We start from the raw sequence: 56,968 nt of genomic DNA on the forward strand, positions 1-56,968 counted from the left end.
GACGAGCTCGTCGCATCGTATTGGGCGGACAACCTGCGGCAACCGGTGCGGTTTTCGCAGGTGACGCAGGAGCTCTTGAAGGAAGGACATGGGCTCTTCGTGGAGGTGAGCCCTCACCCGATTCTGCTTCCGTCGGTCGAGGAGAACCTGAAGGAGGCGAAGAGCGCAGGCGTGGCGATCCCGTCGATGCGGCGGCAGGCGGACGAGCGTCGTTCGATGCTGGACGCGCTCGGCGCGCTTTATACGCACGGATACGAGGTGGCCTGGGACAAACTCTACCCCGAGGGCGGCCGCGTCGTCTCCTTGCCCGCATACCCCTGGCAGCGGGAGCGGTACTGGGTGGAAGGCGTGACGTACGCCCGGCCCACGGTCGAGGCCACGAAGGAGCCGCTGGACGAGCAGGTTTACGAGGTGCAATGGAAGCTCGCGCCACGCGCGGGATCCGCCGGGAGGCCGAGGTCCGCCGGGGGCGCGTGGCTGGTGTTCGGCGATCGCGGCGGCGTCGGCGCCGAGCTCGCGGCGCGGCTGCGTGCGCGAGGAGATGGCTGCGTGTTCGTCGAGGCAGGAAGCGAATACGCGCGTACGGCCGACGACGCATACCGACTCTGCCCATTTCACCGCGACGCGTACGGCCGGTTGCTGGAGGATGCCTTCGGCCCAGGGGAGCCATGCCGCGGCGTGATTCACCTGTGGAGCCTGGACACGACGCCGTGGGACGAGACCACCGCGGAGACGGTCACGACCGATCAGCGAATCAGCTCGATCTCGGCGCTGTACCTGTCGCAGGCCTTGCTGCGGAAGAACTTTCGCGAGCGGCCGCGGCTCCACCTCGTCACGCGCGGCGCGCAGGCGGCCGGGAATGCGCGCGCGCACGTCTCGCCCGCGCAGGCGCCGCTCTGGGGGCTCGGGCGCACGCTTTCGCTGGAGCTGCCGGAGCTCGAATGCGTGCGGATCGACCTGGATCCCGTGGACACGTCGGCCGGCGCGCCGGCGCTCCTCGCAGAGATCGATGCGACGGACGGCGAGGACCAGGTCGCGCTGCGGAAGGACGGTCGGTACGTGGCGCGGTTCGTGCGAAGTCGCTTCGACGCGGCGCCTGCGCGCGCTTTCCAGATCCGGCCGGACGCGACGTACCTGGTCACGGGCGGCCTCGGCGGGCTCGGTCTCGCGGTCGCGGCGTGGGTCGTGGAGCAGGGCGCGCGTCACGTCGTGCTGGTCGGGCGCCGGGCCCCGACGGGCGCCGCGCAGGAGCAAATCGCGTCGATGCAAGCCGCGGGCGCGAAGGTGCTCGTGCTCTCCGGCGACGTCGCGCGCATGGACCACGTCGACGCGATCTGGGCCGAGCTCGACCAGAAGATGCCGCCGCTCGCGGGGATCTTCCATGCAGCCGGCGTCGTCGGCGAGCTGATCCCGACAATGCACGCGGAGGAGAAGGCGTTTCAGGAGGTCCTCGCGCCGAAGGTCGCCGGCACCTGGAACCTCCACGCGAAGACGAAAGACCGGCCGCTCGACTTCTTCGTCGCGTATTCGTCGATCTCGGCCGTGCTCGGGCTCTCGCTCGCGGCTGCGTACGCGGCCGCCAATGCGTTCCTCGATGCCATGGCCCAGCGCGTGTTCGGCGCTGGGACGGCCATGATCAGCATTCAATGGGGCACGATCGGGGACGTGGGCATGGCCGCGCGGCACGCGGCGCTCGGCGGAGCCGCGAACCCCTTCTCGCGCGAAATCGCGCCCCGGGTCGCACACGCGGCGCTGTCGAGGCTGCTCGCGCGGCCGCGCCCCTGCGTCGCCATGGTGGATTTCTCGGTCGATCGATTCCTTCAATATTTCCGCGAGCAGGAAAAACTCGCGTTCTGGTCCGAGCTCACCTCACGACGAGCGGGCGGGGCCTCGGCGCAGGTCTCGAGCATCCGAGAGACGCTCGAAGCCGCGCCCCTCATGGAACGGGGGCGGCTCCTGGAGGAGTATGTCATTGGCCAGGTCGGCAAGGTGCTCCGCCTGGACAGCGCGCGGATCGACCCGAGCGCGACGTTCTCCAGCCTCGGGATGGATTCGCTCATGGGCGTCGAGCTGCGCAATCGATTGGAGCCGGAGCTCGACCTGAAGCTCTCGGCGACCTTGATCTTCTCGTATTCGTCGCCCGCCGCGCTCGCCGAATACCTGCTCGAGCGGATCTCGGGCCCCGGGGACGATGCCCCGCGAAACGAGCCGTCCCCCGAGCCCCACCCCGAAGCCGAGCCCGTCGCCGCGGCCCTCTTCGCCGAGGACGATGTGGAGGCGCGCCTGGCGGCGAAGCTCGCGTCCCTCGACAAACTCCTCGATTGAGGGGAGCGCCCGCTCAGCGCCCGTCGAGCTCGTCGAGCACCTGCCGCAGCGCCCGCGCGGTCTCCGTGACACACGGCGCGAGGAACATCGTGTAATGGTCGCCCGGGACATCCAGGACGCGCACCGTCTGCGTGCAGACGGTCTGCCAGCCGAGCGACGGGTCGTCGGGCGAGACGCCCGTGCGCGCCTGCGATCGGGCGCTCTCCTGCGCCCGGAGCAACGTGACCGGGCCGTCGTACGGCGAGGGCACATAGGCTGCGACAGAGCTCAGATGGGCCCGGAAGATACGTAGCTGCCGCTCCGACTCCCCGACGGTCGACGGCAGCATCAATCGAATGCCCACGGCGGCCGCGACCATCGTGAGCAGCTCCTCGTGGGTCGACGCGGCGAGGGTTTCCGTATCGGCGGGCAAGTCGAAAATATCCGCGAGGTCAACGATCGAGGAGCGCACGGCCCTACGGTGGCTCGGCTCGGGCATGTCCCCGAGCACGAGCGCCTCGACACGCTCGCCGGCGCGGCGCAGGACCTGCGCCATCTCGAACGCGGCCAGCGAGCCGAACGAATACCCGCCGAGCCGGTAAGGGCCACGCGGTTGCACCTTGCGTAGCTCTTCGAGATACCGAGCGGCGATGACCTCGATCCGATCGCAGGGAGGCTCGGCCGTATCGACGCCGGGCGCGTTGAAGCCATAAAAGGGCTGATCGGGCCCGAGCTCTTTGGCAAGCGATTGAAAGACGAGCGCCGATCCCGTCGAGGGGGGCGCCATGAAAAACGGGGTCCTCGTGCCTTCGCGGACGAACTCGACGAGCAGGCCGCCCCGGCTCAGCGGCCCCGTCGCGGCCCCGTCGTCGCCAGTGCGCAGGTTGCCGAGGATTCGCTGCGACAAACCTTCGATGGTCGTGCGCGTGAGGAGTGCGCTCGTCGGCAGGTGCACGCCGAAGGCCGCGCCGAGGCTCGTGAGGAGCTGGACGCCCATGATCGAATCCATGCCGAGCGTCAGCAAATCCCGGTCGGCCGGCGGCGTGTCGGTGGGGTTCAGGTCGAGCACGCGCGCGACCTCGCCACGGACGACGTTTTCGACGAGCCACCGCGCTTTGTCGAGCTCCGCGGCCGCGACCCGCCTTCGCAGCGTGGCCGTGCCGGTTCGCGCGCCGCGCGCCTCGCCGAGGACCTCGAAGAGGGGACGGTCCGTTCGCGCGTGGTGGGATTGCTCGAAGAGGTCCCAGTCGGCCCACGCGACGAGGGTCGACGTGGGGGACCCGGATGCGAGGAGCTCGGCCGCCTGCAAGGCGAGCGGCGGCGGCATTCCCTGGAGGCCGGCGGCGAGGAGCGCGTCCTCGTATTCCATATGGCCGGCGCGATGTTCCTCGGAAAACGAGAGATGAACGACCGTCGCGGGCAGACCCGCGCGGGCGCGGAGCCGCGCGAGGCCGCTCGCGTATTCGGCGCCCACAGCGTCCGCGCCGAGGCCCTCCCAGCCGAGCGCGGCCGGCGCAGAGGAGAAGACGATGAAGAAATCGAGAGGGAGCGTCGCCGTGGCCGCGTGGAGCGAAAAAAGAGCGAGCAACGTTTGTCGCTGCGCGGCGCGGAGCGCGTCGAGGGAATCGCGGCTCGTCAGGCGATGCAGGCCGCCTTCACGGGCATGCGCGGCGTGGACGACGCCGCCGAGCTTCGATGTCGCGAGCGACAGGGCTTCGCGCACCACGTCCGCGCGGGTGAGGTCTGCCTGGGCGAGGAGGATCTTGGCCCCACGAGCTTCCAGCGCGCGTACGGCCGCGTCTCGCTCGGTCGTATCGCTCGGCGTGGCGGCCGTGACGAGGAGCAAGGAGCGCGCGCCCCGCGTGACGAGCCAATGCGCAGCCTCGATGCCGAGTTTCGATTCCGCGCCCGTCAAGAGATAGGTTCGGTCGGGACGAACCTCGATCGGCTCTTGCACGGGCGTGGCGGCGCGCGTGAGCCGTGCCACGTAGCGTTTGTCGCCGCGGAGCGCGAGGTGGTCCTCGGATCCCGCGACGGCGAGGATCTGCGCGAGCCGCGCTCCCTCTTCGGTGTTCGGCGCGGGATCGAGGTCGATCATGCCGCCCCACATATCCGGACGTTCGAGCGAAAGGACGCGGCCGAGGCCCCAGGGGCCGGCCTGCGCGAAATTCCCCGCCGCCACGCCGCCGGCCGCCTGCGCGCCCCGCGTGACGATCCAGAGGCGAGGTACCTGGACCTGCGCCGCGAGGAGCTCCACGACGGAAAGGAGCGCGAACGAGCCTTTTTGCAAGGCCTGTTCGAGCGTCTCGTCGGAGAGCGAATCGTCCGGGGCCGCGTCGAGCGCGCCGAGGTACACGACGCCGAAGAACGGCCCGGAGATCCCGAGGACGAGGGCGAGGTCGTCGACGCGCTGCTGGACGCCGGCCGCGGGCAGCGTCACCACGATGTCCCCGGCCGCGTCGAGCTTTGCGGCGAGGGAGGCGCCCACGCCCCCGGCATCGGCGATCACGACCCACCGCCGCTGCGCCGCGGCGGGCGCCATCGGGGGAGGCATTTCGCGCCAAACCATTTCGACGAAAGCTCCCTCGAGCGGCTCCTTGCCCGCGGCGCGGAGCGCGGCGGCAGGGTCCTCCGCGCGGACGTCGATGCGCCGCGCGACGCCGGAGAGCTCCCTGCTCTCGCCCACGAGCTCCATGCTCATGCGCGCGGTGAAGCCGTCGTTCGAGATCCAGTTGAGCCGCAGCCACGCGCGGCCTTCGAGCGACGTGGGCCGCACGTTGACGCCCTCGACAGCCTCGATCATCCACGCGCGGCCATGCGCCGCGGGGTGCGTGATCGACGCGATCGCGGTCGCGGCGCGGAGGACCGCCGCGGCAATGCTGCCGCTTTCGAGCGTCACGCGGGCCAGGGTCTCGACGTCGCGGCGCCAGAGCTGGTCGACGCGGAAGGCCTGCGTGTCGACGCCGAACGCCTCGAACCGCCGCTCCCAGAGCGCCGTGGGCACGCCCTGTCGCCGGCCGGGGCGCATGCTCGGCGGGGCGCTTTCCTCCTCCGCCTCGTACGTGGGCGCGATCTTGCCGTGGGCGATCCGCCTCCAGGGGCTCGCGTCGCGCTCCCGGCAGAAGATGCCCACGGAGGCCTTGCCGGGCCCCTCGGGGGTGGCGATGACCTGGAGCATGCCGGGCTCGTGCTCGTGGAGCACGGGCGGGTCGCCGAGCGAGAGATCGACCTCCCACGCCGCGTTCCCGAAGAGCTCCCTCGCGGCGGCGCACGCCACCTCGACGAGCCCGCCGGAGGAGAGGCGCACGGTCCCGGCGACGCGCTGGACGCCGATGCTGCGGCGGCTCGCATCGTCGAGGACGACCTGCCACGTGCGTGTCTCCGGGCGGTCCGCGCGGGGCTCGAGCGCGTGGCCGAGGAGGGGATGGCCGTCCGTCGCCGGGCGCTGCGGAGCGGACCGTGCGGCCTCGCCAAACCAGTATTTTTGTCGCTGGAATGGATAGGTCGGCAGGGCGATGCGCCGATAGGGGTGCGGCGCATCCATGCCGGTGAAGCGTATTTCCACACCGCGCACATACAGGGCGGCGAGGGTTTCGTGGAGGACACGAATGGGGGGACGCGAGGGCCGCAGCGATGGAAAAACGGGCGAGGAGGGCGGGGCGGCGGTCCGCGTCGCGAGCACGGGCGCCGGGCCGATTTCGAGGAGCGCGGTATATCCCTGCGCCGCGAGGTCGTTTGTCGCGGAGCCCACGGACATCCCTTCGCGAACCTGACGCTCCCAGTAGGTCGTCGTGCCGAGTGAGCTCGCCGAGAACGCGCCGCCGAGGCTCGGAAGGAAATTCCGTTTCGGAGCGCCGAGCTTCACGCTCGCGAGCGCTTGCGCGACGGACGCGACGTCCCGGCCTTCGCTTTCGAGGAGACGCGCCCGTGCCGCGGCGAGGCGGACCGCGTCGGGGAGATCGAGCATACCGGCGGCCCAGGCGGCCACGCATTCGCCGGTGCCCTGGCCGATCACCGCCGCGGGCTCGATCCCCCACGAGCCCCAGAGCTCGACGAGCGCGTATTGCAGGGCGAAGAGTGCGAGCTCGGCGTCGACAGCGTCGAGAGGGGCTCGCGCCGCCCCCTCGTCGTGCAGGATCGGCAGGACATGGCGCCCGAGGTGCGCCTGGACGGCCTCATCGGCGCGCTCCGCCGCGGCTCGGAGCGCTGGGGGCGCCGCGGCGAGGCTGCCGAGCGCGCCGGCCGCTTGCGCCGCGGTCCCGTCGAGCACGAAGGCCACGCGTTTGCGCGCCGGGCCGCCTTCCACGCGCCCGCTGACATAGGCGCTCGGAGCGCCGTCCATGAAATCCGCGAGCTGCCCCGTCACCTCCGCGACCGTGCCGACGACGGCCGCGAAGCGATGCTCGAAATGCGCCCGCCCGGCGCCGAGTGTATGACAAATGTCGCCGAGGGATTGATCCGGGTGCGAACTGACGTGATGGAGCATTTGTTTCGCTCGATCGCGCAGTGCCTCGGGAGTCTTCGCGGAGAGGACGAAGAGGTGCAGCGGCCGCTCGGGTTTGTCCTGGGCGAGCTGGGCCCGGGGCGGCTCCTCGAGGACGGCGTGGGCATTGGCGCCGCTCAGTCCCGTCGAGCTGACGCCGGCGATCCGGGGCGTCGCGCCGCGCCTCCACCGGAGCTCCGAGGTCGGAAAGACGAACGGCGTGCCGTCGATCGACGCGTTCGGATTCAGGCTCTCGAAGTGCAGGTTCACCGGGATGGTCTCGTGGTTCAGCACGAGGACCGTTTTGATGAGCGAGGCCATCCCCGACGCGGCCTCGGCGTGCCCGATGCGGGTCTTGATCGAGCCGAGCACGCATTTCGAGCCATCGGGGCGCGGGGGGCCGAGTGCCTCGCGGAGGGCCTCGAGCTCGACCGGGTCCCCGAGCGGAGAGCCATTGCTATGGACCTCGACGTATCCGACCCGCTCGGGTCCGATCCGCGCGTCCTCGAGCGCCGCGCGGACGCAAGCGGCCTGCGCCTTCGCGTTTGGCGCGGTCAGGCTCGTCGAGCGGCCGCTCTGGTTCATCGCCGAGCCCCGGACGAGCGCCCAGATTCGATTCTCGCGGCGCTGCGCGTCGGAGAGGCGCTCGAGCACGACGACGCCCACGCCCTCGGCCCGGACATACCCATTGGCGCGCGCGTCGAACGTGCGGCATCGCCCGTCGGGAGACAGGATCTGGAGCGCCGAGAGGAGATTCGACGTATGGGGCGAGAGAAGCAGGTTCACCCCGCCGACGATGGCCAGGTCGCATTCACCCCGGCGCAGGCTTTGGCAGGCCAGGTGCAGGCAAACGAGCGAGGAGGCGCAGGCCGCGTCGATGACCGTGGTGGGGCCGCGGAGACCGAGATGATGGGCAATGCGACCTGCCACGAACGAAGTGCTGATGCCCGTCGGGACATAGGCCCTCGGCTCGGGCGCATTCGCGGCGAGCAGGTCCGCGTAATCGTGCGTGCTCGTGCCCACGAAGACGCCCGTCTTGCTGCCGAGGAGGCGATCCGGGGGGATCGCCGCGTCTTCGAGGGCCTCCCAGGTCACTTCGAGCAGGAGGCGCTGCTGTGGATCCATGTCCGCGGCCTCGTTCCGGCCAATGCCGAAGAAGGGCGCGTCGAACTGGTCCACGTGGTCGAGGAGGCCGGCCCACCGGGCTGCGGCCTCGGGGGTCGTCGTCGTGGGGGCCCACCGCTCCGGCGGGACTTCCGTGACGGCGTCGATGCCGGCGCGGAGCATCTGCCACAACGTCGAGGGGCCCCTGACGCCGCCCGGGAGACGGCATCCGAGCCCGATGATCGCGAGTGGTTCGGTCTTGGCGCGCTCGGCGGCGAGGAGCTTCGCCTCCATCTTTTCGAGCGCGAGCAGGGCCCGCTCGAGCGTGGAGCCGCCGGAGGGCTGCCGGGAGGTCACGACGCCTCGCGGCCTTGCGTCGATCGTGAAGGAACGAAAGGCTCAACCATCAGCGACGAAGGCTCCGTCGACGCAGAGGCAAGGCCGGCTTGGAAGACGTGCGAACGAGGTTCGGGGGGAGGTGGCGGCTCAGACCTTCGCGCCCTGCTCGAGACCGATCCGCACGGTGTCCATACACATTCTGCAGTACCAGTTCCGGAAGAACGTAGCGGCCTGGTTGCGGTGCTTTTCGCTCATCGCCGGAATGAGGACCGATTGAAGCTGTATCGCATTGATCACGATTTGACCTGCGATGGCGGAGAGCGGCTGGCCGCCTGCGACGAGCCCGGGGACGACGGAGTTCATGTACGTATCCCGGAGCTCCGAGCTCTCCCCGCCGAGGTCCTCGGCCATCATCGCGCGAGCCCCGTCGAAGATCTGCATGAGGTCTTCCCGCGTATACTTCACGGGGAGGTACGGGTTGTTCGACGTTGCATCGAGCATCGTGTCGGCGATGACGTCACGGTTCCGCGTCCACACTTCGAGGAGCTCAGTTGCCCACGCTTCCATAGAGCCCTGGTACCACGGCACCTGTCCGTCCACAAGGGGCTAGCGGGGCGTGGTCCGGGCGCGTTCACGTGGAACCGAGGCGGAACCATGCGCTTCCGAAGCGCGCCGAGGCACCCGCGTTGTTCAGTAACAAAACGCACAGACGTGTGCGTTGTTCAGCGGCCTTCCCACACGAGCATGCCGGGCGCTCGGATTATCGCGTCCCGTCATGTATGCGGGATTCTGGCGCGAAAAATTCCTCTTGACAGGTGCGTCGAGTCGTTGGGTGGGTTTGGACGGTCCGTACACGCGAGCGCTTCGCGAGGCCCCTCGACAAACCCCTTTTTCTGCCTTTTTACGCCCTGCAGCACGCTTGTCGGGAGGAGTGTGAGGTGGATCTTGGGGAGGCATGCTCGACGCCCGGATGGTCCCAGTGAACGGTATTCTCAGGACGTACGTTGGTGGTAGCATGGGTCGATGCTCACCGAAGGCGACCGTCTGCAGCTCGCTCAATTCGTTCAAGGGAACGTCGAGAAGTACACGGACGCGCTCGCCCGCGCCGTCGAGCTCACGCAGGCGAAGGATTATCAGCGCCAGGATCTTCACCAGATCATCGCGGGGTACGTCGCGATCATGTCCGAGGCCCTCGTCGAGGATAGCAACGAAAAGCGGACATTCTACCTGGAGACGGTCATCCCTGGTCTCGTGACGAATGGGGAGACATTGCCCAAGCTCCTTTACGGCGCGGCGAGCGTCAGCCTGATCATCTCCATGGATGTGATGCACGCATTCCCCAGCGCCTCGCCGAGGAATCTCTCCGACTGGGTCGCCGATTATTTTGCATCGTTCCTCCGAGACATGATGGCCTCCGCGATCGCCACGGTGATGCACCCCCCGTCGTATTCGTCCCGCTAGAAACATCGCTGCTGCGCGACAATCATTCCACAGGCTGCTGGACCGCGACCCTCGGCGGCAACGTGGGAGATACTTGATACCGCCCGTTGTCATAAGCCCAATCCAGATGGCCACGGAGCAGATGCCCGAGCGCGGTGACGAAGCGGCGCGTGCTCTCGTCGGGATCGTCCTGGCGTAGTCGCTCCGAAAGCTGGAACCACTGGCGCATGCGCTCGTTGTGCATGCCGATCACGAGCTCCTCCGCCTGCGCGGCGCCGATTCTTTTCTCGCGCATGAGCACGAGGACGAGGTTGTGGTAATCGCCCTCCTCGAGCTCCCGCGCATACGTGAACAAATCGTTCGCCATTCCCACGAGCAAGCAAGCCAGGCTTTCGAGCTGCGAGACCTCCGGCCGCTTCCGGGCCGCCGTCCCCGCGGGACGGGCACGATCCGCGTCGGCGAGCTCGATGAGCGGATACAGGCCAATCGTGGTCTTCCGCGCCTCCAGATAGAGATCCCCGTGCGGGACGAACCGGTTCCGTCGATTGATCGCCTCCCACGCAAAACCGGCGAACAGATCCGCGACCTTGTCGACGAAACGAGCGAACCAGGCTTCGGAGAACGTATTCGTCATCCGCAGCCGGAGATCCTCGAACGCGTGCGCCATCGGTACGTCGCTCCGCGGCGGCTCGGTCCCACGCAGGACGCCCACCTGTCGACCTAGCAATGTGGCGGTATCGATCGGATGAACCTCCGCCCGCTCGCTCAGGTCGTCCGTCAGGAAAAACACCGCGAGCCAATCCGTCGCAATTTGCAACGCTTTGGCATCGATATGGGGGAAAAATCGCGCGGCGAGCGTTCCAAGCTGAATTTTTTCGAGCCGCGCGTAGCCGGTCTCCGTCGCGAGAAGGTCGTGGCTGCGCGCCCACCGGAGGGTCGCGGCCTGCGCCTCCGCGCCGTTCGGATGGAGCGCCGAAGGTAGCGGACAATATAAGGCAGAACCCATGAGGTTCATGAGGCCCTCCAGGCGCGACCGTGTTTTGCCAACGATTCCCACTTCGAGTAGAACGGAGAAAAACCCCAAAGTCAAGGGTGTTGCAGGGTACGGAAGCACAGCACGGCGCTGCGCTGATCTCGGGGCTCGCACGAATATTCGCAATGCGAGGCTCGGCCGACCGAAAATGGCGCTGGCGGCATTGGTGCTATTTCCACCGCATCTTATCGAAAAAACGAGGCGCGTTCGGATCGCCGCCGCCCCCCGCGATCCCGATGCGCTGTGCCACACCACGAGACCTCCGTTTCCCCCGCTCCCTGCCATTGCCCTCCACCCTCGTTCGGTGTCACAACCACGCCCCCGATGGCCCGCCCCCAGCTCCTCTCCATCCCCGAGCGCCTCGACGCCAACCCCCGCTTCACCGGCCGCGGCGTCGTCATCGCCCTCGTCGACAGCGGCTTCTATCCACACCCCGACCTCATGCGTCCGAAGCGCCGTATCAAGGCGTACGCCGACGCGACCCGCGACGAGGCCGTCGCCGACGACTTCTTCACGCCGCGCGCCGCGTCCTGGCACGGCACGATGACCGCCTGCACCGCCGCAGGAAACGGCTACGTCTCGGGGGGGCGTTACCGCGGGCTCGCCTCGGAAGCCGAGGTCGTGCTCATCAAGGCTCTCAGCAGCGAAGGAAAGATCACGGGCAAGAACGTCGCCCACGCGATCCGCTTCCCGCTGCGTTATCCGCACCTCGGCATCCGCGTGCTCAACGTGTCGCTCGCCGCGCCGTCGAGTGATCCCGACCAGGCCGAGGTCGAGGCCGCCGTGGCCGAGGTCGTCGCCGCGGGGATCACGGTCTTCGCCGCCGCAGGCAACACGCCAGGGAGGCCCTCGCGCCCGCCCGCGTCCGCGCCCGAGGCGATCACCGTGGGCGGGCTCGACGACAAGGGCGAGCGCGAAGGCGACGCGTCACTCTGGCCGTCGAGCTACGGCACGATCCGCGCGGGCCTCGACAAGCCGGACCTCGTCGCCCCCGCGATCTGGGTGCCCGCACCGATGCTGCCCGGCACGCTCGTCGCACGTGAAGCGGTCGCGCTCTTCCAGCTCCTCTCCGTGCTCGAGGAGCTCTCCGTGGAGCAGGGCTTTTCCGAGCAGAAGCAGCGCGCGAGCCACGACGAGCGTAGCAGCGTGAACGGGCTCATCGACGCGGTGAGCGCGCGCATCAACCGGCAGAAGTACATCGGCGTCGACTACCAGCACGTCGACGGGACGTCGTTCGCGGCGCCGATCGCCGCGAGCGTGGCGGCGCAGATGCTCGAAGCGAACCCGAGCCTCACGCCCGCGCAGATCCGCGAGGGCCTGCTCGCGACGGCCGCGCCCATGCCGCAATACCCGAAGATCCAGCAGGGCGCGGGTTTCATCCGGCCGCGTCAGGCCGTGATGTGGGCGCAGCAGAAGAAGCAGGACAAGTTCGTCGCCGTGGTGGAAGAAGGCGCGCTCGAGTAGCGCTCAAGGCGCCGCGTACACGGTCTCCCACGTGCGCGGAAAGACGCCGTCCTTGCCGAAAAGCTTCGGCACGACCTCGTTCCAGCCGCCGAGCGAATCGATCCGCACCGGGTCTTCGAGTTCGGGGAAGGCGGCGGCGTGCGCGGCGCGCACCTCGGGGTCGTCGCTGCGGAAGCCGTACGTCGCGAGGATGTGCTGGGCCTCGTTGGAGCTCAAATAATCGACGAAGGCCTCGGCCTCGGGCAAGCGGGCGTGCTTCTGGGCGTTGACGTCCACCACGGCCGCCATGACCTCGACGACCATGGTCGAGGTGGGTATCACCATGTCGTAGGTGCGGCCGGCGGCGCGGCCCGCGAAGACCTCGCTCTCGTAGGTGATGGCCACGTCGCCGACGCCCTTCTCGAACGTGATGAGGCTCTCGCGCGCGCCCTTGTCCGCGATGGCCACGTTCTTCAAGACGCGGTGGAGGTAGCCCTGCGCGGCAGTCTCGTCGTTCGCGGCGACGCCCGCATGGCCGCGGAGCGCCGAGGCCCAGAGCGCGCTGACGTTCCACATCGCGCCGCCGCTCGTCTTCGGGTTCGGCATGAGCACGTCGAGGCCAGGGCGCGCGAGATCGGAAAAACCCGTGATGCCCTTGGGGTTGCCCGGACGAACCGCGAGGGCCACGATCGAGGTGGTGAAGGAGCCGCGCCGGCCACGCTTGCGCCAGTCGTGCGTGATGAGCTTTTCCTTTTCCAGGCGCGTGACGTCCGGGGCGAGCGCGAGCACGACGACGTCGGCCGGAAAGCCGGAGGCGACGGCGCGAGACTGCGCGCCGCTCGCGAGGTACGAGGTGCGCACGCGGATGCGCTTGCCCGTGCGGGCCTCGTAGTGCGCTTGAAAGGCCGGGAGGACGCCGCGGTCGAAGGCGTCACGTGGCGCCGAGTACGAGGCGAGGACGAGCGTGACGTCCGCCTCGGGTTCGCGCTGCGCGCTCGTGCACGACGCGAGCCCGAGGAAGGACGAGAGCGCGAGGGCGAAGCGCGCCCAGTGCATGGATCAGGGGAGGATCGACGGATCGAGGATGCCGCCGGTGTTCGTGACGCCGCCGCCGGGCGTGACGCCGCCCCAGATGACCATCTTGCTCCCCGTGCTGATGGCCGTGTGATGCGCGCGGCCGATGGGCGCGGTCGGGATCGGCTTCGCGCTCCAGGTGTTCGTCGCCGGGTTGTAGAGCGAGCCCGTGTTGAGGTAGGTGCCGTCGACGTTCTGGCCACCCCACACGATGAGGCGCGGCGCGATCCACACGGCCGTGTGGTACTGCCGGAGGTCGGGCGCGCCCTCGGTCGTCATGAAGCTCCACTCGATCTTCGGCTTGTACCGCGCGCCGATCGAGGCCGGCCCGAGCAGGTCGTAGCCGCCCCAGACGATCATCTCGGTGCCCGTCCATTCGGCCGCGTGACGCGCGCGCGCCGGCGGCTGGCCATCCTTGACGGCGCTCCAGACGCCCGTGCCCGGATCGAACTCGGCGCCGTCGCCGAGGTAGGTGACCTCGACGCCGTTGAAGCCGTAGCCGCCGAACACGATCATGTCCGAGCCCGTCCACACGGCCGAGTGATCCGAGCGCGGGCTCGGCGGCGCGCCGCCCGCGGGGAGCGGATCCCAACGGTCCTCGGTCACGTCGTACGCGCCGCCGTCGCCGAGGTAGTTCGTCCCGTCGAACCCGCCCCACACGATCACCTTCGAGCCGGTCCACACCATCGTGTGACCCGAGCGCGGCGAGGGCGCGCCGGCCGTGGCCATCGACGACCACGTGTTCGAGATCGGGTTGAACACGCCGCCCGTCTTGACGGGCATGCCGTTCTCGCCGCCCCAGACGACCATGTGCGTGCCGGTCCAGACGGCGCGGGCGCGGGCGCGCGGCGGCGGGACGTTCGCGGTGCTCATCGGCGTCCACGTGCCCGTGTCGAGGTCGAGCATGCCGCCGGTGTTCGTGGTGCCGCCGGCGGTGTTGCCGCTCCAGACGATCATCGTCGCGCCGGTCCACACGGCGACGTGATGCGAGCGCGCGGCGGGCGCCTCCTGCGTCGGCGTCGGCTCCCAGGCGTCGGCGCACTTGCCCTCGGTGCATGCGCCGAAGCATGCGTGCCCGCAGGTGCCGCAGTCCTGGCTGCTCGTCTGCCGATCGACGCAACGCGCGGGATCGCCGCAGAACGACTCACCCGCGGTCGGACAGACGCACTCCCCCTGGGAGCAGATCGTGCCGGGGCGGAAGGCGCAGTCCTGGATTTCGAGGCACTCGACGCACGTCGACTTCTTCGTGTCGCAGACCGCGGTGGGCGCGGGGCAATCGGAGTTCGAGATGCAGGTCGTGGGAACGCCGCCGCCATCGCCGCCGCTCCCTCCTCCTCCGCCGGTGCCTGCGCCGCCCGAGGCTCCGGGACCCTCGGGTCCCAGGGTCAACGCATCCGGGCATCCGCCGAGCAGCATCACGAGCGCTGCCGAGACACCCACGAGCCCCCACGGCCTTTGGCGAGTCGCACCCATCTCGAACCTTCCCATTCTCACGGCCTCCGAGGCGCGCCGAGCGGCGCGACAATGGATTCGAGACGTTACCAGAACGCTCGAATTTCGTCGCGGTCGTCAGGGCGCCCGGACGATCAGGGGTTCGTCGCCCGCCCGAGCCCGTCGACGAGCCGCTCGATGTCCCGCTCGGGGACCGAGCAAATCCCGACCCGGAGCGCGCCCTGGACCGGCACCACGAAGATGCCTTCCTGGCGCAGGCGCGCGGCGGCACCCAGCGCGTCCTCGCAAAACACCGTGGTGAAGAAGCCGCCGTCGTAGCGGGGATAGCCGAGGCCCGCGGTGGTCGCGAGCGTGTTCCAGCGCTCGACGCGACGGTCGAGGAGGTCCTTGTACGCCGCGCGTTCTTGATCGACGCGGGCGCGGAGATCCGGATCGGCGAGGACCCGGGCGATGGCGTTCATGCCGGCGGCGTTGCAGTTCGACCACGTGCCGCGGCTCGCGTACGTGAGCGCATTCTGGACACGCGCGCGCTCGCCGTCGTCGGGGCAGAGCGCGACGAGCGAGCCGACGCGCAGGCCGTACTGCGTGAACGACTTCGACGCGGACCAGGCGAAGAGGACCATGGCCTTGTCCGCGAGGCGCAGCGCCGGCGCGAACGTCTCCGTCAGGTTTTGCTTCGCGTACCGCCCATAAGCGACGTCGAGCAGCACGGTGATCGGTCCACGCGTGGCGGCGCGCCCGACGACGTCGACGATGCCGTTCCAGTCTTGCGCGTCGAGCGAATAACCCGTCGGGTTGTGGCAAGGCGTGTTCAGGAAGACGAGCGCGCGGCCTTGCGCGTCGAGGACGCCGGCGAGCTTGCGCTCGAAGTCGGCGACGTCGAGGCGGCCCTTGTCGTCGAACATGCGGAACGTCGCGAGGGTGCGATCCGCCTCGTCCGCGAGGGTCTTGTACGGGCTCCAGTAAAAGCCGGTCGTGAGCAGCATCTGCTGCGGTTCGAGGAACGTGGTGATGGCGTGGCGGAGCGCGCCGGAGCCGCCGGGCGTGGCGACCGCGGTCGCGAAGGAGGCCTCGGGGCGGCCGGCGAAGAGGTCGTCGATGACGCCCTGCAAGAAGGCCGGCGGGCCGGCGATCGGGGCGTACGCGGCGCCGACCTCGGGCGGCACGGAGCGCAGCGCTTCGACCACGGCGCCGATCACCGCGAGCTTGCCGTCGTCGTCGAGCAGCACGCCGACGGTCGCGTTGATGACCGGCTCACCGGACTTCTTTCTCGCCTGCGCTTCCGCGTTCAGCGCGAAGATGGGATCGTCCGCGGGGCGCGCGGTTCGCGAGGGAATCAAGAACTCCATGGAAGCGGCCGCTACCACGACTCAGGGAGCGCTGCCAAGACGCGACACACGCCGCGATGCGTCCAAGGTCGTCCCGCTCGCCGGCTCGATGCGCACGGGACCCGGCTTCCGCGCTGCGCTAGGATAACGCCATGCGAACGTCTGCCGCTCTCCGGACCACGCTCGTCGCGACCGCGCTCGTCGCCACCGCAAGCGCCGCGAGCGCCCGAGGACCTGAGCGCCCGCTCGTGGATCCCTCCCAAGCGAACGGCATTCCAGAGGTCTACGCAGACGCGCTCGGCCCGCTCTACGAGCCCGTCGCCATCGCGACGGAAGGGTTTTTGTCGACGCCGTCGGATCTCGGCGAGACGAGCTGGGACGTGCCGGGGCAGATCGTGGTGGACGCTCGGGACGACCTCGACGTGTCTTCGCTGCTCTCGCTCGCCACGGACTTCGGTCTCACGTTCACGCCGACGCAGCTCGCGCCGTCGACGAAGATCCAGATCGCGACGGTGTCCGCGGGCGACATGGCGCGTGTGCTCGACCGGCTCTCGCGCGATCCGCGTGTCGAGTTCGCCGAGCCGCTCGCGCGTGTGCGCGCGTCGTTCGTCCCGAACGACCCGCTCGCCGGCGAGCAGTGGCACATGCAGCGCATCGGCGCGCAGCGAGCGTGGGACTTTTCGGTCGGGCGCGGCGTGACGGTCGCCGTCGTCGACACGGGCATCGCTTGCGAGGACCACGGCCCGTACATGAAGGGCACCGACCTCGCCGCGACCGAGTGCGTGGAGGGCTGGAACTTCGTCACAGGCAACGAGCACGCGAACGACGATCAGGGCCACGGCACGCACGTGGCGGGCACGATCGCGCAGTCGACGAACAATGGGATCGGCGCGTCGGGCGTGGCGTTCGGCGCGCGGCTCATGCCGGTGAAGGTGCTGAACGAGAACGGCTGGGGCACGACGGCGGACGTGGCCGACGGCATCCGCTGGGCCGCCGATCACGGCGCGCACGTGATCAACCTGAGCCTCGGCGGCCCGCGCAACTCGAAGGTCTTGCAGAAGGCGATCGAACACGCGCACCGCATGGGCGCGGTCGTCGTCGCGGCCGCGGGCAACACCGGCGGCAGCGTGCAGTACCCCGGCGCCTCCGACGGCGTCATCGGCGTGAGCGCGACCGATCCGAACGACAAACTCGCGTCGTTCTCGTCGCGCGGCGAGGGCGTGGATCTCGCCGCGCCCGGCGTGAAGGTCGTGCAGCAGACGGTGTGCAACAAGGGCCGCAACAAGTGCGAGCAGTTCCCCGGCTGGAACGGCACGTCGATGGCCTCGCCCCACGTCGCCGGCGCGGCCGCGCTCGTGATGGGCCTCGGCGTGACCGATCCGGCTGCGGTCGAGGACGCGTTGCGGAAGAGCGCGCGTGTGGTCGATAGCTCCGATGGTGGAAAGCGCCTCTACGGCGCGGGTGTGCTCGACGCGGCCGAGGCGGCCGTGTCCGTGACGAAGCAGCACGCGCTCACGCGCCTCGTCGCGCTCGTGCTCATGACGGCCTTCGTCGCGCGGGCAGCGCGCAAGAAGAACAAGGACGCGAAGAGCCCGCTGCGCCTTGACTTCCTCCTGCCCGCGCTCGCCGCGGGCCCGGGCCTGTTCTTCTTCGCGCCGTGGCTCCTGCCGCGCGCGGACTTCTGGGTCGACGTCGCCGCGCGCCCGATCGCGGATCTCGATCTGCTCGTGGGCGTCTCGCTGCATCGCTTCCTGCCGCTCGCGAACGCGTTCGTCCCCTTCGCGCTCACCGCGGTGGGCTTCGGCATCAAGCGCCTGCGCCCGGCGATCGCCGGCCTTTCCGTGGGCACGGGGGCGTACCTGCTCTCGCTCGTCGCGCTCGGCGACGCGGGCGGGCCCTTCGGCCGCGTCGCGCTCGTCGCCTGGTGCGTCCTGAACGCGGCGATCTGCGCCTGGATCGCGCGTACGAACCTCGCCGAGACCCGCTAGCATCCCCGCCGGCCGAGCTCCCTCGGCTCGGTTATAGTCCGCGCATGCGTTCGCGATCCCTCCTCGTCCTGCTCGTCTTCTCGCTCTTCGGCTGCGGCGGCTCTTCCAGCGAGACGCCGTGGCCCGCGGAGCCCGAGGGGCCTGCGCTCGGTCCTGCCGGCGAGACATCGCGCGGCGAGCTCGACGACATCCGCAGCGCCGCGCCCGACGCAGGCAGCGGGGGGCCGGGCGTCGAGCCGTGACCGCGCCCCGGCGCGCCTGGTCGTTTGCGCTCGCGACCTTCGTCGCGATGCTGGCCGTGCCGCTCCTCGTGTGGCTCGTGCTGCCGAGCCCCGGCGCGCCACCTGCGAGACAGCCGCGCCCGCGCGCCACGGCAGCGGCCCTCGCAACGCCCGTGGAGACGGCGCCTGCGAGCACGACGCCTACACCACGTGCGACGTCGAAGCCGGCGATCGCCAAGGAAGATGAGCCGCCGGCCGACGACGACGTGACCGGGACCGTGCTCGATTCGGACGGGCAACCGGTCGGGCGCGCGGCCGTCGGCTGCGACGATCGAAGCGCGCAGCTCACGACGACGACCGACATGGAGGGTCGTTTCCGGCTTCCAGCGGAGGCCTCGGGCTGCATGGTCGTCGCGCATCACTCGCAGCATCCGTCGTCCGAGCGTGTCCGTGTCGAGGCGGGCAAGGACAACGTCGTGAAGCTCGGCGCGGGCGGCGCGATCGAGGGTGTGGTCGTCGACGAGCAAGGCGCAGCGGTGACCTCGTATCGCCTCACGATCGAGCTCTTCTTGCCGAACACGGAGGGCGTCGACATCGGCGCGCGTGGCCGGCCGAAGACGGTGGAGGATCCGGCAGGCGCGTTCCGTTTGGAAAAACTCCCGCCCGGGAAGTACGTGCTCGGCGCGAGCGCGGAGGCGCATCCGCCGGGCAAGAGCGAGACCGTGGAGGTCGAGGTCGGACGAACCGCGCGCAACGTGCGGATCGCGCTCCCGCGCGCGGCGACGCTCTCGGGCACGGTGCGCGACGAGGAGACACGCAAGCCGATCGTGGGGGCGACGGTGCGCCTCGACGGCATGGCGGGCGGCGGAGGTTTCGACATCGCGGCGCCCGTCACGACGGACGCGGAGGGTGCGTTCTCGCTCGTGGGCGTGCCGCCGGGGCCGTTCTCGGTGCGCGTGGAGCGCGACGGCTACAAGAGCCGCATCGTACCGGGTTTGACCACGCGCGGCGCGTCGGTCATCCGCGAGGACATCACGCTCCGCGCGCGCGGCGACGGCGGCAGCGAGAGCGAGCTCGAGGGCATCGGCGCGATCCTCGCGCCCACGCCTGGCGGCATCGTGATCACGTCGCTCGTGGAGAACGGACCGGGGGCGAAAGCAGGGCTCCGTCGTGGCGATCGTCTCGTCCGCATCGACGGCGTATCGGCCCAGGAGATGACGCTCCCCGACGCGATCCAGAGGCTCCGCGGGCCCTCCGGATCACGCGTCGTGGTGTCGGTCGCGCGCGAGGGCGAGGGCAACGCCGAGGTCACGGTGACGCGCGAGCGCATCGAGCGGTAGCGCTCGGCTGCCCGACCAATCCGCCTCGCGGCCGTGCTACATGCTCGCCCCATGGTCACCCGCAAGGCCGAGTTGCCGCCGCCGGGCGCTTCCGATGTCCTCTACATCATCGACCTGTCGGGGTACGTCTTCCGCGCCTATCACGCGATTCAGACGCCCCTGACGAGCCCCACGGGCGAGCCCACGCATGCCACGTACGGCACCGTGAGCATGCTGTCGAAGCTCGTCGACGAGCGCAAACCGGCGTTCCTCGCGGTCGCGATGGACTCGCCCGGTCGCACGTTCCGCGACGATCTCGACGAGCGGTACAAGGCGCACCGCCCTCCGCCGCCGCCGGACCTTCACGTGCAGATGGCGCGTTGCAAGGAGATCGTCGAGGCGTACCGCATCCCGATCTACATCGCCGAGGGCCTCGAGGCCGACGACCTGCTCGCGGTCGCGGTCGCGCGCGCGAAGGAGCAGGGGCTCCGGGTCGTGATCGTGAGCAGCGACAAGGACCTGATGCAGCTCGTCGACGCGGATCGCGTGATGCTCTGGGACGGGCGCGACAAGGTCTACGGCCCTTCCGAGGTCGAGGAGAAGTTCGGCGTGCCGCCCACGCAGCTCCGCGATCTGCTCGCGCTCGTGGGCGACACGAGCGACAACGTGCCCGGCGTGCCGGGCGTCGGCGTGAAGACGGCCGCGGACCTCTTGAAGGAGTTCGGCACGCTCGACGCGATTTACGCGGGCCTCGATCGCGTCAAGCGCCAGAAGATCCGCGACAACCTGCGCGAGCACGAGGCGGACGCACGCCTTTCACAGAAGCTCGTCAGCTTGCACATGGAAGCGAAGGTCGACTTCGACTTCGAGGCGCTCCGGTACGGCGGCGCGGACGTCGCGCGGCTGCGGGCCCTCTTCACGGAGCTCGGCTTCACGCGCTTCATCAAGGCTGTGCCCGCCGCAGCGCCCGTGGGCGGCAGCAGGCGCGCGATCGCGACACGCGATGAGCTCACCGCGTTCGCTGCGGAGGTGCAGAAGGCCGGCAAGCTCGCGATCGAGATCCACGCGACCTCACGCGAGGCCATGCGCGCGCACGTCTGCGGGCTCGCGCTCGCGTACGAGCGTGGCCAGAGTGTCTACGTGCCGATTGGCCATCGCTACCTCGGCGTCCCCGCGCAGGTCGGCATGGCCGACGTCGCCTCGGTCCTCGGTCCGATCCTGAAGGACCCCGCGATCACGAAGCTCGGCCACGATCTGAAGTTCGTCGACGTTCTTCTGCGCCGCCATGGCCTCTCGCTCCGCGGCATCACGTTCGACACGATGCTCGCGAGTTACCTGCTCGACTCCGAGGCATCGCACGAGCTCGCCGACGTCGCCGAGCGTGACGCGGGCGTGAAGATGCAGCCGTTCGAGGAGCTCGCGCCGAAGAAGCGCGGGCAAGCGCAGCGCGCGCTCGACGACGTCGAGATCGAGCAAGCGACGGGCTACGCCGCGGCCTTCCCCGAGGTGGTTCTCACGCTCGTCGATCAGCAGACGCCGCGCCTCGAAGCCGCGCACCTCACGGACCTCTTCACGAAGATCGAGCTGCCCCTCGCGTCGGTGCTCGCGCAGATGGAGTACACGGGCGTGCTCGTCGATCCGAAGGCGCTCGCGTCGCTCGGCGAGGAGATGGCGAAGGAGCTCGCGGTCCTCGAAAAACGCGCGCACGATGCGGCCGGCAAGGAGTGGAACCTCGCGTCGCCGCGGCAGCTCGAGACGATCCTCTTCGACGAGCTGAAGCTCCGCAGCCTGCGCAAGACGAAGACGGGCCGCTCGACGGACGCGGACGTGCTCGAGCAGCTCTCCGACGATCACCCGCTGCCGGGCATCGTGCTCGAACACCGCGCGATCGCGAAGCTCAAGGGCACGTACGTCGACGCGCTGCCGAAGCTCGTGCACCCCGAGACCGGGCGCATCCACACGCGCTGGAGCCAGGCCGTCGCGGCCACGGGCCGTCTCTCGTCACAGGATCCGAACCTGCAGAACATCCCGATCCGGACCGAGCTCGGCCGCCTGATCCGGCGCGCGTTCGTGGCGCCGCCGGGGTTCGTCGTGCTCTCCGCCGACTACTCGCAGATCGAGCTCCGCGTGCTCGCGCATCTGTCGAAGGATCCGGTGCTCGTCGACGCTTTCCGCACGGGGCAGGACGTGCACACGCGCACGGCGATGGAGATCTTCGGCGTCGAGACGTCGGAGGTGACGGCCGAGATGCGTCGGCGCAGCAAGACCATCAATTTCGGCGTGATTTACGGCATGGGCGAGGCCGCGCTCGCGAGGCGACTCGACATCCCACGCGTCGAGGCCGCGCGCTTCATCGACGCGTACTTCCAGCGTTACCGCGGCGTGCACGAGTTCATGGAGCGCACGATGACGGAGGCGCGGCACACGCAGGTCGTGCAGACGATGCTGGGCCGCCGGCGCATGGTGCCGGACGTGCACAGCTCGGATCGCGGCCGCCGCGCGTACGCCGAGCGGATCGCGCAGAACACGCCGATTCAGGGGTCGAGCGCGGATCTGCTCAAGCTCGCGATGGTTCGTCTCGGCGAACCCGTGGTGCCGGGCGCGCGCATGGTGCTGACGGTGCACGACGAGCTCACGTTCGAGGTGCCCGAGGATCGCGTGGAGGAAGCGAAGGCGAAGGTGCGCGAGGTGATGGAGACGGTGTTCCCGCTCGATGTGCCGCTGGTCGTCGACGTGGGTGCCGGGCCGACCTGGGCCGACGCGCACTAGGCGACGCGGCTAGAAGAAACCCCTCTGCCGCAAACCCCCAGCCCCTCTCCCTCACGGGAGAGGGGAGGGGAGCCAGTTTTTCCGAGACAAAATGCAACAAACCGCCGCACGCCTCGAATGTTCGAGGTGTGTAGCGGTCCGATGCGTGCTCGGCCGAGGCCGAGGATCAGCTGCGGGTCTAGGCGACCTTGCCGGCCTTGTGCAGCGCGCGGGCGAGGCGGCCCTGCAGGCGCGAGGCGCGCTTGCGGGGGATCGTGCCCTTGTGCGCCGCGGTGTCGAGCGCGCCGATGGCCTCACGAACGTTCTTCGTCGCGTCCGCGGGGGTGGCCGTGATGCTCGCACGCGCCTTCTTCAGCTCGGTGCGGAGGGCGGACTTGGCGGCACGATTACGGGCCGTCCTCTTGATGCGCTGGCGGTTGCGCTTGTCGGCAGATGCGTGATTGGCCATGGAGCAAACCTACTTCTTCGCTGCCGCGCTCGCCGCCGTGCGGGGGGCATCGGGCGCGTTCGGGTCGTAACCCTCGAGGTGGATCGGAAACTTCGGCGTGCCGTGGGCGCGGAGATCGCGCTTGCGGGCCGTGCCTGCGCGCCGCGACTTCCGCTTGCGGATGCGGCTGCTTTGCTGCGTTGCGGAGACCATGGGGGGGCGGAGTCTATTCGGAGGGTCCCGCCTGTCAAGGCAAGACACACGTTTTCCGCACGATCCGTAGCGCCGGCCGAACCAAGAAGCCCGAGCCCGGCCGGCGCGGTACGGCCGTTCAGGGCCGGATCGTCGCGCCAACCGTGAACGAGGGCTTCGAGAACGGGCCGACGTTCGCGCCCTTCAGCGCAGCCTTGACGCACCCGCTCTGCCCGTTGCTGGCGGCCCAGCCCGTCACGCTGACGTTCGTCACGGTGCCGCTCGACGAGAACGTGATCTGCGCGCGCGACACGTCGTCTGCGCCCGCGACGCACGCCTTCGCGCCCGGCATCACCGCGCCGATCGCGCTTGCAACCGAGCCCTGCGACGGCTGCTCCGGGATCGTCTGGTTGCCGCCCTTGTTGCCGCCCGCCGCGGGGACCATCTCACCCGTGCCGTCGTTCTTCTCGGCCGAACCACCCACGGCCTGCGCCATCGCGCCCGCGAGATCGCCGGGCTTCGCGCCGATCGTCGGGGCCGGACCGGCCGGAGCGGCGGGCGCCTGCTGCGCTTCCGCGCCGCCCGCGGGAGGCGTGGCCGCAGCGACCTTCGAATCGGCCGCAGCACCGCCGCCCGTCGGCTGTGCGGGCTTCTGCGCGTCCGCGGTCTCCGTCGGCAGCGAGTCCAAGGACAAACCCGTCGACGCCGGCGGCGGTGCCTCGGCGATCTTCTGCTCGACCGGCTTCGGCGCCTCGGCCGCGACCTGGGGTTTTTCCTGCCCGACGTTCGCCGTCGTCGTGTTTTGCTTCGGCGACTGACCACGCATCACGATCGCGACGCCCGCGGCGATGCCGACGACCGCGACGAGGATGCCCCACGTCGCGCCGCCGCCCTTCTTTTCAGCCTTCTTCTCGCGCGCCTCGGCGAGGTTCTTCACGTTGCCCGCGCTCGCCGCGGCGACCTTCTCGTCGCCCTCGAACGCAAGGTCGTGCGTCGCGGGCTTCGCCTTCTCGGCGGCCGCGATCTGCTCGGCCGTCGCCGTCTTGTTGATGACGTTGAGGTCGACGACGCCCGAGTCTTCCTTGCCCGTTTCCGAGAGCCTCGGCGGAGGCGCGGAGGGCAGCGGCGTGCGCGAGACGGGCGGAGGCGGCGCTTCCGACGGCGGCTTGCTGATCGATGCCGGCGGGATCGAGCCCGGGATGCTCGGGCGGGACGCACCCGCTTGGCTGGCCCGCGCGGCGAGCTCCTTCAGCGACGGACGCTTGGAGGTCGCGGCGCTCATGGGCATGCTCTCCGGGGGTTTGGCTGACGACCCGGAGTTCGAATCCTGCTGAGACATCGTTCTTTCTCCTGAAAGGAGAGGCCGCGCGGGGCCCTCCGAAGCTACCAAGCGTTCTGCCTCTCCCGCCTCGGGCGAGAGCGATGGCGGCGCGAGCAGCGCCGTAAGTTGCGCGTCGTCCACGCGCGGAGCGGCCTGTGCAGCCGCGACGATCGAAGCCGCTCGTTCCTCCCAAGCCGCATCATCCAGGTGCGGTGCAGGCCAGGAGCCAAGGAGCGTGTCGACCTTGGAACCGAGATCGGTCTTGTCGGTCTTGTCTTGGGGGCTCATGCCGCGTCCCCTCCAAACCCTTGCTTTTCGAGGTGCTCGCGCAGCTTGCGCCGCGCTTCGTGCACGCGCCAGGCGACCGTGCCCTCGGGACAATCGAGCACCCGCGCTGCCTCTTCATGGCCCATGCCGTCGATGCACACGAGGACCAGCGTGGTCCGCAGTGTGTCCGATAGCTTGTCGATGCCCTCGCACAGCGCCTTCGTGAGCTGACGCTCCTGCGCGATCCGCGCCGGATCCGAGCCGTGCGACGAGCGATGCTCCGCGAGGAGCGGCTCGATGCGCGGGTCGTCCGCGGGCACCGCGTCGCGCTTCGGCTTGCGAGCGCGGATGGTGTTGAGCGAGAGGTTGACGGCGATGCGGTAGAGCCAGGTGAATGGCTCGCTGCGGCCGTCGAAGCGGTCGAGCGCCTGGTAGGCTCGGACGAAGGTCTCCTGCGTCACGTCCTCTGCCTCCGCGCCCGTACGCACGAGGTGGAACGCGAGGCGGAAGATGCGCCGCTGGTAACGCTGCACGAGCGTCCCGAACGCTTGCGCGTTCCCGGCGCGTGCCTGCTCCACGAGCTCACGATCCGTCGGTTTGCCCATCTTGGAAGGCTCGCTGGTGCGTGAAACGAAGGGAGGGCGCCCTGGGCGGGTCCCGCCACGGTCGGACCACGGACGACATCCGTGAGTCCGACGAGGAGCGCGAAGGTGCGATGTGCCCGAGGCCCGTGGCCGGGAGCGAGGGATCGCCGGGAGGCAAGGCCCACGGGCCGTGCCCCCGACGGTCTCCCCGATGAGCGCCCCGAGCCACGTTCAGGCGCGCGAACATAACCGAACATGGCCGGTTGGACAAAGCAACGCGCCGTTGCTTGGGACGAGGTTTTCAACCGGGCGCCTGGAAGTTGCTACCCCAGGCCGGCGCGCGTCACGAACGGGGGGCCCTCTCCCGGCTCCAGGCCTCCGTAAGCCGGGCCGTGATCCAGGCCGCGGGCTGCTATGGTCGGAGCATGCGCATGTCCGCTCCCCGATGGCTCCGGACCGCCGGGCTCGTGCTTGCCGCTTTCGCCGGTGGCGCGGTGACGAGCCAGGCCGTACACGCGAGGAACCAGTCGAGTAGCCCGTACGACCCCTTCGACCAGCTCTCCTGGGTGCTCGTGCTCGTCGAGAACCACTACGTCGACCCAGCGCAGCGCAATAAAATCGTCGAGGGGGCGATCAAGGGGATGGTCGCCGAGCTCGATCCGCACTCGGCGTACATGACCCCGCAGGAGTACACGCTCTTCCAGAGCGACACCGAGGGGAAATTCGGCGGCATCGGCGTCGAGGTCGACTTCCGCGACGAGCGGGTGATCGTGCTCGCGCCGATGGAAGGTTCGCCCGCGGCGCGGGGCGGCGTGAAGGCAGGCGACGAGATCGTGGCGATCGAGGGCAAACTCGTGCGCGGCGAGCGGCTCGAGAAGATCATCGGGCTGATGCGCGGTCCGGCAGGATCACGCGTGCGGATCACGCTGCGTCGGCAAGGTGTGTCCGAGGCGATCCAGCTCGACCTCGCGCGCGAGGAGATCCACGTGGCAAGCGTGGTGGGCAAGCGGCTCGACAGCGACATCGCGTACGTGAAGCTGCGGCAATTCCAGGCCGGGACGCACGAAGAGCTGCTGCGCGTGACGGCGAAGCTGCGCGCCGAGAGCTCGCGGCCGCTGCGCGGCGTGCTGCTCGACATGCGGAACAACCCCGGTGGTCTCGTCGACGAGGCCGAGGCCGTGGCCGACGAGATGCTCGATACGGGCGTCATCTACACGACGCGGCATCGAGGCAAGGTGATCGACGAGGCAAAGGCGAGCGGCGGCGGCGCGCTCGCGAACCTGCCGATCGTGACGCTCGTGAACGAGTACTCCGCGAGCTCGTCGGAGCTCGTTGCGGGTGCGCTGCAGGATAACCGCCGCGCGTCGGTGATCGGGTCGTCGACGTTCGGTAAGGGGAGCGTGCAGACGATCTTCGATCTGCCAGGCGGCGCGGGGATGCGGCTGACGACGATGCGGTACTACACGCCGAGCGGTCGATCGATCCAGGCGCAAGGGATCCAGCCCGACGTGCGCGTCGAGGCGAGTCGGCCGTTGCAACCAGGCGAGGTGGTGCGCGAGAGTGATCTCGACGGTCATCTGCCCGCGGAAGCAGGAGGCGGGACCGCGAACACGAACGTGGCGCGAGGGCCGATCGTACGAGCAACCGCAGACGATACGGGGCCCGCGCGTGACGTGCCGACGGACCCGACGAAGGGATCCGATTTCGTGCTGGCGACGGGTTACAAGATGCTGATCGAGCGGCTCGGCGCAGCGCCGCGTTAGGCCGGCTGAGCGGCGGCGCGGCCCGCGCGCAGGCCCGAGGCGACAGCTTCGAGCAGGGTGCGCGGGCGAGCCGCGAGGACGTCGCCCGCGACGAAGATGCCGGGCGCCGCGCGGCCGCCGGGCGCATGCACGCCGACGGCTTCGAGCGCGGAAGGCGCGGCGTCCTTGGGCCACGCGATCTGATCGAGCTCGGGGCCGTGCATGGAGGCGACGACGTCGAGCGGGCCTCGGCCGAGCGCAAGCGCGACGGGCGCGTCGATGGAGAGCGCGAAGGGGATGGCGCCACGCGCTGGGAGATCTTCGCCGGCGTCGTGCTCGGGCGGATCGTAGACGATGCCGCCGCCCGCGACGCCGCCCATCGCGATGACGGCGGCGTCCGCGGCGGTCTTCGCGGTGTCGCGCGCGCGGGTGAGGAGGATCCGATCGCCATCGCGGACGAGCGATACGGCGCGATCGGCGATGCGCTGCACGCGGAGCGCGTCGAGGAATTTCTTCTGCGCCGCTTCGAAGCGCAGGCCCGCGGCGGAGCCCACGCCGACGAGCACTTCGCCGACGGGAAGACCGATTCGTTCGGAGAGCTCCTCCGCGCGGGCCGCGCGCGCGCCGAGCCAGGAGCCGAGCAGCACGGCGGAGGCGGGTTCGTCCGGATGAACGCGCGCGTCGGATGTGAGCGCTTCGCGCATGCGCTCGCCGAGCCAGGCGATCCGCGCCGGATCGTCGTGCCGCGCCGCGAGGTCGCCGTCGGAGATACGCGCCTCGTCGGCGAAGCGCAGGATCGGCGTGTCGATGGCCTCGAAGCGCAGGCCCGTGCGGCGCGCGAGCGGGTCGTCGGAGAGCGTCGCGGCGATGGCATCGGCATCCCAGCCGGCGCGTGGAGCGCGGGGCAAGAGCACGCGTTTGCCGTGGAGCGCGCCGAGATCGAGCAGGCCCTTGTCGCGGCCACGCGCCGGGCGCAGGCGGCCCGCGATCGTCGCGACGAACGGCGGCGGCGCCCGATCCGGGAGGTCCCAGATCCCGAGCGCGTTCGAGAACGCGGCGACGTCCGCAGGCAAGCTGTGGAGCTCGATCGGGCTGCCGAGCACGCGCGCCGCGTGCATGCGTTCTTCCCAGGGGACGTCGTCGACGGCGCCTCCGCCGAGCGAGCTCGCGCCCGCGCCGGCGGAGACGAGGATGACGTCGGCGCCACTGTTTCGCGCGGCAAACGCAGCCGAGAGGCCAGCGACGCCCGCGCCGAGAATGAGGACGCGGCGGCTCACGCGGCCTCGCCTTCTTCGAGGTCGCGCACGTCGACGCCGAGCTCGGCGCGGACCGCCGCGATCGCCAGCGCTTCCTGTTGCGCCTGCTCGGGTCCGAGCGCGACGGCGCGCGTCTGCGCCTGGCGCGCGAGGAAACGCGCGGCTTGCTCGAGGCCCTCGCGCGGCGAGAGGTCGAGCTCCTGCGCCACGATCTGCCCACACCGCGCCGCGCATCGCATGCCGCCGCACGCGCCGAGGCCGAGGCGTGTCCGGCGCGAGACGTCGGAGACCGAGCGGGCCCACTCGGTCCGCACGACGTGTCGGACCTCGGCCTCGATCACCGGCTCGCACGCGCAGACCGTCACCGCCTCGCGAGGCCGTTCTTGCACGCGCTCGGCGATGTGGAGCGAGCGCGAGCCGTGACGGAACACGAGCCGTCGCGCCGCGACCGGATCGATCTCCATGCGCGCGGCGAGCGCGATCGCGTCGACGGGTTTGTCGCCGCCCGGCAGCGGGCGCTCGTGCGTGGCGCAGCGCGCGCCGATGTCGAAGCGCGCGGCGAGGATGTCGGTCATCTCCTCGGCGAAGATGCGATAGCTCGCGAGCTTGCCGCCGACCATCGAGTAGACGCCGGGCGCGTCGTGCGCGGCGTGGTCGATGATCTGGTGCTCGCGCGAGAGCTGATCCTCGTGCGGGCCGTAGGCGTAGAGCGTGGGGCGCACGCCGGCGTAGGTGCCGATCGCGCGCGCCGTGTGGATCTGCGGAAAGACACGCGCGACGCCTTGCACGAGGTAACGCACCTCCTCGCTCGTCGCGCGGACCTGGTCGAGGTCGCCGTAAAAGTCGTCGTCGGTCGTGCCGACGATCGTCATGTTCTGCCAGGGCGCGACGAAGATCTGCCGGTCGTCGATGGTCTGCGCGGCGACGGCGTAGTTCAGAAGGCGCCGGTCGTAGACGATGTGGATGCCCTTGCCGGGGCGGACGCGCGCGCGCGTCGGCGGGATGCGGCCGAGCGAGGCGGTGATCGGGGCCCACGCGCCCGTCGCATTGATGACCGTGCCCGTGCGCAGCTTGCCCGTCTTGCCCGTGCGGCGGTCGCGGTAGTGCACGGCGACGACCTCGCCCGTGTCCTCGCGCCGCTCGATGCGCTCGACGGTGCAGCCGACGAGGATGCGCGCGCCGCGCTCGCCCGCGTCGACGGCGTTCGCCGCGCAAAGCCTGGCGCCGTCGATGCCCCACTCATCGAAGCTGATGCCGCCGACGATGTTGCCGCGCAGCCCCGGCTCGAGCGTTTGCATCTCCTCTGCCGTGAGCATCGCGTGCTTTTTGCCGCGCTTGAGGGGCTGGTAGCGGTCGTACGCCTCAAAGAAGGCGTCGATGAGGGCGAACATGATCTTCGCGCGGCCCTTGTTCTCGACGGGCATCAAGAACGGGACGCGGTGGAGCATGTGCGGCGCGATGCGCTGGATGTAGCCCGAGTCGCGGCACGAGGTCGCCGTGACGTTCGGGTCGTTCAGCATGTACCGCGGGCCGCCGTGAATGAGGCCGCTGTTGTTGCCGCTCGCGCCGAAGGCGAGGTCGTTGCGCTCGAGCAGCGCGACCCGAAGGCCGCGCATCGAGGCGTCGCGGGCCACGCCCGTCCCGTTCACGCCGCCGCCGATGACGACGATGTCGACGTCGTGGTCGGATCGTCGAGGTTCTACCTTTCGGGAGCTGTTGACGGGACGCGGCATGGTGCGCGTCATAGCACGCCGCGGCGAGGGTCGCAGAGGCGCGCGACGGGCTCGCTCGGCGCGGGGACTAGCCCTTGATCCGGATCGCCCAGGTGAGCTTGGCGAGGCTCTTCAGCACGTTCGGCACGCGCTTGACGAGGTTGATCGAGGGTGGACGCTTTTCCTTCACGCGGACGGGGATCTCCTGGATCGACAGGCCCGCGCGGTAGGCGCGGATGACGAACTCGCTCGCGAAGACATCCTTCTCGACCACACACGCGCGGGCGATCGGCAGGAGCGTTCGCCGCGTGAACGCCTTGAGGCCGTGTGTGTCCGTGCCCTGGAAGCCGAGCGTCACGCGGAGCAGGCCGTTGTAGAAGATGCTGGCCGCGTGCCGAGCGAGCGGGCGTTCGTCCGCCGATCCGTCGAGCAGCTTTGAGCCGATCACCATGTCCACCCCGCGGCCCGCTTCGAGCAGCTCGACCGCGCGCTTGTGGAAATCGGCGTCGCAGAGGTCGATCTCGTCGCAGATGATGATCTCGCCGCGTGCCTCTTCGACGATGCCGCGCCGGAGGGCACCGCCGTAGTTCGGCTCGCCGAACGAGAAGAAGCGGACCTCAGGGTATTTCGCGGCGAGCTCGGCGGCGATCTCGACCGTGCGGTCGCGCGAGCCATTCTCGGCGAGGACGATCTCGTAGGACCAATCGAAGGGGCGCAGCCGCTCGCGCAGGTCGACGACCGCGGCGTGCAGAATGGCCTCCTCGTTGTAGACCGGGATGACGATCGATATCCGGGGATCCATCGGGCTCACGGCTCCTTCGCCGCGCTTTCGCCGAGCGAGGAGACCGCCTTCGCCGCGGCCTCACGGCCGAAACGCAGGGCGTCCTCCATCGACGAGTAATTCCATCCGCCGTACCGGCCCGCGGTCACGATGCCGTTCCTTTCGAGGAACGGCAAGACGACCTCGAGCGATTCGAAATACGCATGGTCGAAGATCACGTACGCATGGTCGATGCGGCGCACCCGGGCGAAGCGGATCTGCTTCGGCGAATCGATGAGCCGCATCTCCGTGAGGCCCTCGGCGACGCGGGGCAAGAGCGAGGGGAGGTCGGGTTCGCTGCGGTCCGCGAGCTCGACGTAGAGGTTCGCTTTGCCGGGCGGGGCCATTGCATCGGAGAAGTTCGAATAACAGCCGACCCGGTAAAACGGATACTTTTCCTCGGGCACGTACACCCAGTGGAGCGGCTCGCCGCAAGGGCCGTCGAGCGCGATGTCGAGGTAATAAAGGTGCGTGCAGCGCAGGCGCCGCGCCGCTTCCACGACGTTCCGAGGCGCGCCGGCGAGGCGCTCGACGAGCACCGGCAAGGGCGCCGTGGAGACGAGCACGTCGTACGGGACGGTCTCGTCCTCGAAATGGAGCTCGCGCGCCTCGAAATCGATCGACGCGGGCGCACGGCCGAGCTCGATCCGCGCGGGCAGGTTTTTCGCCATGCCCTCCGCGAGCTTGCCGATGCCGAGCCGTGGATAGACGAACCGCGCATTGTATCCGAGCTCCCGGTCGTTCAGGCCCACCGCGCCCGCGAGCACGTCCTCGAGCTTGGGCAAAGGCACGAACCGCGAGCACCACGCGGCCGTGATCTCCCGCGGCGAGACGCCCCAGAGCCGCGTGTTGTAGGGGATCATGAAATGCTTGCTGATTCCCTCACCGAAATGCTGGAGGCAGAATTCCTCGAAGTTTTTCGGTGCAGGTTTGTCAGGGTTATGGTACGCCCGGACGAACCCGTGCAAGCACTCGTAGGCGACCTCGGGCGGGAGGCCATAGGTGTTCGCCTGGAAGGGATAACGGGTGTAGGTGCCGTGCGACCAGATGCGCGAACGGCGCTCGACCTCGACCCAGTCGTCGCCGATCCAGCCGAGCGCGAGCGCGCGTAGATCCGGGTCGCGCAGGTGCAGGAGGTGGCCCGTCCGATCGAAGCGGTAGCCCTCGTCCTCCAGGGTGATCGCATGCCCGCCCGGTCGGCTGAGCCGCTCGAAGATGCGATGCGAGGCGCCCGCGCGGCCGAGGTGGAACGACGCCGACATGCCAGTCAGGCCAGCGCCCAGGATCGCGACAGGGGTGCGGGGAGAACGAATCATCCGGTCGAGTCGGAAATCCCCGCGAGCCATGCGCAGGGAGCGCCGGACTCTAGCAGGCCTTCGCCAGGCCGGGAGAGACGTTCCGCACGATCCGACTAGCGCCGCCGCAAGACGCGACCGCGCGGCCGGTCGAGGCGCGTGACGCCACGATCCACGACGACATGGCCGCCGAGGACGACCTTGTCGATGCCGACGGGCGGCGCGTTCGGGCCGCCTTCGCCGACGACGCGCGGATCGAAGAGCACGAGGTCGGCCGCGTAGCCAGGCGCGAGGCGGCCGATGCCAGGCAAGCCGATACGCTCGGCAGGGAAGGAGGTCATGCGGCGGACGGCCTCTTCGAGCGAAAAGAGGCCGAGATCGCGGCTGTAGCGGCCAAGCACGCGCGGGAAGGTGCCGAAGGAGGCAGGGTTGTGGAAGCGGCCGCGGCGCGTGAGGATCGCGTCGGTCTCGAAGGCGCAGAGGCGGTGCGAGAGGACGGCGCGGAGCGGCTCTTCATGCGTGTCGTCGCCGGAGTAGGTGCCGATGAGGACGCGCGCCGAGCCCGAGCTTTCCCGCGAGACGTGGACGTACGCGTCGAAGGGCGAGATGCCGAGGCGGCGCGCGATCGCGGCGATGTCGAGGCCTTCGAGCGGTTCGAGCGAAGGTTTGCCGCCGCCCCAGGTGACCGTGATGTCGGACCAGTCGAGGCCAAGCGCGAGGCGAAACATCGCGAACTCGCGGCGGAGGCGCGCGAGGACCTTGGGGTCGCGGATGCGCTCCTCGAAATGGTCGAGCACCCACGCGGGCAAGATCGCGTTGATGGTCGTGTTGCCCACGGTGTAGGGGAAGGCGTCGAAGGCGACGTCGACGCCGGATGCGACGGCCTCCTCGATGCGCCGGAGGACGGTGGGGTAGGTGCGCCAGGTGCGGCGGCCGATGAAGATTTGATGCGAGAGCTGGAGGCGCGCGCCGCCGCGCTTCGCCGCCGTGACGAGCTCGTCGACGGAGCGCACGTTGTGCGGCGCACCGAGGAGCATCGGCTTGTAGAAGGGCGAGATCCACACGTAGGCGCGGCCGTGCACCGTGAAGATCGCGCCTTCCTCGGCGACGACGCTGCAAAGGGAGGCGAGCTCGTCCGATTGCGCGAACACGCCCGGCTTGTAGGCGAGGCCCGCGGAGAGGCCAAAGGCGCCTTCACGCAGCGAATCCCGCGTCGCGCGCCGGAGCGCATCGAGCTCGTCCGCCTTGGGTGCGCGGGGCGCGTTGCCCATGACCGATTGCCGGATCGTCCCGTGCCCGGCGAGGAACGCTACGTTGAAGGCCACGCCGCGCGCCTCGATCGCGTCGAGCATCTCGGCGGTCGAGCGCCAAGCGTAGGGGAACGCGCGGTCGCGCAGGATCTCCGAGGATGCGTCGGCGAGGCGCGTGGAATCTTCGGTGACCGGCGCGAGCGAGTGGCCGCAGTTGCCGACGACGAGCGAGGTGACGCCCTGCCGCAACATCGGCGCGAGGATGTCGCCGTGATCGGCGAGCGGTAGCAGCCAGTCGGCGTGCGAGTGGATGTCGACGAAGCCGGGCGCGACCACGAATCCGCGGGCGTCGAGCGTCTCCGTGCCCGTGATCGCGCCGGGAACCGTGAGCGCCGCGACGCGACCTTCCTTGATGCCGACGTCGGCCGCGAAGCGTGGCCTGCCCGTGCCGTCGATGACGTCGCCGCCGCGGACCACGAGGTCGAATTCGTCGGTCATCCCGGGCAGGTTACCACGCTAGGATAGTCCTCGTGCTTGCCGTCGCCCTCGTCGTTTGCCTCTGCCTCGCGGCCGTCCTCGTGTTCGTTTTGCTGGGGCTCGGGCGCAAGCAGGACGCCGAGCGCGCCGAGCTCGACCGACGCTTCCTCGCGCTCGGCACGGCCCTCGGCGCGAAGAACGAAGGCAGCGCGCTGCGCGTCACGGCGAACGAGCAGCCGTTCATGCTGCGGCTCCGGCACGGGCGCGCGGGGCGCGCGGAGCTCGAGATCGAGGCCACGGCCGGAGGCGCCGAGGCGCGGCTGCCGATCGTGATCCGGCGCGAGACGTCGGTCGACATGCTCGGCAAGAAGCTCCGGATCAACCGCGAGGTGCAGACGGGCGACGCGACGTTCGACGCGGCCGTGTACGTGGAGTCGGACGCGCCGGACTTCGACGTGCAGCGCGTGCTCGGCGAAGCGCGCGTGCGGCAGCGTGTCCTCGCGCTACTCGACGCGGGCTTCTCGGCCGTCGCGATCCTCGACGGCGGCGGCAAGCTGCTCGCGGTGCGGGACGCGGGCGAGCGCTTCGATGCGGACGCATTGCGCGTGGCGTGTGGCGAGCTCGGCGCGATCGCCGAGGCCTTGCCGGCGCCGAGCGCGAGGCCCGGTCCGCCGCCGCTCTGGCTCGCCGGGCCGATCGCGGCCGTGGTGTCGGCCGTGCTCGCGTTCGTCGGGTTTTACCTGCTCTCCTGGGCGCGTGGTGCGTACTACCCGCTCGGCAGCAGCGCGACGATCGTGGGTGCGGCGCTCGGGTTCGTCGCGTGGCTCTGCGCGCTCCCGCTCGTGGGCGTGCTCGTCCGCGGCCGTTCCGTGAGCTTCCGCCTCTTCGGCGCGTGTTTCTGCTTCCTGCTGCTCGCCATGCCGCTCTCCGGCGCGGGCGCGGCGATCGCGATGAACGGCCGCATGGACGCGGATCTCCCGATCTGCCTCGGGGCGCGCGTCGCCTCGAAGGGATCACGGTCGTACAAGACGAGCACGTCGTACTTCGTGCACCTCGTCGGTTTGCCGAAGGAGCCCGCGCCCGTCGAACTGCCGGTGCAGCGCGAGGTCTTCACGTCGCTGCACGAGGGGCAGGACGTGTTCGTGGAGGTTGGTCGCGGCCGCTTCGGGTGGGAGTGGCTGAAGGGAATCCGTTTCGACGACTGCGGCGGGTGGTAGATCCGGTCGTGCCACGACGCGTCAAGTCGCGCGAAAAATTTGCGGAAAGTCCGCATTGGATCCGGCCTCGGGATCGGGATAAATCACCGTGTCGGCGCTAGAGGTCCCGTTCTTTCGCCGTGAGGGTCGAGGAGGAACATGCCCATCCCCCGTCGCACATCGGTCCGCCCGAGCGGACGCATCCTGTACCTGACCGAGGATCCCGAGACGCTTCGCGCGCAGCTCGCCGGAGGCTCGATCGAGTTCGACCCCGAGCGCCACGCCCTCGTCAACAACATCTCGACCGACGAGCTCACGCCGGGCTGGGTTTGTTACTACTACGACGAGACGCTCGCCCGGTACTGCCTGGTCGGCCTGCGCGGCGGGCTCATCGAGCGCGACAGCATCAAGAACGGCGGCTTCGGCGTGATCGTCAGCGGCCGCTCGAAGGGCTGCGGATCATCGCGCGAGACCGCGCCGTACTCCGAGCGCGAGGCGGGCATCCAGATCGTCGTCGCGAAGAGCATCGAGAAGATCTACGGGCAGAACTGCCAGAACATCGGCCTGCTCACGACCACGGATTTCGGCATCCTCGACCGCGTCCGCCGGGGTGAGGAGATCCCGATCGCGGAGTTCACGCGCGGGCTCGATCCGATCAGCCGCGACGTCGTCGAGTACGGCGGCCTCTTCACGTACAACAAGGCGCGCCTCGCCGGTGAGGTCTCGCCGCCGACGATCGACACGCCGCCGCGGCCGATGACGCTCTGCGAGAAGATCATCGCCTCGCGCGCGATCGTCGACGCGAAGACGGGCGCGATCGGCGTCCCTTCGGTCAAGCCCGGCGACTCGCTCTTCGTGCGCACCGACGTCCGGTTCTCGCACGAGTACGTCACGCCCATGGCGGAGTCGCTCTTCCGCGCGGGCTTCGGGCCCGACGCGAAGGTGGAGGCGCCGGAGAGCGTGTACGCGTTCCGCGATCACCTCACGTTCCTCGACCTCGTGATGCCCGAGGCGCACAAGAAGATGGGCCTGAAGGAGCAGGCCGCTTCGCTCGCCACGGTGCAGGAGACGTTCACCCAGAAGCATCGCGTCAAGCTGTACGGCGAGGTCGTACGGGACGGGAAGACCGTCGGCTCCGAGGCGATCTGCCATAACAAGGTGATCGAGGAGATCGCGCTGCCCGGAGAGGTCGTGGCGGGCACGGACTCGCACACGTGCATGGCCGGCGCGCTCGGCTGCTTCGCGTTCGGCGTCGGCTCGACGGACATGGCGAACGCCTGGCTCACGCGCGACATCCGCGTCGCCGTGCCCGAGTCGGCGCGCTTCAACCTGCACGGGAGGCTGCGCCCCGGCGTGACCGCCAAGGACGTGATGCTCTACCTGCTCTCGCAGCCGTTCTGGAAGAGCGGCGAGGGCATCGGCAAGGTGCTCGAGTTCGCGGGCGAGGGCGTGCGCGCGATGGGGCTCGACGAGCGCGCGACGCTCACGAACATGGCCGTCGAGGCAGGCGGCTTCACGGGGATCATCGAGGCCGATGAGGTCGTGGTCGACTACCTCGTCAAGCAACGTGGCCTCGACGCGGACGCCGTGCGCGCGAAGATCGTGCGGGCCGACGAGGGCGCCACGTACATGGCGGTCTTCGACATCGACCTCGGCGCGATCGAGCCGATGGTCGCGACGCCGGGTGATCCGCGGAACGGCGTGCCCTTGCGCTCGCTCGCCGAGGTCGCGGGCGGCGACGTGAAGATCAACGTGGCCTACGGCGGCTCGTGCACGGGCGGGAAGAAGGCGGACATGGACATGTACGCCGCGGTCCTGCGTGCTGCGGTCGAGCAAGGAAAGCGCGTCGCCGAGGGCGTGCACCTCTACATCCAGTTCGGCTCCCAGGACATCCGCCGTTACGCCGAGCAGAAGGGCTACATCGAGATCTTCCAGCGCGCCGGCGCCGAGCTCGTGGACCCCTCGTGCGGCGCCTGCATCAAGGCGGGGCCGGGCGTGTCGTTCACGGCGGACGAGGTCACGGTCTCCGCGATCAACCGCAACTTCCCCGGCCGCTCGGGCCCCGGGAAGGTCTACCTCGCGAGCCCGCTCGTCGTTGCCGCGAGCGCGATCGCAGGCCGGATCGTCGAGCCTGCCGCGATCGCCTAGTTCCCACCTCGCGACGACTTGATCACCTGCTCGACCTCGAGCCCGCGGAGCGTGCCTCGCATGGCCGCTTTCTCGGCGGAGAGGTCGGGCTTCGCGGCGCGCATGCGCGTGCTCGTCCGCTCCTCGTCGGGCAGCGCCGGCGTGGGCGTCGTGCGCTGATCGAAGCTCGTCAGCGTGCTCGTGAGCTCGGCCGGACCCGGCGCGGGCGCGACCTCCGGATTCGGCGCGAGCACGATCTCCGGACTCGACGGGGACGAGACCTTGCCGCTCGTCATGCTCCCCATGCGGATCTCGGCCGCCGCCTCCCCGAGCTTGAGCCCCGCGACCGACTCCGAGACCCGCGCCCCCGCCGACGTACTCCCGAGCCGGAGCCCCGCCGCCGTATCGCGCAAAAACCGCCTCCCAGCGGCCGTATCCTCCAGCCGGAGCCCCGACGCCGTCTCCCCGAACCGCAGGCTCGCCGCCGCGCGCAGCCCCGCGATCGACTCCGTCAGCTTCAGGCTCGACGCCGTGTCGCGGAAGAGCCGTTGACTCGCCTCGATCTCTTGCGCCAGCCGATCACTTGGCGCGGTCTCGTTGAACGCCGCGATGAGCAGCGCCCCGAGCTGCTGCGCGCCCGGCGGCGCCGGCATCGGCTCGCGGGGCACGAATCCGAACTGTGTCCCCGACCACGTGAGGGCTGCTTTCAGGGCTTCGAGCGGGGAGATGCTCGCCTGATCGAGCGTCCCGCTCACGATCACGCCGGAGGCGATGTACATGGCGAGGCGGCTCGGGCTCGTGGCGCCGGAGAAGCGCAGCTCGCCGCTTCGTTGTTCGAGCTCGAGCGCGCCGAGCACGCTGGCGATCGACATCTTCGTCGGATCGCCGAGCACCGCGAACGCTTCGCCGTCGCTCGCGGGCGGCAGGAGCGACTGGCCACGTTCGAGCTCGCGGATTCGCTCGCCCATGGCGATCATGGCGTTCACCTGGGCCACGAGCTCGACGGGATCGATGGGGGCGGAGAGCACGACGTCGGCGCCGCTGCCGAGCACGGCGAGGCGCGTGGCTTCGGTGTCCGACTCGGTCAGGACGACGAGCGGCGTGTATGCGACGCGCGTATCGTGGCCGCGGATCACCGAAGCGAGCTCCAGCGCGTCGGCGTCGGGCAAGTCGAGCGAGGCCACGATCACGTGGGGTTCGAGTACGCAGGCGACGTTGAATCCGGCGCGCGCCGTGGCGACCGAGACGACATCGTACGTATCGGACGGCAGCCCTTCCACGAGCGCCCGGTAAGCGGAGAGATCCGCATCTACGACGAGCACGAAATCGCCCGACATGAAGCGAACCTACCATGCCGGCTGACGAGAGCGGAGCGTCCGTGCGTGGACGGACGGGGGTTCGGCGGAAGCTAAGATTTCGACGATTTCAATGTGGGGAGGGCCACGGCCAGAGCGTGAGCTTGCTCCCGCGATGCTTCCTCGTGCATCCCGCGTGCGCTAAGGTATTCCCTTGTAGCTCTAGCTCACGCCTTCGGGGAGCCATGAACGACAAAGACACGCTGGCGAAGAACAACGAGGCGTCGAAGACCGACAAAAGGAAGCAAAGTCTCTACTTCCCGGAGTCGATGCTCCAGGAGATCAAGGAAGAAGCGGCGCGGCTCGATCGGTCTTTGTCGTGGGTGGTGCAGCGCGCGTGGAAACTCGCCCGGCTCGAGATCAAAAAGCTGCCGAGCGTGAACGAAGTCGGTGAAGGCGAAGAGGATCTCGGCGATTGACGACGAGCAGTTTGCCCCCTCCCTCGAGCGGGAGCGCCCCCCAGACCGCCTCGTTCGCCCTTGCACCCGACACGACACGCCTCTTCGTGCGGCGGAGGCGGGGCCCCTCGGATCTCACGGTCCTGCTCACCGACGGGATCGCCTGCGATGGCTTCATCTGGAAGTACCTGTGGGACGACCTCTCCTCCGTGGCCAGCGTTGCCCACTGGAACTACCGCGGCCACGGCCGTAGCAGCCTGCCCGCCGACCCGAAGCGCATCGAGCTCATCGACCACGCCCACGACCTCGACACGGTCCGGCGCGCCGTCGGCGACCCCGAGGTCGTGCTCGTGGGCCACTCGATGGGCTGCCAGGTCTTGCTCGAAGCCTACCGGCTCCGGCCCGAGAAGGTGCGCGCGCTCGTCCTGATCTGCGGCGCGCCGGGTCGGATCACCCACACGTTCAAGGGCACCGACGTGCTCGCGCAGATGCTGCCGAAGCTCATCGCGCGCGTCGACGCCCACCCCGAGATCGTGCGGGCGCTCTGGGGACGGGTGCCGGCCGAGGCGGCGCTCAGGCTGGCGATGCTGACGGGGGAGATCGATCGGTCGATCCGTCCCGAGGACGTGATGCCGTACCTCAAGCACATGGTCGACATCGACGTGTCCATGTTCCTGCGGATGCTTCGGTCGGCCGGAGATCATTCGGCCTCGGACCTCTTGCCGAAGGTGGCCGTGCCGGCGCTCGTGATCGCGGGGGATCGCGATACCTTCACGCCGCCCCGTTACGCCGAGGAGATGGCCGCCGCGTTGCCGCACGGCGAGCTGCTCATGGTGAACGGCGGCTCCCACGCCGTGCCCATCGAGCGCCCTGATCTCGTGCGCGACCGGATCCAGCGGTTTCTGCGCGAGCGCGTGCTCGCATGATCCCCCCGGACGGCGCGCTCGCGCGGATCGCCGCGGCGGCGCTCGTCCTCGGGGCCTGTGGGCGGGACCCGCCGGATCCGCCGTCCGCGAACGCCGCGTCGTCCGCCGTGACGGTCGCGAGCGCCGCGCCCGCTGCCAGCGCGGCGCCAAAACCGCCGCCGAAAGAGCTCGACGTCGAGGCCGATCCCCTGCGGCGCGAGCTCCTGCACGCCCCGCTCGCCTCGGTCTCCCTCGTCGGCTGGCATCGGCCAGGCCTGTTCCGCGTCACGATCGAACGACAAAACCCGCCCGGACCTGCACCCGCGTTGCTTCAGCTCGCGCTCACGGAAAACCCCATCGCGTATCGGCGGAGCCTCGCGTTCGAGCGGCTCGCGCGGGCCCTCGGCATGCGTGTCGTCCCCGCCGCCGTCTTCCGGCGGATCGGCACCGGCGAGCTCGGAGCCCTCTTCGCGGGCCAGCGCGACCTACGCGACTACCTCGCGCTCCACGCCGCCGTGCAGAACGACGGCACCGTCGACGCCTTGATGTTTGCCCCCGGCCGCGGCGACGGCCCGGGCGCGTGGGCCCTCCCGGCCGGCCATGACGTCACGCTCGACCACTCCCTCGAAGCCGAAACCTGGGCCCGCTGGGCCGCCTCGCCCGACCCGCACCCTGGCGAAAACTCCTCGCTTCTCGCCGACTACATCGAAACCCTCGTCCTCGACTACCTCGCCGGCCACGTCCTTCGCCGCTCGGTCCATTTCGACGACGTCGCCCAGGCGATCCTCCTCACCGACAATGCCGCCGCGTTCCCGTCGAAGGTCGATCCCCGCGCCCTCGACGTCCTGCTCTCGCGCCTCCGCCCCGTCACGCGTTTCCCGCGCGGCCTGCAAAAGGCCCTCCTCGCGCTCGATCGTGACCATGCGCGGGACCTCCTCGCGTCGGGCCCGTTCGAGACCTGGCTCGTCTCGCCGCGCACCCTCGTGGACCTCGACGAACGCCGGAAAAGCCTCCTCACGCTGATCTCGGCCCGCGTCGCCGAACGTGGGGAGGTCGCGGTCCTCGCCTTGTGAGACTTTTTCCAAGGCCCCACACCGTTTCCGTGCTCAGCGCGGCGGATCGCGGTATCGTGGCCGCCCATGGCCGATCTGGGGGGTGATGCGTCGCTCGAAGAGCTGATGGCCGTGATGGCCCACGACCTCAACAACCCCATTGCCGCGCTGATCACGAACCTGAGCTTCCTCGAAAGCTCGCTCGCGCCGGGCACGAGCACGGAGACGGCCGAGGCGCTCGCCGATGCGCAGATGCTCTGCGACGTCTTGCGGCGCCTCGCCGGCAACATCGACCTCATGGCGCGGCGGGGCGGGCCTTCCTCGGGCGCGAACACGGCGAGTGATCTCGTCCTCGTCGGGCGAGAGGCGATCGGGCGGCTCGCCAAGCAAGCTGCGGCGGCCGAGGTCGAACTCGTGCTGGATGCGGGGCTGCGGCAGGGCGATGTGATCGTGCGGTGTGATCGAGGGCTCTGCGCGCGGGCGATCGACAACCTCATCGCGTTCGGGATCGAGCGTGCGGCGCCGCGGACGCGCCTCGTGGTGACGGCGGCGCGGGAGGGGACGGAGGCGCGGGTCGAGGTCCGGTACGCGTCGCGATCGCAGCACCACGTCGATCCGCCGCCCACGGGGGCGCCGCCGGCGCAACGTCGGCGGTACATCCAGGCGGCGTACGGGCGTGGGCTTTCGCTCTACTGCGTCCACCTTGCGGCGACGCTGCTCGGCGGCCGGCTGGACACAACGCACGAGCACGACGGCCGGGCGCGGCTCTGTCTCGTCGCATCTTGCCCGGAAGAACGCTAGGCTCCGTCGCGATGGACGTCGAGACGGTCCGCGGTTGGCTCGAGAGGCTCGATTACGAGGTCAAGGACGAGGGCCCGAAGACGCTGCGTGTCTTCCCCCGGAGGCCTGGCAACGAATCTTTGCCCCCGTACTTCATCCAGTGCAGCGAGCACTGGCTGTTGCTCTCGCTCCTGCCGGTGCTCTCCTCGCGTATCCAGCCCTCGCCGGAGCTGCCGCGGCGCCTGCTCCTCCTCAACCGGGACATGCGCATCGCGAAGTTCGCGCAGGGCGGCCAGGGCGAGGTGGTGCTTTGCGCGGAGCTACCGACCGAATCGCTCGACTTTCCGGAGTTTGCCGACGCGACCGAGCGACTGGTGAAGTATTTCCACCATTACCACGATTACCTCGCGTCGCCGTAGCGGGATTGCCGCTCAGTTCTTTTTCAGCTCGATCAGGCGCGCGTTTCTCGGGGCAAAACAGATTCGATCGGCGTACGGGTCCGGGAGGTTCGCGCGGAGGTGCGCGACGACGGCGTCGCCTTGCGCCTTGCTCTTCACCATGACGCCGAAGTGCTGGGCGCCGCCCTCGGCGTACTCGACGCCGCTGATCTCGGCGAGGGCGGGGAACGTGGCGAGCGCCTCGATGGCCTTCTGGAACGTGGACTCCGCGCCCTCCGGTGGAGGCACCTCGCCGAGGTAGACGAACGGCATCGTGCAATCGTCGAGGCTCGGCTCGCCGTTCGATGCGCGCAGCTTGGCGGGCCCGGCGTACCCGACCCAGAAGATCCCCTCGGCGTCCATTCCCATCGCTTTGAACTTCATGGGATGGGGCAGGTTCGCGACGCGGGTCCAATGGCCCGCGTCGAAGCGGAAGATCCCGCGGCCCGCGAGCGCGTGCAGCTTGCCGGTCGGCGAGACGAAGAGCTTACCGAGCGGCGCTCCGATCGGCGGCAATGCCTCGAACGTCCCGGCCTCGTAATGGATCACGGGGTTTGTCGAGAGCCACAGCTCGTCGCCCTTGCCTGGGATCACGACCGGCACGACACCGGGGGTTTTCGTCAGGGGAGAGAGCTCCACGATGCGCGATTTCCCCCCTTGATCCCAGACCTCCGCGGCCAGCGCCTTCTCCCGGTTGCAGAGCATGCCCACGGTCATGAACGTGCCCGCCTCGGTCGCGCCGATCCAGTTGTAGGGCAGGGCGGGCGGCACGGGCTCTTGTCGGGATTTCGGGACCTCCTCGGGCTTGCAGCCGCCTTTTTCGGCCGTGATCGGCTCGAACTTGCGCGCGGGCCCTCGAAGGGTCGCGAACTGCCGGCCGGTCATGGGATCCTGCGCGGCCACGATCGTGCTCGCGCCGACGCGGGCCGTGCCCTGGATCCAGGCGCCGTGCTCGTCGTCGCCGAAGGTCCGCCGCGTGCCTTTCCCGGTGAGCGGAACAATCGTGGGGCGCCACCCGTAGCCTCGTTTGCCCGAGTAATACACATCGACGCCGTCGGGCCAGTACCCCGTGACGAGCCGGATGTAATTGCCGCCGATGTCGTGGTTGTCGTCCGGGATGTCGCCGATCCACGCGACGCGCTCGCCTTCGATCCGGCCCACGTGCAGGCCCTCGGTCACGATGCTCGCGCCGTCGATGACGTAAAGCTCCGCCGCTTTGCCTTTCGTGGCCTCGAACGGCTCGGGCACGAGCGTCGGCACCTTCGGTTGCGGAGGCTCGGGCGGGGCGGCGGCGATGCTCGCGCTCGCGCTCGCCGTCGGCGCAGTCGTCGGCTTGTCCTCGGGCGGAGGCGGCGATTTGCGACACGCGACGAGCGCGCATCCCAAAAGCCACGACGCGAGGACCTTCTTCATGGTCACTTCTGCGTGATCACGACGCGCCCGTCGTCGCGGTAGGTCACGTTCCCCGATTCCCCGCGACAATCCCAGCACGTCGCCCACGACAAACGTTTGCGCACGTAACCATTGAAGCCGAGCGCAATCGGCCCCTTTTCGTCTTTCAGCACGAGCGTCGAGGCGATGCGGTATCGATCCCCCGGCAATCGATAAAACGCCACGACGAACGAATCCTTCGCGGCGCGGCCCGCGAGCACCACGATCTGCTCGCCGGGCACCGGATTCCAGAGCAAGGGCGACGTCGTCAGCACCGTGTTCGCCGGCGGCGCGCCCGCGTCGCCCCGCGCGAGCACCACGTTCACATCGTCCGGCTCCTTGAAATACGTGATCTCCCGGTCGAGCGTGGAGAGCGCCGGCACCGAGGCGAGCATCTCCGCGAGCTCCTTCGCCGGCAGCTCCACGCGCCGGTAGGTCTGCTCCCATTGCGGCGACGGGATCGTGGCCGCGTTCGGCGCGCCGCGACAGCACCGGAAGCCGAGGTCCTCCGCGCTCGCGCCCGGATCGATCGCGGTCCGATGCGCGCACCGATGATCCGGCCCGACCGCGCTCCCGCGCGCCCCGCGCACGGCCGCCGCGCGTGGCTGCATGTCCTCGATCGGCAAGACCTCGCTCGCCGTCCATTCCCGGTACGCCGCGCCCATCCCGAGCACGCCGAACCCCGACGCGCACGAGGCCGGCTCCTTCGCGCATTTTGCATCCCACGACGCGCTGCCCGCGAACGTCGTCCCCTCGGGCCCCTTGCAGGCACGCTCCCATTCGAGCTCCGTGCAAAGCCGCCCGCCCGCTTGCTCGCAGAGCTCGGCCGCCTTCGCGCGGGACACGCCCGTGAGCGGCGGCTTCGTCGGGTCGTTCGGGTAGAGGTAACGATCGATCGCGTAGGCGCCGAGCTTCACCTCGAGCTCGGCGGGTTCGAGCACGGGATCGCGGCCTTTGTCGCCCGGGGTCGAGCCGGCGACGAGCGTGCCGGCGGGGATGTCCACGCGTTCGCTCTTCGCGGCCTCGGCCTTCGAGGCGCCTGCGTCCGGGTCGGCCTGGTTCTCGGCGGCTTCGAGCACCTTGCCTTTCGGCGAGAGCACGACGGCGGGCCCGCCGTCCGCGCCGCCCGTGGAGCCGCCTCCGCCCGAGGTGCAGCCTGCGAGGGCGGCGAGGGCGCCGAGGAGCGCGAGGAGGGTCTCGTTTCCCGGGATTTTCATGCGGGGACGGCGGTTTATGCCAGACACGGCGCGCCACGGCAAAGCCTCGCGCTATGCTCCCGGCTCTCGTGCTGATGCTCGGCGATCTGCCCCCCTCGTTCCTCTACGGCTTCGCGCTGGTCTTCGGCCTGCTCTGGGGCAGCTTCCTGAACGTCGTGATTTACCGCGTTCCCCGCGGGATGAGCGTCGTCCGCCCCGCCTCGCGTTGCCCCGCGTGTGAGACGCCGATCCGCCCCTGGGACAACATCCCCGTCTTCGGATGGCTGTTTCTCCGCGGCAAAGCGCGCTGCTGCGGCGCTCCCGTCTCGCCGCGTTACCCGCTCGTCGAGGCGATCGGCGGCCTGCTCTCGGTGGCGATCGTGCACGTGATCCTCGCGCCGCTCGATCCCACGACCTCGCTCGCGCGCGCCGGGGCCATCTACATCGCCGCGCTCGCGCTCGCGCTTGGCCTCGTCGCGGCGGCGTTCATCGACCTCGAGCACATGATCCTGCCCGACGAGATCACGCTTGGCGGCGCGGTGCTCGGCCTCGCGACAGCCTCGCTGCGCGACCTCTCGTTCGTGGACTCGCTGATCGGCGCGGCCGTGGGGTTTGCCGTCGTGTGGCTGCCGTTCATCGTGATCTACCCGCGTTTGCGCGGCGGGGTGGGCATGGGGCTCGGCGACGCGAAGCTTCTCATGCTGGCGGGCGCGTGGTTCGGCTGGGGAGGCGCGCTCGTGGTGCTCTGCGCGGGCGCGGTGCAGGGCACGTTCGCGGCGATCGGCGTGCTCGCGGTGCGTGGCAAGATCGAGGAGCCTGAGGCGGTGCGGCTCGAGCGCGAGGAGATCCGGAAGGAGCTTGCGGCGATGACGCCGGAGGAGCGGGCCGAGGCGGAAAAAGAGCTCGCCGAGGATCCGCTCGCGGAGGAGGCGGGCGAGGGGCTCGGTCAGGCGCGTGTCGCGTTCGGGCCGTTTTTGGCGCTCGCGACGCTGGAGTACCTTTTCTTCGGCCGCGCGGCCGTCGAGGCGTTTTTCGGATGGGCCGGGAGCTGATCCTCGTCGCGTTCCTCGGGCTCGTGGGCTGCGGCGGTTCGCCGATCCCGCTGCCCGAGATCGGCCCGCACGTGCGTGAGGCGCCCGTGCTCGTGCCGTACCCGCCGCCGGCCGCGCGCGTGGAGATCGTGCCGCCGCGGCCGGGCAAACAAGAGGTCTGGATCGACGGCGAGTGGACGTGGGAGCGACGGCGCTGGGTGTGGCGTCGTGGTCGCTGGGAAGTGCCGCCGCCGAACAGTTATTGGGCGCCGCCGGTGACGATGCGGCAATCGGATGGATCGCTCGGGTTTTTCGGGGGCGGGTGGCGGACGAAGGGCAGTGGCTTGCCGATTGGCGAGCAGGCGCCGGCTCAACCCGCGCCCGCTGCGCCTGCCTCCGCTCCACCCCCTGCGCCCGCCGCGCCCGTCGCGGGCGGCGCGACGTCGAGCGCCCAGCAATAGAAGCAAAGTTCATCGACGTCCTGCTCGATGAGCGCCGTCAGCGTGGTGCCGCCGCCGTGTCCCGAGCCCCGGAGCGGAAGCAGCAAATAGGGCCCGCCGACTGTGTTTTCCGCCTGAAGCCGTGCGACCATTTTCAAGGGATCGTACGGCGGCGCGATCCGATCGTTGAGGGCCGGGACAAATGCGATCACGGGGTACCGGCGGTCGGCTCGAACGTTGTGATACGGCGAATACCCGGCGAGGTAGGCGCCTTCGACGGGATCGTCGGGCGATCCGTATTCGACGGTCGCCGAGCTCATGAAGCCGAATTTCGGAAATTGCAGCATGTCGAGGGTCGGCGCGCGGCAGAACACGGCGCCGAACGCCTCGGGCGCTTGCATCGCGGTGACGGCGACGAGCACGCCGCCGTTGCTGTTGCCGCGCGACGCGAGCCGGGAGGGCGTCGTGTACCCTGCCGACACGAGGAAACGCGCCGCGGCGATGTAATCGTCGAAGGCGTTTTGCCGCCGCGTTTTGACGGCGGCCTCGTGCCAGGCGCGGCCATATTCGCCGCCGCCTCGCACGTTCGCGAACGCGAGCACGCCGCCGAGCTTCAGCCATGCGGCGGTGACGGCCGAAAAGCGCGGCTGGAGTGAGATGTTGAATCCTCCGTAGCCGCTCAGCCGCACCGGCATGCGCCCGTCGCGCGGCAGATCCTTCCGGTGGATGATGAACATCGACACCCGCGTGCCGTCGGCTGATTCGTACCAGACCTGATCCGTCACGTACGCCGCGGGGTCGAGCCCGACGTCGGGCACGTGGTACGGCGTCAGGCGGTCCGACGCGTAATCGTACCGATAATGGGAGGGCGGCTGCACGTACGACTCGAAGCTCACCCACACCTCGTCGCCCTTCCAGGCGCCGCTGACGCCGCTGACGACGCCTTCCCCGTCATTCCGATTGACCGAGCCGAGCGCCGGCAGCACGAGGTCGCGGAGGTAGGCGCCGTCCTCGGCGTGAATCCGGACGCGATGGGACGCCGCGTGGCAATAGACCGCATAAATCCGGCCGGAGACGCCCGCGACGGTCTGCAGCGTGTCCTCGTTCTCGGGGATCAGCGTCCGCCACTCCGTCGGCGCCGCCAGCGACGCAATACAAGCGCGGCCGCGTGGCGCATCGAGATCGGTATGGATCAGCAGCGAATCCCCGATCACCTGCACCTGGTTGAGCGACCGCATGACGGGCGCCACCGGCAAGAGCGCGTCGTCGGCGAGCCTGAGCAGGTAGACCACGCTCGCGTGCACGTAATCCCATTTGTAAAGCACGGCGAAGCGGCCGCACTCGCTGACCTTGACCGAGCACCAGTATTCCTTGTTGTGCTCGTCCCCGAAGACCCGGCGCGCCGGCGTGTTCGATCCGATCCGGTGCTCGTAAATGGCATTCCAGTGCGCCTCGTCGCCCGCGGGCACCTCGCCCGGGTCGGGACACGCTGAATAAAAGAAGCCGGATCCATCGGGTCGCCAGGCCAGCGACGCATGGCCCGTCCCGCGAGGCCGATCCGGAAGCACACGCCCCGTCTCGACGTCGAGCACGTGAATCACCGCCTCGTGCGTGCTCCCCACGGCCTTCCCGAACGCGACCCGCGTGCCGTCGGGCGAGGGCACCGCGAACACCAGCGCCTCGTCGCTCGCCCACGTATTCGGGTCGAGCACCGTTTCGAGCGGCGCGCCTCGTTCACGCCGCAAGAGGAGCTTCGGCTTCTCGTCGTCTGCGTCGGCCTGCCAGACGAACTCGCGACCGTTCGAGCCCGTACGAATCGGCGGCGAGCGTCGCGCATACCGCGCGGAGCGGGCGACCGCGTCCCTGAGCCAGTCGCGCCCCGGCACCACGCCGAGCACGCCGCGCGTGATGGCCTCTTGCGCGGCGAGGAAGCCTTGGGTCTCCGCGTCGTCGAGCCGTTCGAGCCAGGCGTACGGATCGTCGAAGCGCCTGCCGTGCACGGTGAAGCCGCTTTCCGGATCACGTCGGGTCGGGGGGAATCGCAGCGGTTCGGTAAGCTTTTTCATGCGGGTAGCGCTTCCTTTTCGGGCGGGTGGGGAGGGCGGGGGCGCGGCGATCGGAGGGTAGACGGGAGCTCTTGCCCGTCAGCCTTCTCCGAGCCGCCGGAGATGGGGTCGCCCTCCGGCTTCTTCCACGACGACCCAGGGATCCTTCCGATCGTAGGCCGTGACGCCCCAGATGGGGAATGGGGGGGCTTGGTCGAGGGAGGTGAGGCCGTCGTGGAGGAGGGAGCGGCCGTGGGCGGTGAGCGAGTAGAGCGCCCGCCACATGTGCGGCTGTCCGTGAAGATCGGCGATGAGCGCGGCGGGCTCGTGCGTCGCCCATTGGACGATGCGCTTGAAGTGGATGACGTCTCCGGTGAGGTCGAACCACTGGCGGAATACATCGCCCTTCGCCCCCTCGCGCATGAAAATGCGTGCGGGGGTCCTGGGCGTGTCATCGACCAGATCGAGCATGAGGGTATCGACGGTCGAGAGCGAAAGCCCGCGCTCGCTCAGCCGGGGGAAAAAGCCCGCTTGGTAGGCGCCGAGTTCAAAGAACTCCTTGCGTGATCGTGTCTCGCGGGGGGGGTTTCCGGAGAGGATTGGCGAAGGAGCCGTGAGCTTCTTCCAGAAGAGCGCCTTTTCGCGGACCTCGCGTAGGGAGAGAGAACGCATTGTCTCCCACGCGCGACGCGCCATCGCGGGCTTCAGGCTGACATAACCGATGCCGAACGTGATGGGCGGCTTCCGCTCCTCGTGCTCTCCCACGACGACGAGCGAAAGATCGGGCTCGGTGGGCCTGTGCTGAAGCCGCTGGAAGCAAAGCGCCCAGAGCGCGACCCGGTCGTCCCACGAGGGAGACGTCCAGATGACGACCGGCTCATCCGCGGCGAGCGCATCGAGGGCCCGGCGGTAAGGGACGAGAAACTTCCGGCGATCCGTCCCTCGGTACTCCCAGTAATCCGCGCGCATGCGCATCTGGTCCTGGAGATCCCGAACGCAGGGACCTACGAGCCAGCCGTCGGCGACCACGTTCACAGGGAGGCGCATCCCGCGGCGAACAACACGCGCGACAGCGTCGGAGGTAGCGATGTGGAGGGTCATGGCACGCTCAGAACCCACAAGCCCGGCAATCTGATGATGGGTACGCCCCGCGTTCGCACTCTTTCTGGCAGAACCTGCAGACTGTATCGCTCGTTTTGGGTATCGTGTGCATGCACGGGTGAAAGGGAGCATGCTCGATGCACCACATATATTTGTCGTGGCATGTGATGATGGCTCCGTGCTCGCAATTGTCCTGGCACGCCTTGTACTTCGCATGCGCCGTATCCTGACAAGCCCTCCGCTGTGCGTCGTCCGCGATCTTGGCGCATTCGATGGAGTCGGCATCATACTGCGCCTGACACTTGTCATCACACGGCCCACCCGAGATGATGTTGCACACGGGCTCCTGATCCGGATCCACGCTCTGCGGCTTGAACGGCACCTGCCCATACCCGCCTGCGCCCACCCCGGTTGGGACGATCGGCCCGCCCCCCGCCCCCACCGTCTCGTACAGCTCCTCCCGGGGAAAACACTCCCCGTCCGTGTAGTTGCACGCCATGAAGCACGAGCCCAGGACGGCCGCAATCCCCAGATATCCTCTCGTCTTATTCACTTCGACCTCCATCGAAACACAGGGCCCGCCACGAACATCGCCGCCCAGCCCCCTGGAAGCACGGCACTCTGCCCACCCACCCAATCCACGTTCGCGCTGACCGACACCCCGACGGGACCGGCGAAGTAGACGTTCGCCAGCGCATGCCCACCCGGCGCCAAACCCACGACGCGCCCGCACAACGCCACCCCGCACGCCGGCATCGAGTAGAGCGAGAACGAAGGCCCTATCCGGACCTCGCCATCCTTCCACGCGTACCCGAAGGCAACGGACGTCTGGTTGTACACCCCGACCCCGAGCCTGCCCGTTCCGGGCAGGATGCTGCAAAGATCGTCCACGCCAAACGAGAAACCACTCTCCCGGCGCCACGCGAGCGCCACGTGCGGGCTCACCGCGAAGCGCGGCAGGGTCCCGACGAGGATCCCTCCCAGGCCCACGCCACCGCTGAGCTCGTACGCCTCCGCCGGCGTCGCGAACGCGAGGAGACCGCCGCACGCCAGAGCGAACGCCCGGATGATGAGACGTGGAACGTTCACCCCTCCGCCCCCCCGCAGGTAGGTGTGCCCACCATCGAGAATGTGACCTACCCAATGAACAGCGTGCGATCAAGCGCAAATCGAGCGGTCGCGCCTGCGCGGTGGTGCTTGCGTCGGCGCAAGAGGGGTCCTGGCGAGTGCCGGAAGGTGTTTGCGCCGGCGCAAGAGGGGTCCTGGCGAGTGCCGGAAGGTGCTTGCGTCGGCGCAAGAGGGGTCCTGGCGAGTGCCGGAAGGTGTTTGCGCCGGCGCAAGAGGGGTCCTGGCGAGTGCCGGAAGGTGTTTGCGCCGGCGCAAGAGGGGTCCTGGCGAGCGCCGGAAGGTATTTGCGTCAGCGCAAGAGGGCTCCTGGCGAGCGCCGGAAGGTATTTGCGTCAGCGCAAGAGAGGTCCTGGCGAGCGCCGGAAGGTGTTTGCGTCAGCGCAAGACACGCCATGCAGATGGCCTACCGGCCGTTGCGCCAGCGCAAGGCACTCCCCACACGCTGGACGAGGCGCCTCGCGCCACACCCACGCACCACCGCCATCATCCATCCTCTCGCCGCCGTCCCACCCTGTGCGGCAAGAACCAATCCGACCGATACCGCTCCATCGCCGTCCGCACGAGCCGCTCCACCAGCCCCTCGAACGTCATCCCCGCGGCATACGCCGATTTCGTGAAGCACGAAATGTAATCGAGCTCCGGGTAAATCCCCGGCAGCGGGTTGACCTCCAGCACGTACGGTTTTCCCGCGCCGTCGAGCCGCAAATCCACCCGCGCCCAGTCGCGGATCCCGAGCGCCTCGCACGTGCCGATCGCGAGAGACTCGATTTCACGCTGGAGCCCGCTGTCGACCTGCGCCGGGCAGAGCATGTGCTTCGTGCTGTGCCACGTGAACTTCGCGTCGTAGCCGTACACGCGCCGCGGGCTCCGCGGAATGGCGGTGAAATCGATCTCCACGAGCGGCAGCACCTCGAACGATCCCCGATTGCCGATCACCGCGGCCGTGAACTCCCTGCCCGGCAAGAATTCCTCGACGAGCAATGGCTGGCGATATCGATCGAGGTACGTGCTCACGATCCCCGCGAGCGCCGCGTCGTCGTCGACCACGTTCGCATCGTAAATCCCTTTGCCCGCCCCTTCCGCCACGGGCTTCGCGATCACCGGAAAAGCAAGGCCGAGCGCGCGATCGAGCGGGCGATGAATCACCGCCGCGCGCGGCGTCGGAATGCCCGCGCGGTCGAGGATACATTTCGTGTACCACTTGTCGTGCGTGATTCCGAGCGTCACCGGATCGCTGCCCACGTACGGCCATTGCAGCCATTCGAAGAGGGCAGGGGCCTGGGCTTCACGGCCGGTGCCGTAGATCCCCTCGGAGAGGTTGAAGATCAGATCGGGCCGGCGCTCCGCGGCGATCTCCTTCGGCGAGAGGGTCGTGGTGTCCCACACGCGTACGCTGCCGAGCCGTTCGAGCGACCGAACGACCGCGTCCCGAAGCTCCGGGCTGTCGAGCTCGGCCAGATCCTCGTCCCCGAGGTGCGAGGTGTCCTTCGGGGTGAGCGAGATGCAGAGGGCGAGGTCCATGAAGGTCCCGCACTCCTATCATCACGCGCCTCGCTCCTGCTCGTCCGCATCCTGCGCTATCTTCCGCGCCGTGAACCGGAAGGCCTTCGAGAAGAACCCTCGCCTCCTCCTCCTCGCGCTGCCGCTCGTCCTCGCGCTCCTCGCCGGCTGCAAGCGTGGCGTCGAGTGCACGACCGAGATCACCGCCGGCGCGGGGACGTTCAAGGGCACGGCCCACGGCGAGGGCGAGAAGGGCCCGGTCATGAAGGCCGCGCTCCGCAACGCCTGCCAGAAGATGTGCGTCGACACGAAGTCCCCCATGCTCGACGCGTGCATCACGCGCTGCACCGTCGACGTGGGCGCGACGAAGATCGGCGCGCGCAGCTCGTGCAACGACTGAAGCAGAGGCTCCCATGATGCTCGCCTGGTCCTTCTCCGCGCGCACGCTCGAAGAGATCGAGCGCCTCCTCCGCGCCCTCGGCAAACACCGCTACGTCCGCGAGGTCGATCATCGCATCCACTGGACCGTTGATCGCGCCCTCGCCGATCTCCCCGCCTTCGCCCCGCACGCCCAGGCCTTCGCCGCGCGTCGCAGCCGCGAGAAGGGGCTCGAGATCGCCTCGCGTGATCCCTCGCTCTGGCGCTCGGCCACGGCGGACGAGATCTGCGCCGTCTTCCGCGCCTTCTGGACGCCGGGCGAGGACGCCGAGCGCTACAAACAAGCCCTGCGCGCCGTGCTCGCCGAGACGGGCCTGCCCCCCGCGACACACGAGCCCTTCGACGCCTCCGCGGACGAGCCCCCGCACCCCGAGCTCATCCTGCTCGACTGGGAGCTCTTTCCCGTCGACGAGCTCGACGCCGATCGGCATCGCGGCGCGCTCGAAGCGATGGAAGAAGCGGGCGAGGAGGTCGACGCCTCCGCGCCCGTCTTCCAGGAAGGCCCGATCCTCGCCGCGCCGGAGCTCCTCGACGGCGCCCCGGGCGGCGAGCTTCGAGACGATTTTTTCGTGTGGTCCGACGGACCCTACAGCTACTCGGATTACGTGTTTCGCGGCGCCGCGAAGGTCGCAAAACTCGCCGAGCCGCCGGTCGGGTATAACGACATCGACTAGGTCGCTACGGTCCGATCATAGGCCTTGATCGGCCCGGTTCGCCCGGGAGCGTCACGCCTGGCAGGTCCGCCTTGTGGACGCCCTCCTGGACCGGCGACTCCGTCGCGCTGATCGGCACGGTCTCGCTCACCCGCCCCGAGCGCATCGCGCGCACCGCGCCGAAGAAGGCGACGACGAACAGCACACCCGCGAGGATCGCGAGCCTGCCCGCCACCGAGGGGATGATCGCCCCGAGCCCGATCATCACCGCGATGATCGCCAGCACGGCCGCCGCGGCCCCGGAGATGAAGGCCACGAGGCCCCACACCACACGCGGCACCATCTCGCTCACGGCGCGCTGCGCTTCGAGTTTCCCGAGCGCGATGCCGTCCCGCACGAGCTCCGTCGCCACGTCGATCGTGTCCCGCGCGACGGCCGCGATCGCCTCTCCGGTCGACATCCCCACGCCGGCCGGCGGCCGCGCGATCGGCGGCAGCTCACGCTCCGTGATGCCGGGCGGCATCCTCGAAGGGCCGCGCACGAGCGCGTGCCCGTTTCCGTTCGATGGTCGCTCCTGCTTCATCGCTCGCCCTCCTTCACAGCGGGCGCCAAGCGAGGCGCCGACGCCGACGCACCACGGCCGACACGATCCCGAGGAGCAAGAGCCCTCCGATCGTGACCGCGGCGCGCACGATGTTCTTGCGCATCGAGCCGGCGCTCGATTTCAGCATCGACGAGACACGACTGAGATCCGCGACGAGGCGCTCCTTCGCCAGCTCCAGCCTGTGCTCGAGCGCTCGTCGCTGTTCGTCCACGGGGATCATCGTCGTACCCCTCGCCCTCAAATCCTGGTCGCTGACACGGTTCACGCCCGGCGAACGTGCAAGCCGCGTTCCCTACCTGTGCGGCGCGTGTGCGCAGCGAGCGGCCGCGGCCACAGGCGAACTTTGGGGTTTCGTTCCCTCGCCCGACGTGCCAAATCGGCCGGCGAGTAGGCATCCTCATGAAGATTCCGCGCCACATCTTCCGCGAGTACGACATCCGCGGCGTCGCCGAGCGCGACCTCTCTGACGACCTCGCCCGCGAGCTCGGCCGCGCCTTTGCGTTCGTTCTTCGCAAGGACGTGGAGACCCCGCGCGTCGCCGTCGCGCGTGACGGACGCCTGTCGAGTGATCGCCTCTTCGCGGCGCTCACCGAGGGCCTGCTCGCGGGCGGCGCCGACGTGATCTACGTCGGCGTGGGACCAACGCCGATGCTCTACTTCGCCGCGCATCACCTGGAGACGCACGGCGCGGTGATGATCACCGCGAGCCACAATCCCGCGCCCGACAACGGCTTCAAAATGATGCGCGGCAAGGGCTCGTTCTACGGCAAAGACATCCAGGCCCTCGCCGACCTCATCGAGCAAGAAGCCGCGCTCGCCGCGCCGCCCGCCGCGCGCGGCGAGCTCAGCGAGACCAGCGTCCAGGATGCGTACATCACGTCCGTCCGCCGATCGAGCCGCCTCGCCCGCACCGACGTTCGTTTCGTCGTCGACGCTGGCAACGGCGCGGCCGGGCCGCTCGGCGTCGCGACGCTCTCCGCGCTCGGCCTCTCGCCCGAGGCGCTCTATTGCGACATCGACGGCCGCTTCCCGAACCATCACCCCGACCCCACGGTCCCTGCGAACCTCGCCGCGCTGCGCGAGCGCGTGCTCGCCACGGGCGCCACGCTCGGCGTCGCGTGGGACGGCGACGGCGATCGCATCGGCGCGATCGACGAGACGGGCGAGGTCGTCTGGGGGGACAAACTGCTCCTGCTCTACGCCCGCGCCCTGCTCCGCGAACATCCCGGCGCCACGATCCTCGGCGAGGTGAAGTGCTCCGAGACGCTCTACGCCGACATCACGAAGCACGGCGGACGGCCGATCGTGTGGAAGACGGGGCACTCGCTGATCAAGACGAAGATGAAGGAAGAACACGCGCTCCTCGCAGGCGAGATGAGCGGCCACATGTTCTTCGCGGACCGCTGGCCGGGCTTCGACGACGCGATCTACGCGACGGTGCGCCTCGTGGAGATCGTCGCCTCCGAGGGCAAGACGCTGCGCGAGCTGCTCGCCGACGTGCCGTCGACGTTCGCCACGCCGGAGATCCGCGTGGATTGCCCGGACGCGGTCAAGTTCGACGTCGTCGCGGCCGTCGTCGCGCACTACCGCGGCAAGCGGCCCGTGCTCGACATCGACGGCGGGCGCTTCGATTTCGGCGAGGGCGCGTGGGGCCTCTGCCGCGCGTCGAACACGCAGCCCGTGCTCGTGCTGCGCTTCGAGGCGGCCACGCCCGAGCGGCGCGACGAGATCCGGGCGGAGGTCGAGGGCGTGGTCGCAGACGCGATCCGCCGCGCGACCGAGGCAGGCGGCTGCCCGTGACGGCGACGCGCGCCGAGGCACCGGGCGAGACGTGGACGATCCGTCGCGTGCTCGCATGGGCGGTGGACGACCTCAAGAAGCGAGGTTTTTCCTCGGCGCGCCTCGATGCCGAGCTCTTACTCTGCCACGTCCTTCGCACCGACCGCATCAAGCTCATCGTCGACGCCGAGCGCCCACTCGACAAGGCCGAGCTCGGCAAGTACCGCGAGCTCTACCAGCGCCGCCGCGCCGGTGAGCCGATCGCGTACCTGCTCGGCGTACGCGAGTTCTACGGCAGGCCTTTCCGCGTCGATCGGCGTGTCCTCATCCCGCGCCCCGACACCGAGACGCTCGTCGAGGTTGCGCTCGCGCGCACGAGGCACATCGACCTCTCGGCGCGCGTCCTCGACCTCTGCACGGGCTCCGGCTGCGTCGCGATCTCGCTCGCGCGTGAGCGTCCGACCACGTGTGTCCTCGGGCTCGACCTTTCGCCGGATGCGGTTACCGTCGCGCGGGAGAACGTCGTGCGCCTCGGCGCCACGAACTGTGCGATCGGCGTCTCGGACCTTTTCTCCGCGCTCGAAGGCCGCGGCGCCGTCTTCGACCTCATCACGGCGAACCCGCCGTACATCCCGGAGGCCGAGATCGACACGCTCGCGGTGGACATCCGCGGCTTCGAGCCGCACCTCGCGCTCTCGGGCGGGGCGGACGGGCTCGTGCTGCTCCGGCGCATCGCCGCGGAGGCGCCGCGGTACCTCGCTCCGGGCGGCGTGATCGCGGTCGAGGTGATGTCCGGCCAGGCGCCCGACGTGAGCGAGCTTTTTGCCGCGCAGGGTTTCACGGAGATCGAAATCCAAAAAGACCTCGGCGGGCACGATCGAATCGTATCCGGAGTTTTTCGACCATGAGGGCGCCCGGGGGTCGCGCGTCGGGGGATTCGCCCTTGGATGGCGAGGCGTTGCGCATGATCCGCCAGCGCTCCCTCTTCATGGCGCGGCGGCTCGGCTATCCGGTCGACGTGAGCTTGCCGCTGATCACGGACCGCGGAGTTTTACGGGACAAGGACGAGGTCGTCGATCGCATGCTCGCGCTCGACGCGGTGATCGCCTGCGCCTCCGGGATGCCGCCCGAGATCGCATTGGAGTGGGTGTCCGAGATCGGCATCACGGGCTCGCTCTCGCCCTCGGAGGCGCGTGTCCTCGAAGGTCGCGCGGAGGAAGTGCCTGCGGGCCTGCTCGACCGCATGGAGGCGCTCTGGGCGCTCGGCTGGTCGGCCTCGCTCTTCCGGGCCCTCGATTTTTCGCGCATCTGCGGCCCCGAGCTCGGGATGATCTTCGGCGAGCTCGACGACGCCCGCGACGTGCGCGCCTTGCGCAAGCGCAGCCGATTGCGCCGCCACGAGGAGGTCCTCGCCGCCTGCGACCTCGCCCGCTGCTTGCACCGCGGAATCGAGATCGCCGCGCGGAAACGAATGAGCTTGCCGGGTAAGGTTCAGCCGAACGTCATTCTGGAGCGGAGGAAGGCGCTCGAATGGTTGCTCGGCGAAGAGGAGTGGGATGAGGTGTTCGTCGGGGTTTGAGCCCGCCGGCGCGCTTCACTTCTGCCGCGGATAAAACGCCGTCCGCCACCCGAGCACGAAGGCCCCGCCGCGGATCGAATTGCCGTACATGTAATCGTACGCGAGATACGGCCCCATCCCGACCTTCGACCCGAACCGGAACCCCTCGAAAAA

Annotated in this window: 48 protein-coding genes (2 of these 48 only partly in view); 22 read left to right on the plus strand and 26 right to left on the minus strand. The window is 69.5% G+C overall.

Features of this window, described 5'->3' with window-relative positions; genetic code table 11:
* Positions 1-2,325, plus strand: the final stretch of a protein-coding gene (locus tag KEG38_RS11825; RefSeq protein WP_272419463.1) for a type I polyketide synthase. 2,397 nt of this gene lie to the left of the window's left edge; the window shows 2,325 of its 4,722 coding nt (coding positions 2,398-4,722); its start codon lies beyond the left edge, outside the window; it ends in the stop codon at positions 2,323-2,325.
* A gap of 13 nt (positions 2,326-2,338) precedes the next feature.
* Here KEG38_RS11825 and KEG38_RS11830 read toward each other — a convergent pair whose 3' ends face one another.
* Together KEG38_RS11830 and KEG38_RS11835 are read right to left on the minus strand one after the other, a co-directional pair.
* On the minus strand, positions 2,339-8,248 hold the full coding sequence (locus KEG38_RS11830) for a type I polyketide synthase (RefSeq protein WP_272419464.1): 5,910 nt from the start codon (positions 8,246-8,248) through the stop codon (positions 2,339-2,341).
* 129 nt (positions 8,249-8,377) lie between these two features.
* Positions 8,378-8,797 carry a hypothetical protein gene (locus KEG38_RS11835; RefSeq protein WP_272419465.1) on the minus strand — a complete coding sequence of 140 codons (420 nt, stop codon included), beginning with the start codon at positions 8,795-8,797 and terminating at the stop codon, positions 8,378-8,380.
* A gap of 456 nt (positions 8,798-9,253) precedes the next feature.
* Between KEG38_RS11835 and KEG38_RS11840 the strand changes: the two genes are divergently transcribed.
* Entirely contained in the window at positions 9,254-9,691 is a 438-nt protein-coding gene (locus KEG38_RS11840) for a hypothetical protein (RefSeq protein WP_272419466.1), read from the plus strand.
* 22 nt (positions 9,692-9,713) lie between these two features.
* Here KEG38_RS11840 and KEG38_RS11845 read toward each other — a convergent pair whose 3' ends face one another.
* Complete coding sequence (locus KEG38_RS11845) at positions 9,714-10,685, minus strand: terpene synthase family protein (RefSeq protein WP_272419467.1); 972 nt, start codon at positions 10,683-10,685, stop codon at positions 9,714-9,716.
* 342 nt (positions 10,686-11,027) lie between these two features.
* On the opposite strand from KEG38_RS11845, the gene KEG38_RS11850 reads away from it, so the two are divergent.
* Positions 11,028-12,167, plus strand: a complete 1,140-nt coding sequence (locus tag KEG38_RS11850; protein WP_272419468.1) for a S8 family serine peptidase — start codon at positions 11,028-11,030, stop codon at positions 12,165-12,167.
* A gap of 3 nt (positions 12,168-12,170) precedes the next feature.
* On the opposite strand, the gene KEG38_RS11855 is transcribed toward KEG38_RS11850, so the two are convergent.
* The 3 genes from KEG38_RS11855 to KEG38_RS11865 all read right to left on the minus strand — a co-directional run bounded on the left by KEG38_RS11855 (position 12,171) and on the right by KEG38_RS11865 (position 16,021).
* Positions 12,171-13,202: a sulfate ABC transporter substrate-binding protein gene (locus tag KEG38_RS11855; protein WP_272419469.1), complete on the minus strand. Its 1,032-nt coding sequence runs from the start codon at positions 13,200-13,202 to the stop codon at positions 12,171-12,173.
* A gap of 3 nt (positions 13,203-13,205) precedes the next feature.
* Entirely contained in the window at positions 13,206-14,693 is a 1,488-nt protein-coding gene (locus KEG38_RS11860; protein ID WP_272419470.1) for a Kelch repeat-containing protein, read from the minus strand.
* A gap of 113 nt (positions 14,694-14,806) precedes the next feature.
* A complete protein-coding gene (locus KEG38_RS11865) occupies positions 14,807-16,021 on the minus strand; it encodes an aminotransferase class I/II-fold pyridoxal phosphate-dependent enzyme (RefSeq protein ID WP_272419471.1) in 1,215 nt (404 codons plus the stop codon).
* A 131-nt stretch (positions 16,022-16,152) separates the two neighbouring features.
* Here KEG38_RS11865 and KEG38_RS11870 point away from each other — a divergent pair, with 131 nt between their 5' ends.
* The 4 genes from KEG38_RS11870 to polA are packed head-to-tail and all read left to right on the plus strand — an operon-like array spanning position 16,153 to position 22,297.
* Positions 16,153-17,988, plus strand: a complete 1,836-nt coding sequence (locus KEG38_RS11870; protein ID WP_272419472.1) for a S8 family peptidase — start codon at positions 16,153-16,155, stop codon at positions 17,986-17,988.
* A 44-nt stretch (positions 17,989-18,032) separates the two neighbouring features.
* Positions 18,033-18,230: a hypothetical protein gene (locus KEG38_RS11875; RefSeq protein ID WP_272419473.1), complete on the plus strand. Its 198-nt coding sequence runs from the start codon at positions 18,033-18,035 to the stop codon at positions 18,228-18,230.
* Positions 18,227-19,549, plus strand: a complete 1,323-nt coding sequence (locus KEG38_RS11880; RefSeq protein WP_272419474.1) for a carboxypeptidase regulatory-like domain-containing protein — start codon at positions 18,227-18,229, stop codon at positions 19,547-19,549. The genes KEG38_RS11875 and KEG38_RS11880 overlap by 4 nt, the downstream gene beginning before the upstream one ends.
* 51 nt (positions 19,550-19,600) lie before the next feature.
* On the plus strand, positions 19,601-22,297 hold the full coding sequence (polA, locus tag KEG38_RS11885; RefSeq protein WP_272419475.1) for a DNA polymerase I: 2,697 nt from the start codon (positions 19,601-19,603) through the stop codon (positions 22,295-22,297).
* Positions 22,298-22,475: 178 nt separating this feature from the next.
* On the opposite strand, the gene rpsT is transcribed toward polA, so the two are convergent.
* The 4 genes from rpsT to KEG38_RS11905 form a co-directional block, all read right to left on the minus strand.
* The gene (gene rpsT, locus KEG38_RS11890) at positions 22,476-22,745 is read right to left on the minus strand and encodes a 30S ribosomal protein S20 (protein WP_272419476.1); all 270 of its coding nucleotides are present in this window, start codon (positions 22,743-22,745) and stop codon (positions 22,476-22,478) included.
* A gap of 9 nt (positions 22,746-22,754) precedes the next feature.
* Complete coding sequence (locus KEG38_RS11895) at positions 22,755-22,937, minus strand: hypothetical protein (RefSeq protein WP_272419477.1); 183 nt, start codon at positions 22,935-22,937, stop codon at positions 22,755-22,757.
* A 118-nt stretch (positions 22,938-23,055) separates the two neighbouring features.
* Positions 23,056-24,198: a hypothetical protein gene (locus KEG38_RS11900; protein WP_272419479.1), complete on the minus strand. Its 1,143-nt coding sequence runs from the start codon at positions 24,196-24,198 to the stop codon at positions 23,056-23,058.
* Positions 24,199-24,521: 323 nt separating this feature from the next.
* Entirely contained in the window at positions 24,522-25,109 is a 588-nt protein-coding gene (locus KEG38_RS11905) for an RNA polymerase sigma factor (RefSeq protein WP_153821614.1), read from the minus strand.
* Positions 25,110-25,519: 410 nt separating this feature from the next.
* Between KEG38_RS11905 and KEG38_RS11910 the strand changes: the two genes are divergently transcribed.
* Complete coding sequence (locus KEG38_RS11910) at positions 25,520-26,851, plus strand: S41 family peptidase (protein ID WP_272419481.1); 1,332 nt, start codon at positions 25,520-25,522, stop codon at positions 26,849-26,851.
* Here KEG38_RS11910 and KEG38_RS11915 read toward each other — a convergent pair.
* The 5 genes from KEG38_RS11915 to KEG38_RS11935 all read right to left on the minus strand — a co-directional run bounded on the left by KEG38_RS11915 (position 26,848) and on the right by KEG38_RS11935 (position 33,661).
* A complete protein-coding gene (locus KEG38_RS11915) occupies positions 26,848-28,107 on the minus strand; it encodes an FAD-binding protein (RefSeq protein WP_272419482.1) in 1,260 nt (419 codons plus the stop codon). The genes KEG38_RS11910 and KEG38_RS11915 overlap by 4 nt on opposite strands.
* A complete protein-coding gene (locus tag KEG38_RS11920) occupies positions 28,104-29,819 on the minus strand; it encodes a glycerol-3-phosphate dehydrogenase/oxidase (RefSeq protein ID WP_272419483.1) in 1,716 nt (571 codons plus the stop codon). The genes KEG38_RS11915 and KEG38_RS11920 overlap by 4 nt, the downstream gene beginning before the upstream one ends.
* 67 nt (positions 29,820-29,886) lie before the next feature.
* On the minus strand, positions 29,887-30,600 hold the full coding sequence (locus KEG38_RS11925) for a glycosyltransferase family 2 protein (protein ID WP_272419484.1): 714 nt from the start codon (positions 30,598-30,600) through the stop codon (positions 29,887-29,889).
* Positions 30,601-30,605: 5 nt separating this feature from the next.
* Positions 30,606-31,964, minus strand: coding sequence for a protoporphyrinogen/coproporphyrinogen oxidase (locus KEG38_RS11930; RefSeq protein WP_272419485.1), 1,359 nt, complete (start codon positions 31,962-31,964; stop codon positions 30,606-30,608).
* A gap of 65 nt (positions 31,965-32,029) precedes the next feature.
* Positions 32,030-33,661 (minus strand): N-acyl-D-amino-acid deacylase family protein, encoded by a 1,632-nt coding sequence (locus KEG38_RS11935; RefSeq protein ID WP_272419486.1) that lies wholly within the window; start codon positions 33,659-33,661, stop codon positions 32,030-32,032.
* A 32-nt stretch (positions 33,662-33,693) separates the two neighbouring features.
* On the opposite strand from KEG38_RS11935, the gene KEG38_RS11940 reads away from it, so the two are divergent.
* Positions 33,694-34,857 (plus strand): hypothetical protein, encoded by a 1,164-nt coding sequence (locus tag KEG38_RS11940; protein WP_272419487.1) that lies wholly within the window; start codon positions 33,694-33,696, stop codon positions 34,855-34,857.
* 138 nt (positions 34,858-34,995) lie between these two features.
* A complete protein-coding gene (locus KEG38_RS11945) occupies positions 34,996-36,984 on the plus strand; it encodes an aconitase family protein (RefSeq protein ID WP_272419488.1) in 1,989 nt (662 codons plus the stop codon).
* On the opposite strand, the gene KEG38_RS11950 is transcribed toward KEG38_RS11945, so the two are convergent.
* Positions 36,981-38,300, minus strand: a complete 1,320-nt coding sequence (locus KEG38_RS11950; RefSeq protein ID WP_272419489.1) for a response regulator — start codon at positions 38,298-38,300, stop codon at positions 36,981-36,983. The two genes, KEG38_RS11945 and KEG38_RS11950, sit on opposite strands and share 4 nt — an antisense overlap.
* Before the next feature lie 203 nt (positions 38,301-38,503).
* On the opposite strand from KEG38_RS11950, the gene KEG38_RS11955 reads away from it, so the two are divergent.
* The 5 genes from KEG38_RS11955 (at position 38,504) to KEG38_RS11975 (ending at position 41,872) form a co-directional block, all read left to right on the plus strand.
* Positions 38,504-38,737 (plus strand): TIGR04563 family protein, encoded by a 234-nt coding sequence (locus KEG38_RS11955; protein ID WP_136926995.1) that lies wholly within the window; start codon positions 38,504-38,506, stop codon positions 38,735-38,737.
* Positions 38,734-39,642, plus strand: coding sequence for an alpha/beta fold hydrolase (locus tag KEG38_RS11960; protein ID WP_272419490.1), 909 nt, complete (start codon positions 38,734-38,736; stop codon positions 39,640-39,642). The genes KEG38_RS11955 and KEG38_RS11960 overlap by 4 nt, the downstream gene beginning before the upstream one ends.
* Positions 39,639-40,694: a hypothetical protein gene (locus KEG38_RS11965; protein WP_272419491.1), complete on the plus strand. Its 1,056-nt coding sequence runs from the start codon at positions 39,639-39,641 to the stop codon at positions 40,692-40,694. Before KEG38_RS11960 ends, KEG38_RS11965 begins: the two co-directional genes overlap by 4 nt.
* A 66-nt stretch (positions 40,695-40,760) precedes the next feature.
* A complete protein-coding gene (locus KEG38_RS11970; RefSeq protein WP_272419493.1) occupies positions 40,761-41,474 on the plus strand; it encodes a sensor histidine kinase in 714 nt (237 codons plus the stop codon).
* Positions 41,475-41,485: 11 nt separating this feature from the next.
* Entirely contained in the window at positions 41,486-41,872 is a 387-nt protein-coding gene (locus KEG38_RS11975) for a YbjN domain-containing protein (RefSeq protein WP_272419494.1), read from the plus strand.
* 12 nt (positions 41,873-41,884) lie between these two features.
* On the opposite strand, the gene KEG38_RS11980 is transcribed toward KEG38_RS11975, so the two are convergent.
* Both KEG38_RS11980 and KEG38_RS11985 read right to left on the minus strand, forming a co-directional pair.
* On the minus strand, positions 41,885-43,303 hold the full coding sequence (locus KEG38_RS11980; protein WP_272419495.1) for a hypothetical protein: 1,419 nt from the start codon (positions 43,301-43,303) through the stop codon (positions 41,885-41,887).
* A gap of 2 nt (positions 43,304-43,305) precedes the next feature.
* Positions 43,306-44,538 carry a formylglycine-generating enzyme family protein gene (locus KEG38_RS11985; protein ID WP_272419497.1) on the minus strand — a complete coding sequence of 411 codons (1,233 nt, stop codon included), beginning with the start codon at positions 44,536-44,538 and terminating at the stop codon, positions 43,306-43,308.
* 53 nt (positions 44,539-44,591) lie between these two features.
* On the opposite strand from KEG38_RS11985, the gene KEG38_RS11990 reads away from it, so the two are divergent.
* Together KEG38_RS11990 and KEG38_RS11995 are read left to right on the plus strand one after the other, a co-directional pair.
* Positions 44,592-45,569: a prepilin peptidase gene (locus KEG38_RS11990; protein ID WP_272419499.1), complete on the plus strand. Its 978-nt coding sequence runs from the start codon at positions 44,592-44,594 to the stop codon at positions 45,567-45,569.
* Positions 45,554-46,009 (plus strand): hypothetical protein, encoded by a 456-nt coding sequence (locus KEG38_RS11995; RefSeq protein WP_272419500.1) that lies wholly within the window; start codon positions 45,554-45,556, stop codon positions 46,007-46,009. The genes KEG38_RS11990 and KEG38_RS11995 overlap by 16 nt, the downstream gene beginning before the upstream one ends.
* Here the strand turns inward: KEG38_RS11995 and KEG38_RS12000 are convergent.
* The 5 genes from KEG38_RS12000 to KEG38_RS12020 form a co-directional block, all read right to left on the minus strand.
* A complete protein-coding gene (locus tag KEG38_RS12000; RefSeq protein WP_272419501.1) occupies positions 45,919-48,054 on the minus strand; it encodes a prolyl oligopeptidase family serine peptidase in 2,136 nt (711 codons plus the stop codon). The genes KEG38_RS11995 and KEG38_RS12000 overlap by 91 nt on opposite strands.
* A 78-nt stretch (positions 48,055-48,132) precedes the next feature.
* Positions 48,133-49,080 carry a hypothetical protein gene (locus tag KEG38_RS12005; protein WP_272419502.1) on the minus strand — a complete coding sequence of 316 codons (948 nt, stop codon included), beginning with the start codon at positions 49,078-49,080 and terminating at the stop codon, positions 48,133-48,135.
* A gap of 61 nt (positions 49,081-49,141) precedes the next feature.
* Positions 49,142-49,687 (minus strand): hypothetical protein, encoded by a 546-nt coding sequence (locus KEG38_RS12010; RefSeq protein ID WP_272419503.1) that lies wholly within the window; start codon positions 49,685-49,687, stop codon positions 49,142-49,144.
* Complete coding sequence (locus tag KEG38_RS12015) at positions 49,684-50,223, minus strand: hypothetical protein (protein WP_272419504.1); 540 nt, start codon at positions 50,221-50,223, stop codon at positions 49,684-49,686. Before KEG38_RS12015 ends, KEG38_RS12010 begins: the two co-directional genes overlap by 4 nt.
* Positions 50,224-50,745: 522 nt before the next feature.
* Entirely contained in the window at positions 50,746-51,783 is a 1,038-nt protein-coding gene (locus KEG38_RS12020; protein ID WP_272419506.1) for a D-alanine--D-alanine ligase family protein, read from the minus strand.
* A 70-nt stretch (positions 51,784-51,853) separates the two neighbouring features.
* Between KEG38_RS12020 and KEG38_RS12025 the strand changes: the two genes are divergently transcribed.
* Entirely contained in the window at positions 51,854-52,162 is a 309-nt protein-coding gene (locus tag KEG38_RS12025) for a hypothetical protein (RefSeq protein ID WP_272419507.1), read from the plus strand.
* 13 nt (positions 52,163-52,175) lie between these two features.
* Entirely contained in the window at positions 52,176-52,874 is a 699-nt protein-coding gene (locus tag KEG38_RS12030) for a hypothetical protein (protein ID WP_272419509.1), read from the plus strand.
* A 4-nt stretch (positions 52,875-52,878) separates the two neighbouring features.
* On the opposite strand, the gene KEG38_RS12035 is transcribed toward KEG38_RS12030, so the two are convergent.
* Positions 52,879-53,436 carry a phage holin family protein gene (locus KEG38_RS12035; protein ID WP_272419511.1) on the minus strand — a complete coding sequence of 186 codons (558 nt, stop codon included), beginning with the start codon at positions 53,434-53,436 and terminating at the stop codon, positions 52,879-52,881.
* Between the two features lie 13 nt (positions 53,437-53,449).
* Positions 53,450-53,668: a hypothetical protein gene (locus KEG38_RS12040; RefSeq protein WP_272419512.1), complete on the minus strand. Its 219-nt coding sequence runs from the start codon at positions 53,666-53,668 to the stop codon at positions 53,450-53,452.
* 188 nt (positions 53,669-53,856) lie between these two features.
* Here KEG38_RS12040 and KEG38_RS12045 point away from each other — a divergent pair, with 188 nt between their 5' ends.
* The 3 genes from KEG38_RS12045 to KEG38_RS12055 are packed head-to-tail and all read left to right on the plus strand — an operon-like array spanning position 53,857 to position 56,815.
* The gene (locus KEG38_RS12045) at positions 53,857-55,257 is read left to right on the plus strand and encodes a phosphomannomutase/phosphoglucomutase (RefSeq protein ID WP_272419513.1); all 1,401 of its coding nucleotides are present in this window, start codon (positions 53,857-53,859) and stop codon (positions 55,255-55,257) included.
* Complete coding sequence (gene prmC, locus KEG38_RS12050) at positions 55,254-56,144, plus strand: peptide chain release factor N(5)-glutamine methyltransferase (protein WP_272419515.1); 891 nt, start codon at positions 55,254-55,256, stop codon at positions 56,142-56,144. The genes KEG38_RS12045 and prmC overlap by 4 nt, the downstream gene beginning before the upstream one ends.
* 56 nt (positions 56,145-56,200) lie before the next feature.
* Positions 56,201-56,815: a DUF4272 domain-containing protein gene (locus KEG38_RS12055; RefSeq protein WP_272419516.1), complete on the plus strand. Its 615-nt coding sequence runs from the start codon at positions 56,201-56,203 to the stop codon at positions 56,813-56,815.
* Between the two features lie 15 nt (positions 56,816-56,830).
* Here the strand turns inward: KEG38_RS12055 and KEG38_RS12060 are convergent, their stop codons facing one another.
* Positions 56,831-56,968: the 3' portion of a hypothetical protein gene (locus KEG38_RS12060; RefSeq protein ID WP_272419517.1), read on the minus strand. It continues 633 nt past the right edge of the window; the window shows 138 of its 771 coding nt (coding positions 634-771); the start codon falls outside the window, past its right edge — the gene reads right to left on this strand; the stop codon is at positions 56,831-56,833.

The sequence above is a fragment of the Polyangium jinanense genome, assembly GCF_028435265.1.
GTDB lineage: Bacteria > Myxococcota_A > Polyangia > Polyangiales > Polyangiaceae > Polyangium > Polyangium jinanense.

What these genes read in the sequence shown, in the direction of transcription:
- KEG38_RS11895 (WP_272419477.1), bottom strand. Translation starts at nt 22,937, where the DNA reads ATGGTCTCCGCAACGCAGCAAAGCAGCCGCATCCGCAAGCGGAAGTCG.
- KEG38_RS11850 (WP_272419468.1), top strand. Translation starts at nt 11,028, where the DNA reads ATGGCCCGCCCCCAGCTCCTCTCCATCCCCGAGCGCCTCGACGCCAAC.
- KEG38_RS11920 (WP_272419483.1), bottom strand. Translation starts at nt 29,819, where the DNA reads ATGCCGCGTCCCGTCAACAGCTCCCGAAAGGTAGAACCTCGACGATCC.
- KEG38_RS11990 (WP_272419499.1), top strand. Translation starts at nt 44,592, where the DNA reads ATGCTCCCGGCTCTCGTGCTGATGCTCGGCGATCTGCCCCCCTCGTTC.
- KEG38_RS11905 (WP_153821614.1), bottom strand. Translation starts at nt 25,109, where the DNA reads ATGGGCAAACCGACGGATCGTGAGCTCGTGGAGCAGGCACGCGCCGGG.
- rpsT (WP_272419476.1), bottom strand. Translation starts at nt 22,745, where the DNA reads ATGGCCAATCACGCATCTGCCGACAAGCGCAACCGCCAGCGCATCAAG.
- KEG38_RS12000 (WP_272419501.1), bottom strand. Translation starts at nt 48,054, where the DNA reads ATGAAAAAGCTTACCGAACCGCTGCGATTCCCCCCGACCCGACGTGAT.
- KEG38_RS12045 (WP_272419513.1), top strand. Translation starts at nt 53,857, where the DNA reads ATGAAGATTCCGCGCCACATCTTCCGCGAGTACGACATCCGCGGCGTC.
- KEG38_RS12035 (WP_272419511.1), bottom strand. Translation starts at nt 53,436, where the DNA reads ATGAAGCAGGAGCGACCATCGAACGGAAACGGGCACGCGCTCGTGCGC.
- KEG38_RS11965 (WP_272419491.1), top strand. Translation starts at nt 39,639, where the DNA reads ATGATCCCCCCGGACGGCGCGCTCGCGCGGATCGCCGCGGCGGCGCTC.
- KEG38_RS11935 (WP_272419486.1), bottom strand. Translation starts at nt 33,661, where the DNA reads ATGACCGACGAATTCGACCTCGTGGTCCGCGGCGGCGACGTCATCGAC.
- KEG38_RS12055 (WP_272419516.1), top strand. Translation starts at nt 56,201, where the DNA reads ATGATCCGCCAGCGCTCCCTCTTCATGGCGCGGCGGCTCGGCTATCCG.
- KEG38_RS11900 (WP_272419479.1), bottom strand. Translation starts at nt 24,198, where the DNA reads ATGAGCGCCGCGACCTCCAAGCGTCCGTCGCTGAAGGAGCTCGCCGCG.
- KEG38_RS11975 (WP_272419494.1), top strand. Translation starts at nt 41,486, where the DNA reads ATGGACGTCGAGACGGTCCGCGGTTGGCTCGAGAGGCTCGATTACGAG.
- KEG38_RS11865 (WP_272419471.1), bottom strand. Translation starts at nt 16,021, where the DNA reads ATGGAGTTCTTGATTCCCTCGCGAACCGCGCGCCCCGCGGACGATCCC.
- KEG38_RS11980 (WP_272419495.1), bottom strand. Translation starts at nt 43,303, where the DNA reads ATGAAGAAGGTCCTCGCGTCGTGGCTTTTGGGATGCGCGCTCGTCGCG.
- KEG38_RS11855 (WP_272419469.1), bottom strand. Translation starts at nt 13,202, where the DNA reads ATGCACTGGGCGCGCTTCGCCCTCGCGCTCTCGTCCTTCCTCGGGCTC.
- KEG38_RS11955 (WP_136926995.1), top strand. Translation starts at nt 38,504, where the DNA reads ATGAACGACAAAGACACGCTGGCGAAGAACAACGAGGCGTCGAAGACC.
- KEG38_RS11945 (WP_272419488.1), top strand. Translation starts at nt 34,996, where the DNA reads ATGCCCATCCCCCGTCGCACATCGGTCCGCCCGAGCGGACGCATCCTG.
- KEG38_RS11835 (WP_272419465.1), bottom strand. Translation starts at nt 8,797, where the DNA reads ATGGAAGCGTGGGCAACTGAGCTCCTCGAAGTGTGGACGCGGAACCGT.
- KEG38_RS12005 (WP_272419502.1), bottom strand. Translation starts at nt 49,080, where the DNA reads ATGCGCCTCCCTGTGAACGTGGTCGCCGACGGCTGGCTCGTAGGTCCC.
- polA (WP_272419475.1), top strand. Translation starts at nt 19,601, where the DNA reads ATGGTCACCCGCAAGGCCGAGTTGCCGCCGCCGGGCGCTTCCGATGTC.
- KEG38_RS11860 (WP_272419470.1), bottom strand. Translation starts at nt 14,693, where the DNA reads ATGGGTGCGACTCGCCAAAGGCCGTGGGGGCTCGTGGGTGTCTCGGCA.
- KEG38_RS11985 (WP_272419497.1), bottom strand. Translation starts at nt 44,538, where the DNA reads ATGAAAATCCCGGGAAACGAGACCCTCCTCGCGCTCCTCGGCGCCCTC.
- KEG38_RS11970 (WP_272419493.1), top strand. Translation starts at nt 40,761, where the DNA reads ATGGCCGATCTGGGGGGTGATGCGTCGCTCGAAGAGCTGATGGCCGTG.
- KEG38_RS11875 (WP_272419473.1), top strand. Translation starts at nt 18,033, where the DNA reads ATGCGTTCGCGATCCCTCCTCGTCCTGCTCGTCTTCTCGCTCTTCGGC.
- KEG38_RS12020 (WP_272419506.1), bottom strand. Translation starts at nt 51,783, where the DNA reads ATGGACCTCGCCCTCTGCATCTCGCTCACCCCGAAGGACACCTCGCAC.
- KEG38_RS11995 (WP_272419500.1), top strand. Translation starts at nt 45,554, where the DNA reads ATGGGCCGGGAGCTGATCCTCGTCGCGTTCCTCGGGCTCGTGGGCTGC.
- KEG38_RS11925 (WP_272419484.1), bottom strand. Translation starts at nt 30,600, where the DNA reads ATGGATCCCCGGATATCGATCGTCATCCCGGTCTACAACGAGGAGGCC.
- KEG38_RS11910 (WP_272419481.1), top strand. Translation starts at nt 25,520, where the DNA reads ATGTCCGCTCCCCGATGGCTCCGGACCGCCGGGCTCGTGCTTGCCGCT.
- KEG38_RS11840 (WP_272419466.1), top strand. Translation starts at nt 9,254, where the DNA reads ATGCTCACCGAAGGCGACCGTCTGCAGCTCGCTCAATTCGTTCAAGGG.
- KEG38_RS11950 (WP_272419489.1), bottom strand. Translation starts at nt 38,300, where the DNA reads ATGTCGGGCGATTTCGTGCTCGTCGTAGATGCGGATCTCTCCGCTTAC.
- KEG38_RS11870 (WP_272419472.1), top strand. Translation starts at nt 16,153, where the DNA reads ATGCGAACGTCTGCCGCTCTCCGGACCACGCTCGTCGCGACCGCGCTC.
- KEG38_RS11930 (WP_272419485.1), bottom strand. Translation starts at nt 31,964, where the DNA reads ATGGCTCGCGGGGATTTCCGACTCGACCGGATGATTCGTTCTCCCCGC.
- KEG38_RS12030 (WP_272419509.1), top strand. Translation starts at nt 52,176, where the DNA reads ATGATGCTCGCCTGGTCCTTCTCCGCGCGCACGCTCGAAGAGATCGAG.
- KEG38_RS11845 (WP_272419467.1), bottom strand. Translation starts at nt 10,685, where the DNA reads ATGAACCTCATGGGTTCTGCCTTATATTGTCCGCTACCTTCGGCGCTC.